The following is a 51,948-nucleotide window of genomic DNA, read 5'->3' on the forward strand; positions in this document are numbered from 1 at the left end:
GACCTGCTTGCCGGTGGAGTCGTAGACCGTCAGGTCGAGGTCGGCGGACGCGTCGGAGACGTTGCCGATGGCGACGTCCAGCGACTTGGCGCCCGCGGGCACCTCCACCGTGGTGGTCTGCGTCTCACCCTCCTTGATGGCGGGACGGGCCGACTTGGCCGAGCCGAGCGGGCCGCCCACCAGCGTGCCGTCGAGGGCCGCGAAGTTGTTCGTGACCTTCCAGGAGGCGGCGGACGGGACGCCCACCTTGGCCTCGGACACGGTCACGGTCTCCGGGTCGAAGGCCGCGCCGAGCACGGCGACGTCGAGCTTGTAGGGGTTGTCGAGCAGCGGCGAGGTACGGCGCGACTCGACCTCGATCTCCCACACGCCCGGCTGCGGGTCGGCGTACGCGCGCACGTCGGGCTTGCAGCCGTTGCCGTCGAGGTAGTTGTTGTAGCAGTACGGGGTGCTGGTGTTGTCGACCGGGACGCCGTACGGGTGGATGGCGATGAACCGGGTCTGGCTCTTGTCCTTCAGCCCGCCGATCGCGACCTCCAGCGACTTGGCGCCCGCGGGCACGGTCACGAAGTACGACTTCGAGCTGTTGCGCTGCACGGTGTCGGACGCGGCGTAGGTGTACTTCACCGGCGCCGAGACCACGACCGTGGCCAGGATCTGCTTGTCGACGCCCTCGGTCCTCGGGTCGTCGAGCTCGAGGATCGCGCTCTTGATGCCCGCGGACCTCGGCGCGGCCTGGACCTTGACGGTCACCGGCTGGTTCAGCGGCAGCTTCACCTCGTCGGAACCGATGATCCGGAAGGTGCCGGCGGCGTTGTTCGCGAGGTGCAGGTCGTGCCGGATCGCCTTGGCGGAACCGGACGTACGGGTGACGGTGATGTCGTACGTCTTCTTGTCGCCGGCCTTGAGGCCGCCCTCACGGTCGTAGAGGCCGGTGCCGAAGCCCGGCGTCTTCAGCGCGTAGTCGATCGCGGTGTCGACCGGGGCCTTGACGGTGTAGTCGTGGGCGGTGGCGCCGTCCTTGATGGCGTCCCAGGCGTCCACGATGTCGATGCTGCCCGCACCCTCCTCGTACGCCTGCACGTCCTTGATGTGGTGGGCGGTCGAGGTCAGCGCCGTGCGCAGGGTGGCCGGCGTGAGGGCGATGCCCTTCTGCTTCGCGGCCGACAGCAGCAGCGCCGAGGCGCCCGCGGCCTGCGGGGAGGCCATCGAGGTGCCCTGGAGCATCGAGTAGCCGGCCGGCAGGGTGTAGCCCGCCTCGGCGACCGGGGAGCCCGGCAGCCAGGTCTGGGTGGTGTTGATGGCGGCGCCGGGGGCGACCAGGGTCGGCGTGAAGCCGCCGTCCTCACGCGGGCCGCGCGAGGAGAACGGCAGCAGCGCGTACTTCTTGGTCACGGCCGAGCCGTAGTTGGCGGCCCAGGTCTCCTTGGAGATGCCCGCGCCGACCGAGATGACCTTGTCGGCCAGACCGGGGTCGCCGATGGTGTTCGCGCCGGGGCCGGAGTTGCCCGCGGAGATCACCAGCTGGACGCCGTAGGTGTCGATGAGCCGGGTGTAGAGCTCGGCGCGCGCGTTGTTGCCGTCGTTCAGCGCCGGGAGGCCGCCGATCGACATGTTGACGATGTCGACACCGCGGTTGACGACCAGGTCGATCATGCCCTCGGTGAGCGCCACGTTGGTGCAGCCGCCGGTCCAGGTGCAGGCACGGGACGAGACGATCTTCGCGCCCGGGGCCGCGCCGTTCATCTTCCCGCCGAACAGGCCGTTCGCGGAGGTGATGCCGGCGACGTGCGTGCCGTGCTCGGACTCGATGACGCCGATGTTGACGAAGTCGACCTTCTTGCCGACCCAGTCGCCGCCGTAGGGGTCCATCGGCACGTCCTTGCGGATCTGCACGACGAACGGCTGGCGCTCGACGACGTCGGTCGCCGGGTTGTCGGTGCCGAAGTAGCCGACCTGGTAACCGTCCTTGTACGGCTTCATCGGCGTGTCGTCGGTGAAGTCGAAGTTGTTGTTCAGGTCGACCCGGACCGTGCCGGCCGCCGCGTCGTACAGCACGCCCCACGAGTCGGTGGTGTCACCGTCGCGGTTGGCGTCACCGGCCGCGTCGCCGCCGGCGGTGTACGACTCCCTGAAGGTGCTGACCTGGTACGAGCCCGCGGGCGCCGTCCAGGTGCGGCCGCCGTAGGAGAAGGAGGTCCCGGAAACGGAAGTGACCATCGGGCGCCAGGTGTTGTCGCTGTCGACGATCGGGTCGGTCGAGGTCACCCAGTCGACGATCTTGCGCTCGCCGGTGGTGGTCTTCTGCAGTGCCGGGTGGCCCAGGTCCACGCCCGAGTCGAGGATGCCGATGGTGACCCCGCGGCCGTCCGTCTTCGGGTGGTCCTTCACGAAGTCGACGGCACCCGTCTCGAAGGACGGGTTGTACGGGTTCTCGGCGGGCGTCTTCTTGCCGGGCGCCGGGTAAGTGACCGTCGAGGAGCCGGACTTCGCGCCCCGGGCGGTGTCCGCGCTGGGCGTCGGGTCGTCGAGCTTGATCTCCTGCCGCAGGTCGATGGCCTGCACGGAGGACAGCTTCGCGGCGGCGGCGATGGCCGCGTCCGCCTGGCCCGTCGGGACGGTGGCGCGGACGTAGCCGAGCTTGTCGTAGGTCCGGCCGACGGAACCGCCCTTGACGGCGTCCAGCTTCTCGGCGACCTGCTCGGTCGCGCCGGGCGCGGTGGCGACCATCATCGTGACGGTCTTGTCGCCGTGCGCCTTGGCCGCGGCGAGCCGGTCGGCGTCGTCGGAACCGAGCTTCTCGTGGGCGGACTTGACGCCCGGGTCCGCGGCGGCGGGTGCCTGACCGGCGGAGAAGGCCATGGGTATCGGACCCGCCGCGGACAGCGCGGCCACCAGACCGGCGGCCACGGCGATACGGACCACGCGTCTCGCGCCGGGTATGGGTTCACGCTGAGGGGTGAGAGTCATCGGCATCCCTTGCAGGTAAAGGAACGAGCGTGGTGCGGCCGGACCGATCGGCCCTGGCCGCGATCGTCCGGACTACGACCCCGGACGGTCGCTCAGCTTTACCCAAGGGGCATGTCTTTGGGGAGGGTTGACCGAAACGAGATGGATGTATGGGGAAAACCCCCGATGGACTTTACGGACACCGGCGGCCATCCTGTGACATTCCTGTGAGCGGTTTTACGGAAGTCCGTGCACGAAGTGTCCACTTGGGTGAGTGGGTGATCACCCTTCGGGTTAACCTCACGGGGTGCGCCAGAAGTTGAGGGTGGCGGCCTATGCCGTCTGCGTCCGCGAGGGGCAGGTCCTGCTCGCCCGGTCGTCCGCGCCCGACGGCACCCCGGAGTGGGTGCTGCCCGGCGGCGGCATGGAGCACGGCGAGGACCCGTACGACACCGTCCGGCGCGAACTGGCGGAGGAGACGGGCTACCGCATCGAGGTCACCGGCCTGCTCGGGATCGACTCCGTCCGGCACGCCGTCCCGCGCACGGGCCTGCGCCGCGCCACCGACCACCACGGCGTGCGGCTCGTGTACGAGGGCCGGGTGGTCGGCGGCGAACTGCGCAACGAGGTCGGCGGATCCACCGACCTGGCCGCCTGGCAGGACCTGACGGCCGTGCCCGGCCTGCCCCGGGTGCCGCTGATCGACGTGGCGCTGACGCTGTGGCGCGGACGCCCGGCCGCGGGACACCTGGAACTCGCGGCGGAGTAGGCCCGCCGTCCGGGAGCGCGGGCGCCCTTCCCTGCCGGCCGTGCCTGCCGGGGAGTTGTCGGAGTTGTCGTGCTACCCCGGAAAATGAACGCGCAGTGACCGCGTACGGACCGTTCGACGAGCGGTCGCGGACCTCCCGGGTGCTCCGTGATCCACGTACGGCGATGGGTGTCGCACGTTGCGGCCTCGTTCACGCCCAGGTCACCCCCGGTGCCAAGCATCCGGTACGAGCGGGCGGTTCGCCATGGGCGGATGCCCGCGACCACCGCCGACGCGTTCGCACCCTGGGGAGATCGCGCCATGTCGCGCATACGCTCTGTGACCACGTCCCTGCCGGGAGTCGACCGGCGCTCCGTCCTCGCCGCCACCGCGGCCGTGTCCCTCGCGGCGGGCGTCGGCTACGCCCTGCGGCCCACCGACAGCCAGGCCGCGCCCGCGACCGCCCCCCAGGCCGCGCCCGCCGCCGACGCCCCCGCCGCCTCGCCCGGCCCCGCCACGGCCGCCGCCCTGGCCCCGTACACCCGGGGCACCACCCTGGCGGGCGTCGCCGCCCCGCGCACCGCCTCCGGCTACCGCCGGCTCGGCGACGGCCCCGGCTGGCGGCGCGTCGTGCGCGACGACCTCGCCGCCGCCAAGTCGGGCCGCGCGGACCGCCGTACCGCGCTCGCCGCCTTCGTGCAGCTCACCGACCTGCACCTGATCGACAGTCAGCACCCGCTGCGGCTGGAGTTCCTGCGCTCGGCCGACGTCAAACGCTGGCGGCCGCACGAGGCGCTGACCGTGCACGGCGCCGTCTCCCTCGTCGAGCGCGTCAACGCGCTGCGCGGCGCCCCCGTCACCGGCTCCCCGCTGCACTTCGCGATGACCACCGGCGACAACACCGACAACAACGCCCGCACCGAGCTGGAATGGTTCCTGACCGTCATGAGCGGCGGCCGCATCACCCCGGACTCCGGTGACCCGCGGCACTACGAGGGCGTCCAGAACAGCGGCCTCAAGCTGTACTGGCAGCCCGACCAGGCCCTGCGCGACGCCGACAAGCAGCGCGGCTTCCCGCACCTGGCGGGCTTCCTCGCCGCCGCCACCCGCGAACTGCACAGCCCCGGACTCGGCCTGCCCTGGTACTCGACCGTCGGCAACCACGACGCCCTGCCGCTCGGCTGCTACGGGCACGGCGACTCCTACCTCGCCGAGTACGCGGTCGGCGGCCGGAAGCTGATGACCCTGGACCCGGCGGAGGGGGTGAAGCTGGAGCGGTTCATCTCCCGGGCCACGGACCCCATGGGCACGGCCTTCCGCGACCTGCTTGAGGCGCACGCCCGCGACATGCGCGCGGTCACCCCGGACGAGCGCCGCGCCCCCTACACCCCGGCCGACTACCTCAAGGCCCATCTCGACCCCGCGTACACCGGCCCCGGCCCGGTCGGGCACGGCTACTCCGCGGCGAACCTCGCGGCCGGCACCCAGTACTACAGCTTCCGGGTCGCCGACGACGTGCTCGGCGTCAGCCTCGACACCACCGACCCCGGCGGCCACTACGACGGCTCCGTCGGCACCGCCCAGCTGAAGTGGCTGGAGCGGACCCTGCGGGAGCACGCGGACTCGTACGTGATCGTCTTCAGCCACCACACCAGCGGCACCATGACGAACACCCGGCCCGACCCGGCCCGGCCGCACGAGGCCCGGCACTCCGGCGCCGAGGTCGTCTCCCTGCTCGGCCGCCACCGCAACGTCCTGGCCTGGGTGAACGGCCATATCCACCGGAACGTGATCACGTCGCACACGTCCTCGGCCGGACACTCCTTCTGGGAGATCTCGACCGCTTCCCACGTCGACCACCCCCAGCTCGCCCGGGTGATCGAGCTCACCGACAACAAGGACGGGACCCTCTCCGTCTTCACCACCCTCGTCGAGTCCGCCGCCCCGCACCGCACGGACTTCGGCGACCTCTCCCAGACCGGCCTCGCGGCCCTCTACCGCGAGCTGGCCTTCAACCACCCCCGGCGCCCGCGCGGAGCGGGCCGGCGAGGCCCGGGACCGCAACACCGAACTGGTGCTGAGGAAGAGCTGAGCGCGGTCCGGCCGACGCGGTGGGTGACCGCCGCGCCGGCCCGGCGGCCCCTTCGGGCGCAGCCCCGGAGCGGGAGTGGACGTGTCGATGAGCTGCCACGGACACGAAGCACGGTGTTCACGCGCCGGCAATGTCGGTATCGCCTCATATCGGCTAACCCGCACTTCACGGGGGATGGCTTGATATGTGTGCAAGGCGGGTGGTCGTGTGCGTACCGGACGCGGACTGCGGGTGCTGTCGGTCTACGAAGGCTTCTTCTCCGGCGGTGCCCGGATCGTGCACAGCGATGTCGTGCTGGGGCTGCGAGAAGGCGGGCAGTATCAACGGGTCCTGAGCGTGTACGCGGAGGTGCACCGGGAGGCCACCCGGCAGCGGATGGAGGACGACGCCTGCTACCGGGCGCTGACCGCGGCCGGGATCGGGGTCGGCTCCCTCGGCCGTACGTTCGGCGCGAGAGGTGATTCGGCCGTTTTCAGCGGCCCGGAACTGGCCGAAACGGCGCGGGCGATGGCGGACGTCGACGTGATCCTGTCGCTCAAGGAGCAGCCCCTGTCCCTGCTCAACCAGGCGGGCCTGCCGCGCCGCCCGGTGGTGGTCGCGCTGCACCGCTCGGACCCCGAGAACCAGGGCCCGGCGCTGGACGAGCTGCGGACCGCCATCGCCGACGGCACCGTGGCGGCCTGTGTCTGCTGCGCCGAGTCCACGCGGGACGCGTACCGGGCCGCCGGGGTTCCCGGCGAGCTGCTGCACGTGATCCCGAACGGGGTGGACCTGGTGCGCTTCCGGCCCGACCCGGCCCGCCGCATCGCGCTGCGGGCCGAGCTCGGCATCCCGGACACGGCGCCGGTGGTCGTCCTCGCGGCCCGGTACGCGGCGATGAAGAACGTCCCGCTGTTCCTGCGGGCCGCCCGGGCCTGGCTGCGCGACCGGCCGGACGGGCATGTGCTGCTGTGCGGGGCGGGCATGACCGACGCCAACGCGGAGCTCGGGGCGGACATCGCGGACGCCTTCGGCGCGGAGCGCCCGCCGGCCGGGCGGATGCACCTGCTGGGGGTGCGGCGCGACATGGAGGTCGTGTACGCCGGTTCCGACGTGGTCGCGCTGACCTCGTCCTGGGGCGAGGCGGCCCCGCTGTGCCTGATCGAGGGCATGATGTGCGGCGCGGTCCCGGTGACCACCGACGTGGGGGACAGCGCGGCGATCGTGAGCGGGCTCGGGTTCGTCACCCCGCCGGACCCGCAGGCCGTGGCCCGCGCCTGGAGCGAGGCGGTCGCGGGGCGCGGCGCCCTCGCACCGGTCCTCGCGGTGGCCCGCGAGCGTTTCAGCCGGACCCGCATGATCGCGTCGTACGCCGAGCTGATCGACCGCGTGCACGCGGGTGCGACCCGCCCGTCGCTCCCGGAGACGCTGTAGGACAGGCCCCACGGGCGCGGAGCCTACGAGGAGGGGCCGCCGGCCCGGTCCGGCGGCCCCTCCTCCCCCCTCCTGGTGCGGGCCCGGTCCGTCACTACCGGGGCAGCACCACGACATACGCGGCGGGCTCACGGTCCCGCGACGCCATCAGCGCCGTACGGACCACCGCCGCCTGCTGCTCCATCGCGTCCCGGAGCCGCTTCGGGGAGACGTGGACGACCGTGATGCCCAGCCGCTCCAGGTGCTCGCGCTTGCGGGCGTGCTCGGACCACAGCGCGTCCTCGTCCTGACGGGGGGCGCGGGTGTCCAGCTCCACCGCCACCGCCTGCTCGGGCCAGTAGGCGTCCAGGCCGCCCAGGTGCGGGCCGCCCGGCAGCCGCAGGTCGACGTTCCAGACGGGGTCGGGCAGACCGTACGCGCGGACCATCCGGTACAGGCGGCCCTCGGCGATCGACCGGCGCTCGGCCAGCAGCGAGTCCACGGCGTCCACCACATGCGCCCGGCCGAGCAGTCCCGCCTGGTTCAACTCCCTCACGACGGCCGCGGGTTCGCAGTGGCCGCCGCGCACCGCCTCGGTCAGCAGCCGGTGCACGGCGCCCGCGTCCGCGATCTCGGCCACCGCGTCGGCCAGGGCGCGCGGGACCGGGGCCACCGGCAGGCCCGTGACCTGCTCCGGGACGGGCAGGTCCGCGGTGCGCACGATCCGCGCGCAGCCCGCGGAGCGCAGCCGCCGCAGCCGTGGGACCAGGACGTCGAGCTGCTCCAGGGACGGCAGCGGGGGAGCGCCGGCGAAGCCGTGCAGGGTCAGGGCCGCCAGGCCCGTGATCATCGCGTCGGCGTAGTGCGGACGGTGGGGTTCGTCCGCGCCCGGCTGCGCGGGCACCGCGGGGCGCGCCGACTCGCGGGCCGCGTACATGAGCACCGCGTGCAGCCGTTCCTCGCTGGTCGGCGGTCCGGGGCGGAGCAGGAACACGCCCGGCAGGAGCTGTTGCCAGGGGCCGCGGGCGCGGCACTGCTCGTTCGCCTCGGCGGCCGAGACGCCGTGCGCGCGGAGCTGATGGGACGTCATGACACGGCGGTGCACCTCGGACAGGCGGCGCGCGGAGCGGGGGGAGAGTGGGGGGAGTGAGGTGTTGTGGTTCATGACCCGGAGGTTCCCGCGCCGGGCCCGTCCCGTAACCCCTGTTACACACCTGTCGGCAAATATGGACAAGGTGGCCCTAAAGGACGGGTGTTCGGGTGCCGAGAAGGTACGGAAAACCCCTGGTCCGTCCGCGACGGACCAGGGGTCACGGTTCCTATTGCCTGAATTCCGTAACGGCTGCTTGCCCGAATTCCGTAATGGCTGCGGAGTGTTCGGCCCCCGGGCCGGGATCAGGCGTCCGCCGCCGCGTCGCAGGCCTGTCCGCGCAATGCGCGCGCCAGGTCGTCCCGCGCCTCCAGCACCAGCCGGCGCAGCGCCGGAGCCGCCTTCTCGTGGGCCGACAGCCAGGCGTCGGCGGCGTCCAGCGTCTCCTGGGAGTCCTGGAGCGCGGGGAACAGGCCGCGCACCACGTCCATGCCGATCTGGATGGACCGCTCGGACCACACCCGGTCGATGACCGCGAAGTACTTCTGTGCGTACGGCGCGAGCAGGTCCCGCCGGGAGGGCTGGGCGAAGCCCGCGATCGTGGCCTCGACGAGCGCGTTGGACAGCGCGTCCGACTCGACCACCTGCGCCCAGGCCTGCGCCTTGACCGCCGCCGAGGGGCGGGCGGCCAGACAGCGCACCTGGTGGCGCTTGCCGGACGCGGTGTCGTCGCGGGCCAGTTCGGCGGCGAGCACCTTCTCGTCCGCGACCCCGTGCGCCGCCAGCGGCTCGAGGAACGCCCAGCGCAGCTCCTGGTCGACCACCAGCCCCTCGATCTGGTCCGTCCCCTCCAGCAGGTCCTTCAGCAGCTGGAGATCGGCCGGGGCGGACGCCGCGGCCGCGAAGAACCGCGCCCACGCCAGCTGGTGCTCGCTGCCCGGCCCGGCCGAGCGCAGCTCGGTCAGCGCGCCGTCCGTGAGCAGCCGCGCGCCCGTCTCGCGCCACTGCGGCGCCACATAGTCGACCAGCGCCGAGTCGGCCCAGGCGTGCAGCATCTGGAGCACGCCGATGTCCGACTCGCGGCCCGCGAAGCGCAGCACCAGGTCGACGAAGTCGCGGGCCGGCAGCAGCGCGTCCCGGGTCAGGCTCCACAGCGCCGACCAGCACAGGGCGCGGGCCAGCGGGTCGGTGAGGTCGCCGAGGTGGGCGCGGAGCGTCTGGAGCGAGGTGTCGTCGAAGCGGATCTTGCAGTACGTCAGGTCGTCGTCGTTGACGAGGACCAGCTCCGGCGCCTGCGCCCCGGCCAGCTCCGTCACGACCGTGCGCGGGCCCTCGACGTCCGCCTCGGCGCGCGCGTACCGCTCCAGGGCGCCGTCGGCCGTGCGCCGGTACAGGCCGATCGCCACCCGGTGCGGGCGCAGCTCGGGGTGGGACTCGGCGGCGTCCTGGAGCACGGCCAGCTCGGTGATCCGGCCCTCCGGGTCCAGCAGCACCTGCGGGGTCAGCGAGTTGACGCCGGCCGTCTGGAGCCAGGAGCGGGCCCAGGCGGCCATGTCCCGCCCGCTGGTCTCCTCCAGCACCGACAGCAGGTCGCCCAGCCGGGTGTTGCCGTAGGCGTTGCGCTTGAAGTAGCGCCGGGCGCCCTCCAGGAACGCGTCCTGGCCGACGTACGCCACGAGCTGCTTCAGGACGCTCGCGCCCTTGGCGTAGGTGATGCCGTCGAAGTTGAGCTTGGCGTCCTGCAGGTCGCGGATGTCCGCGGTGATCGGGTGGGTGGAGGGGAGCTGGTCGGCGCGGTAGGCCCAGGCCTTGCGGCGGTTGGCGAAGGTGATCCAGGCGTCGGTGAAGCGGGTCGCGCCCACGTTCGCGAACGTGCCCATGAAGTCGGCGAAGGACTCCTTCAGCCACAGGTCGTCCCACCACACCATGGTGACCAGGTCGCCGAACCACATGTGCGCCATCTCGTGCAGGATGACGTTCGCCCGCGCCTCGTACGACGCCTGGGTCACCTTCCCGCGGAAGATGTACTCCTCGCGGAAGGTCACCAGGCCCGGGTTCTCCATCGCGCCGAGGTTGTACTCCGGCACGAACGCCTGGTCGTACTTGCCGAACGGGTACGGGTAGTCGAAGTGCTCGTGGAAGAAGTCCAGCCCCTGCTTGGTGACCAGGAAGACGTCGTCGGCGTCGAAGTAGGGCGCCAGGCCCTTGCGGCACAGGGCGCCGAGCGGGATCCGCAGCGTCGTGCCGTCGGCGAACGTGCGGGAGTAGGAGTCGGTCACGTAGTGGTAGGGGCCCGCCGTCACGCAGGTGATGTACGTGGAGATCGGCTTGGTCTCGGCGAACCGCCACACCCCGTCGACGAGTTCCCCGGCCCCGTTGCTCCACACCGTCCAGCCCTCCGGCGCCCGCACCTCGAACCGGAACGGGGCCTTGAGGTCGGGCTGCTCGAAGTTGGCGAAGACGCGGCGGGAGTCGGCCGGCTCGTACTGGGTGTACAGGTACACCTCGCCGTCCTCGGGGTCGACGAAGCGGTGCATGCCCTCGCCGGTGCGGGAGTACGCGCACTGCGCGTCGACGACCAGCTCGTTGTCGGCGGCGAGGTCCTCCAGCAGGATCCGCGATCCGTCGAAGACGGCACTCGGGTCGAGGTCACGGCCGTTGAGCGAGACGGCCGTCACACTCGGCGCGACCAGGTCGGCGAAGCTCGACGCGCCGGGCTCGGCGCACCGGAAGCGGATCGTGGTCACCGAGCGGAAGGTGCGCGGCTCCTCGTCCCCGTCGCCGACGGCGGAGCGCAGGTCGAGGGACACCTCGTACCCGTCGACGGACAGCAGGGCGGCCCGCTCCCGGGTCTCGTCGCGGGTCAGGTTCTCACCGGGCACGGGCACTCCCTCTGGATGTGTCGGACACGTCATTGGACACGACGGAACAGGACCGATCCTGCCATGTGCCCCTGACGCCGGGCACGAGGGAATGAGGTGGCGCAGGCCGGTGTTGCCAATCCCCGAACCCCGTATCCCTAGGAGAGCCATGTCCGACACCGCTGCCGTGTCCGCCAAGACCCCCGTCGACTTCTGGTTCGACCCGCTGTGCCCCTGGGCGTGGATGACGTCCCGGTGGATGCTGGAGGTGGAGAAGGTCCGGGACATCGAGGTCCGCTGGCACATCATGAGCCTGGCCGTGCTGAACGAGGACCGGCTGGAGGAGCTGCCGGAGGAGTACCGGGACATGCTCGAGACCAAGGCGTGGAAGCCGGTGCGCGTGGTCACCGCGGCCTGGCAGAAGCACGGCGCCGACGTCCTCGGCCCGCTCTACACCGCGCTCGGCACCCGCTTCCACAACAACGGCGAGGGCCCCACCCTGGAGGCGATCGCCGCAGCCCTGGCCGATGTCGGCCTGCCCGCCGACCTGATCGACTACGCCGAGCAGAAGGACTTCGAGTTCGACGCCGAGCTGCGCGCCTCCCACAAGGAGGGCATCGAGAAGGTCGGCCAGGACGTCGGCACCCCGGTCATCGCCGTGCCCGGCTCCGACGGCGAGCAGATCGCCTTCTTCGGCCCGGTCGTCACCCCCGCGCCCAAGGGCGAGGAGGCCGCCCGCCTCTGGGACGGCACCCTCGCGGTCGCCTCGGTCCCGGGTTTCTACGAGATCAAGCGCACCCGGACCAAGGGCCCCGACTTCAGCAACCTCTGAGCCACCGCTGCTGCTGCCGTGACCACGATTGCGCGGTCGCGACAGCGGTCGCGACAGCGGTCGCGGCGGTGATCGCGCGGACGGCGTGACGACGGAAAGGCCCTCGCGTGGTCGACGCGAGGGCCTTTCGGTGTGTGAGGGGCGGGCGAGGGAGCGGTCAGCTCCGGGCGCGGGCCCGCTGCCTGGCGTAGCCGACGGCCGCCAGGACCACCGTCATCGCGCCCGTCGCGTACAGCTGCACGCGGGTGCCGGGCTCACGCGCCATCAGGAAGAAGATGCCCGCCATCCCGGCCAGCGCCACCCACGTCAGGACCGGGAACGCCCACATCCGCACGGTGAGCTTCTCCGGCGCCTCCCGCTCCAGCCGGCCGCGCAGCCGCAGCTGCGAGACGGCGATGAAGAACCAGACGACCAGGATGACCCCGCCGATCATGTTCAGCAGCCAGGGGAAGACGTCGTCGGGCCGCCAGTAGCTGAGGACCACGCAGACGAAGCCGAAGACGCAGGAGGCCAGTACGGCCGCGCGCGGCACCCCGCCCGACACCCGGCCCAGCACCTTCGGGCCCTGGCCGCGCTCCACCAGCGAGTACGCGATGCGCGAGGAGCCGTAGATGTTGGCGTTCATCGCGCTCAGCAGCGCCACCAGCACGACCACGTTCATGAGCTGGCCGGCGCCCGGGATGCCGAGGTGGTCGAGGGCGGCGACGTACGGGCCCTTCTCGACGACCTCCTTCGAGTCCCAGGGGACCAGGGTGACGATCAGCGCCATCGACCCGATGTAGAACAGCGCGATGCGCCACATCGCCGTACGGACCGCGCTCGCCACGCCCTTGACCGGGTTCTCCGACTCGGCGGCGGCGATGGTGACCGTCTCCAGGCCGCCGTAGGCGAAGACCGAGGCGAGCAGGCCGATGACCAGGCCCTCGCCGCCGTGCGGGAGGAAGTCGGTGAGGTTGGAGACGCCGGGGGAGTCGGTGCCCGGCAGGACGCCGGCCACGGCCAGCCCGCCCAGCACCAGGAACAGGCTGATCGCGCCCACCTTCAGGGCCGCGAACCAGAACTCGAACTCGCCGAAGTTCTTCACCGCGGCCAGGTTGGCCCCGCAGAAGGCGACCATGAACAGCGCCACCCAGGCCCACTCGGGGGTGCCGGGCAGCCAGCCGGTGACGATCTTCGCGGCGCCGATGCCCTCAAGGCCGACGGCCGTGCACAGCAGCACCCAGAAGGACCAGCCGGCGGTGAAGCCCGCCCAGGGGCCGATCGCCCGCTCGGCGTGCGCGGAGAAGGAGCCCGAGGACGGGTGCGCGGCGGACATCTCGCCGAGCATCCGCATCACCAGCATCACGAGGAGGCCGGAGACGGCGTAGGCGACGACGATCGACGGCCCGGCGGCGGCGATGCCGGCGCCGGAGCCGACGAACAGTCCGGCGCCGATCACACCGCCGAGGGCGATCATCGACAGATGGCGCTGCTTCAGGCCGTGTGCGAGGGATCCGGGTGCGGAGGAGGCGTCGTCGCGCCTGTCCTGCTGCGGCGGCGTCTCGACCGTGGTGTTGTGGGGCATGGGCGCGGCTCGTCCAGTGCGTGAGAGGGCTGCGAACCCCCATATTCTGGACAGGCGACCCGTCTATCGAAGGTAAGTGCCCGATATTCGGACACTCACCTCACGTGCCGTGGCCCTCCGGTCACTCCGAGACCGAGGTGTAGTGAGAGGCGTCACCCTCGATCGCGTAGCTCTCCTTGCCCTCGATGCCGACGGGCACGTCACCGGCGACCGTCACCCGGTGCAGCCGCCGGGGCGCGCGGTCGTAGTTGTCGACGGCGTAGTGCTGGGTGATCCGGTTGTCGAACAGGACGAGCTGGTTCTCCGACCAGCGCCAGCGCAGGATGTTCTCCGGCCGGGTGACGTACGCCTGGAGCAGGTCGAGGATCTTGCGGGACTCGCCCGGCGACAGACCGACGATGCGCTGCGCGAAGCCGCCGACGAACAGCCCGCGCTCCCCGGTCAGCGGGTGCACCCGGACCACGGGGTGGACCGTGCGGTACTTGATCGACGTGAACTGGGCGCGCTGCGCGGCCTGCTCCTCGTCGATCTCCTCCTGCGGCACCGCGTAGTCGTAGTCGTTGGTGTGCTCCGCCCACAGCGTGTCCGCGAACCGGCGCAGCGGCTCGGGCAGGTCGCGGTAGGCGGCCGCCGAACTGGCGATCAGCGTCTCGCCGCCGTACGGCGGGACGGTGATGCTGCGCAGCGTGCTGGCCTGCGGCGGGTTGAGGACGAAGGTGACGTCCGTGTGCCAGTGATTGGCGGCCCGGCCGCGCTCGCTGTCGACCGGCAGCACGTTCGGGGCGCCCTCGACCGCGCCGACGGTCGGATGGGCGGTCGTGAGGTCCCCGAAGTGCCGGGCGAAGGCCTGCTGGCCCTCGTCGTCCAGGCCCTCGGCGTCGAAGGCCAGCGCCTTGTGCGCGTTGAGCGCCTCGCGCAGCGCGGCGACGGTCTCCTCGTCCAGCGGCCGGGTGATGTCGACGCCCGAGACCCGGGCGCCGATGTTCGCGGTGATCTTCTGGATACGCAGGTCGGTCATGACGGGTGTTCCCTTCAGACGAGCGCGGGTGCGCCGGCGGTGTACTGGTTGGCGGGTCGCGGGAGGCCGTAGCGCTCCCGCAGGGTCTGCCGCGGTCCGTACTCCGTGCGGAGCAGGCCGCGGGCGCGCAGGAGGGGCACGACGTGGTCGACGAAGGCGTCGAGGCCGGAGGGCAGGACCGGGGGCATGATGTTGAAGCCGTCGGCGGCGCCGTGCGTGAACCACGTCTCGATCGCGTCGGCGACCTGTTCGGGAGTGCCGGCGAAGGTGAGGTGGCCGCGGCCGCCGCCCAGCCGTCCGATCAACTGCCGGACGGTGAGGCGTTCGCGCCGGGCCAGCTCCACCACGAGCGTGTAGCGGCTCTTCGCGCCCTCGATCGCGCTCTCCGGCGGCAGACCGGCGGGCAGCGGGGCGTCGAGTTCGAGGGTGCCGGCCGGCAGGCGCAGCAGGTTCTCCAGGTGGGCCACCCCGTGCCGGTGCACGATGTGCTCCTCCAGCACCCGCTCGGCGGCGCGCGCCTCGGCCTGCGTGGAGCCGACGACCGGGACGATGCCGGGCAGCACCTTGAGATGGCCGGGATCACGCCCGGCCGCCGCGGTACGGGACTTGAGGTCGGCGTAGAAGGCCTGCGCGTCCTGGAGGGTCTGCTGGGCGGTGAACACCGCCTCCGCGTACCGGGCCGCGAACCGCTTGCCGTCCTCGGAGGATCCCGCCTGCACGAGCAGCGGGTAACCCTGCGGGGTGCGGGGCACGTTGAGGGCGCCCTCGACGCTGAAGTACGTCCCCCGGTGCCGGGGCGGATGGATCTTGGCGGCGTCGCCCCAGACCCCGGCCGCCTTGTCGGCGACGACCGCGTCGTCCTCCCAGCTGTCCCACAGCTTGAGCGCCACGTCGACGAACTCGGCGGCGCGCGCGTACCGCTCGGCGTGGGCGGGCTCCGCGTCCAGGCCGAAGTTGCGGGCCGCCTCGGCGCCGGCGGTGGTGACGATGTTCCAGCCCGCCCGGCCGTCGCTGACGATGTCCAGGGACGCGAACTTGCGGGCCAGGTTGTAGGGGGAGTTGTAGGAGGTGGAGGCGGTGGCGATCAGGCCGATGTGCCGGGTCGCCGTCGCCAGCGCGGTCAGCAGCGTGAGCGGCTCCAGGGCGCCCGAGGGACGCTGGCCCACGCTGTTCCACAGCTGGGGTCCGTCGGCCAGGAACAGGGAGTCGAAGGTGCCGCGCTCGGCGGTCCGGGCGAGGCGGACGTAGTGCTCCAGCCGGACATGGGCGTGCGGGTCGCTCTCGGGCAGCCGCCAGGACGCCTCGTGGTGGCCGGTGTTCATCAGGAACGCGTTCAGGTGCAGCTGCCGGGTCATGCGAGGTCCTCCGTCACGCCCAGGGCGGCGAGCAGCCGCTCCCGGTACTCGCCGAGCAGCGGGTCCCGGTAGGAGCGCGGGTGCGGTCGGTCGACGGTCAGGTCGAGGCCGATGCGGCCCCGGTCGAGGACGAGCACGCGGTCGGCGAGCACGATCGCCTCGTCCACGTCGTGGGTGACGAGCAGCACGGACGGCCGGTGGCGCTCCCACAGCTCGCGCAGCAGATGGTGCATCCGGATCCGGGTCAGCGCGTCCAGCGCCCCGAACGGCTCGTCGGCGAGCAGCAGTTCGGGCTCCCTGACCAGGGAGCGGGCGAGCGCGGCGCGCTGGGCCTCGCCGCCGGACAGCTCGCTCGGCCAGGCCCGCTCACGGCCGGCCAGACCCACCTCGGCGAGCGCCTCCCGCCCCTTGTCCGTACCGTCCGTCCCCAGCAGTACGTTGTCCAGCACCCGGCGCCAGGGCAGCAGCCGCGAGTCCTGGAAGACCACCGACACCCGCTCGGGCGCGGTGAGTTCCCCGCTTCCGGTGACCTGGTGGTCCAGGCCCGCGACCGCCCGCAGCAGGGTGGACTTGCCGGAACCGCTGTGCCCGAGGAGGGCGACGAACTGTCCGGCGGGGATGTCCAGGTCGATGCCGTCGAGGACGGTACGCCCGTCGAAGGACCGGGTCAGACCCCGCAGCCGGACGGCGGGACGGGTCAGCTGCTCAGTGTGCGGCGCCACGACAGCACCCTCCGTTCGACGAGACGGACCGCGCTGTCGGAGACCAGGCCGAAGATCCCGTAGATCAGCAGACCGACGAGGATGACGTCCGACTGGCCGTAGTTCTGGGCCTGGAACATCATGTAACCGAGGCCGCTGGTGGCGTTGATCTGCTCCAGGACCACCAGACCCAGCCAGGAGCCGGTCACGCCGAGCCGGAGTCCCACGAAGAACCCGGGCAGCGCGCCGGGGATCACGATCTCCCTGACGAACCGCAGCCTGGACAGGCCCTGCACCTCGGCCAGTTCGACGAACCGCTGGTCGATGCCGGACAGCGCGGCATGGGTGTTCAGATAGATCGGGATGTAGACGACGATCGCGATGATCGCGATCTTGAAGGTCTCGCCGATGCCCAGCCACAGGATGAACAGCGGGATCAGACCGAGCACCGGGATCGCCCGGTTGAGCTGCACGGTCCCGTCGATCAGCGCCTCCCCGGTCCGGCTGAGCCCGGACGCGAGCGCGAGCACCACCCCGGCGGTCAGGCCGAACGCGAAGCCGTACGCCGCGCGTTCGAGGGAGGTGAGGACGTCGGTGGGCAGGGTCCCGTCGGTCCACAGGCGGAACCCGGTGTCCAGTACGGTCCAGGGCGCCGGGACCGCGGCGGTGTCCAGCCGGCCCGCGGCGGAGGCACCGGCCCACAGGGCGAGCAGCAGGAGCGGCCCGGCCAGCCGGGCGGCGGGGAGGCGTTTGCCGGGGGCGAGGCTGCGGCGTCGCCGCCGCGGCTGCTCCGCGGCCACGGCGGCGGGGGCGGCCGTGCCCAGGGTGGTGGTGGTCATGGCGGTCAGCTCCGGTACTCGGCGGGTACGGACTTCGCGGCGATGCCCTCGAAGCGGTGGTCGAAGAGGGAGGAGACGTCGAACTTCTTCACGAAGCCGCCCTCCGCGAGCAGATCGGCGGTCTCCTGCTCCCAGGCGATCGCCTCGTCCCAGCTCGGCGGGAACAGCGGCTTGTTGGCGAGCGTGGTGATCGCCCGCGCCTGGGGGAGGGTCAGGTTCTGCGTCTTGACGTAGAACTCCTCGTTCCAGCGGTCGGGGTTCTCGTACTGCCAGACCTGGCCCTTGGCCCACTGCGGGATGTACGCGGCGATCGCGGCCGCCTTCGCCTTGTCGGCGAGCACCGACACCGGCGCCCACAGCAGGTTGAGCAGGTCGACGACGTCGGTGGTGATCGAACGGGCGCCCTTGGACCCGTACTGCTGGAGGTAGGCCGGCGCCTGGCTGTTGGCGAGCGGGGCGATGTCGACCTGGCCGGACTGGAGCGCGGTCAGGAACTGGTTGCTGGTCAGCGGGACCAGCGTCACGTCGTCGTACTTCAGGCCCGCCTTCTTCAGCGCCCGCAGCAGCACGACACCCTGCGCCTGCCCCTGCGAGAACGCCAGCTTCTTCCCCTTGAAGTCGGCGACCGTGTGAATGTCGCTGCCGGGTTTCGTGGCGAAGAGATAGTTCGGCTTGCGGGTGACGTCGATCGCGACGATCTTCGCGTCATAACCCTGGTAATGCGCCTGGATCGGCGGGATGCCCGCGTTGTTCGCCAGGTCCAGGGATTTCGCCCGGAAGGCGTTGATGACATCGGGGCCGGCCCCGATGTTCACCCAGCTCGACACCGTGAAAGGCAGTGCGGGCAGTTTCGCCAGCCCGAACTGCAACTGCTGCACGTTCTGGTACGAGGCGATCTTCAGGCTGGTGCCGGCCGGCACCTTGTCGGCCAGTGGGGCCGTGGCGGCGCCCTTGTCGGTGGCGGCCGCGCTGGTCTCGGCGCAGCCGCTGAGCCCGGCGACACCGGCGGCGGCACCGAGCAGCGAGGCGAGAAACACCCGACGGTCATAGGACGAAGGCATGGGAGTACCCCCTGGGGGAAAGCGTCGAAAAGGCACGTACGGAATTCCGGGAACGGCGGGGCCGGGCCGGGGAATACGCGTGAGAAAGTCAGCCGGGAAACGGCTGGGAAGACAGCGGGAAGGGCGCGCTCCCGGCGCACCGGGGCGTCAGCAACAGAGAGTGCGACAGCTCATGCGAACATCGTCCTGTCCGGCCGGGAGGCCTGTCAACATTCGGAGTTTCTGAATTAATTCGATTCGGACGACGCGGTGAGCGGATCCCGGTAGAGGACGTCCAGGGCCACCGCACCGCCCGCCACGGCCAGGACGAGGTCCCGAAAGCCGGTGGGCGCGACGCACCCCGCCCGCTCCGCCCCCACCTCGTCCCGCAGCGCCGCGAGACAGTCCTCCCGGAACAGCACGCCCACCTCGGTGACGACGACCCGCTCCGGGTTGAGCACGTCCAGCAGCAGCCCCGCGGCCCGTCCCGTCATCCGCGCCCGCTCCCGCAGCAGCCGGACCGCCACCGGGTTCCCGGCGTCCGCCGCGGCGAGCACCCGCATCGGGTTGACCCCGTCGACGATCCCCGCCTCCCGGGCCCGCCGGCACAGCGTCAGCTCGCTCAGCTCGGCCTGGAGGCAGCCGGTCCGGCCGCAGTCGCACGGCTCGGTGCCACCGGCCAGCGGCAGATGCGCGACGGACCCCGCCTGGGAACGGGGGCCGTGGTGCACCTCGTCATGCGTGGCGAACGCCGCGTCGACCACGTTCCCCGCGAACAGATGCAGCACGCTGCGGCTGCCGCGCGCCTGCCCGAACAGGCGCTCCGCGTTGACCAACGCCCGCGCGTGGCCGTCCACATGGACCGGCAGCCCGGTGCGCGCCGCGAGGACCTCCCGCACCGGCACCTCGCGCCAGCCGAGCAGCGGATGCTCGACGACGGTCCCGGAGTCCCGGTCCACCCAGCCGCCGACGGCGACCCCGACCCCCAGCGGCCGGCTGTCCGCCGCCTCGGCCAGCAGCGCCTCCAGTTCTTCGGCCGCCCGTGCCAGCACCTCGTACGGCTCGGTGCAGCGGTGCTTCAACTCGCGGCGCTCCAGCACCCGTCCGCGCAGATCGAGCAGTGCGACCGTGGTGTACGGCACCGCCACGTGCACCCCGCCCACCACGAACCGGGAGTCGTCCAGATCGAGGGGCACGTGCGGGCGTCCCGCGCCCTTGGACCGTCCGGGCGCGGCGGCCTCGCGGACGAGCCCGAGCCCGGCGAGCCGGGCCACATGGTCGGTCACCGACGCCGGGGACAGCCCGGTCAGCCGGGCGATGGTGCTGCGCGCGACCGGCCCGTGCTCCAGCACCGACCGCAGCACCACACTGGCGCTGGTCCGGCGCCGGTCGCTGTCCGCGACGCGCGGGACGGCGGACGGCGCCGACGCGCGGGCCGCGGGGGTGCGGGGCGGCGAGAGGCGGGCCGACGGGGTACGGGAAGCCGCGACGGGGGACGCCACGGCCCGGGACAGGGAGCGGGGGGCGGGTACGGGCGTGGAGGTGGGAGTGGGCATGGGGCATCTCCTCGGGGAGCCGGTCCGACACTGCGCCGTCTGCTGACGTGAGGCGCGCACCGGATCGCTCCGTCCGCCTCACCCGCGGAGGCGACAGGTGGCCGTGCCCTGGCGTCGCAGGTCGACATAGCGACGCGACGAGAAGTACCGGGCCTGAGCAACCATGCGGTCGAAGCTAGCAAAACGACGGACCGCTGCCCAGACGGCGACCGACGGGCGAGACGGCCCCCCACGGCACCCGCCACCGGCGTTGGTGAATCCCTACAGAAGCCCGTCGTGCCGCCGCCCGTTGCGCAGGCCACCCGACCTCAGTGACCGGCATCACGCCGGAGCGTGCGTAGCCGACGACCTTTGTCCGAAGCCCACCAAGGCCTTGATCCTCCCTTTGTCGACCACTGACGGTGATCACGCCACGACCGCTGGGATAGCGTCACGGTGTCCCCCGCCGCCCATCCTCCGCGGAGTCCCCATGAGCACCGCTGCCGCCACTGCCACCGTCCGGCCCGGACAGGTCCTCGCCGACCTGCTCCCCGCGTCCCGCGTCCGGGACGTCGCCCTCGTGCTCGGCGGCGCCGCGCTCACCGGCCTCGCGGCCCAGCTCTCGGTCCCGGTCCCCGGCTCCCCGGTGCCGGTGACCGGCCAGACCTTCGCCGCCCTGCTGGTGGGCACCTCCCTCGGCGCCGGCCGCGGCTTCCTCGCCCTCGCCCTGTACGCGGTGGCGGGCGTCGCCGGTGTGCCGTGGTTCGCCGAGGGCACCTCGGGCGGCGCCGCGCCGTCCTTCGGCTACGTCCTGGGCATGCTGCTCGCGTCCGCCGCCGTGGGCGCGCTGGCCCGCCGCGGCGCCGACCGCTCCGTGCTGCGCACGGCGGGCACGATGCTGCTCGGCGAGGCGATCATCTACGCCGTCGGCGTTCCCTACCTGGCCCTGGCCACCGGAATGTCCGCCGCCGCAGCGATCGCGGCCGGCCTCACCCCGTTCCTGATCGGCGACGCGCTGAAGGCCGCGCTGGCGATGGGCGCGCTGCCCGCCGCCTGGAAGCTCGCCAAGCGCTGACGTCACGGCACCCGCGCGAGCGGGAGCGGAAGAGGTTCGCCGGGTCGCGCCGCGACAGCGCTCCGGCGAACCTCTTCGTCGTTCCCGGGACGGGCTCGGGTCCCGCCGGGCTCAGGCCTGCCGGGCCCGCGGCGGCCGCTGCGACCACCACAGGCCCGCCGCGCCCGCCAGGACCAGTGCCGCGCCGGCCGCGCCCAGCGGCAGGACGTCCCGTCCGACGCCGGTCCTGGGCAGCTCGTCACCGCCCGGTGCCACCGGCTGGTTGTCGGTGCCGAGCAGCAGCGGGGTGGCAGGGGCGTTCGGCGACGGGTTGGACGTGCCGAACGGGACCGGCCCCTGCTGCCAGAAGGTCTTCTTCCCGTCGGCGGTCTGCACCGGCAGGCAGATCTTCCCGGTCTTGCCCAGGTCGTACGTCGCGGAGACGTCGTACGACTTCGATTTGCCCGCCGCGAGATCGCCGACGGCGCAACTGAAACCGCTGTTCGAACCGGACGGCAGATCCTTTTTCGCGATCGCCGTGCAGCCCTGGACATCCGTGACTTCGAGGCCGTCGAAACCGACCACCAAAAGCCTGATGTCGCCGCTGTTCTTGGTTCCCTCGTTTTTCACCGTGGCTTTGATCGACGTCTTCTTCGAACCGTTGTCGACCGAGATCTTCTCCGGCAGCAGCGTGGTCAGTTTCACGCCCGCCGGTGCCTGGTCGACGGCCTTTCCCCCCTTGTCGCTACCCGGTCCCTGGTCATCGGCGGTGGCCGTGAACGGAAGGATCATCACGGCCGAGAAAGATGCCGTGACCAGCGATCCCGCAATGGCCTTCATTCGACGAGAACTCATGTTCGTCCCCCTTGCGTCCCCCTGGACTGCGCCTGAATCCGCAGTACTTGAAGAGGTACCACAAGATTTCTCCGCACTATGCTGGTACGGCCGCAAGTGTGACTATTGCGTGTCAGGGGAGGCCGGGCGGACTGCCGAAGAGGGGGTGCGGCGGAAGTGCAGGGAAAATCGGGAGACTTGGGGAGCCCGGGAAATCCGGGTGATGCGGGAGACGAGGGGGGCGCGGGAAACCCGCGGAGCGGCGGAGTTCCGGGGCTGCTGGTGACGGGACGTTATCGACTGGTCGAGAGCATCGGACAGGGCGGAATGGGGCGGGTGTGGCGAGCCGTCGACGAAATTCTCGACCGGCCGGTCGCCGTCAAGGAAATGCGGATAGACGGACTCGACGCGGAGGACACCCGCACCCGCCGCGAACGCACGCTGCGCGAGGCGCGGGCGACGGCCCGGATCGACCATCCCCACGTCGTGCGGGTGTACGACGTGGTGGACGAGGGCGAACGCCTGTGGATCGTCATGGAACTGGTGGCCGGCCGTTCCCTGGAGCGGGTCATCGTGGAGGACGGGCCGCTGGGTCCGGGGGAGACGGCCCGCATCGGCCTCGGTCTGGTGGCGGCGCTGCGGCAGGTGCACGCCGGGGGCGTCCTGCACCGTGACATCAAACCCGGCAACGTCCTGGTGGAGGGCGGCGGGCGACGCGTCGTCCTGACGGACTTCGGCATCGCCGCGATCCAGGACGCCAAGGCGCTCACCATGGTCGGCATGCTGGTCGGCTCCCCCGACTACATGGCCCCCGAGCGGATCTCCGGCCGGCACCAGGGCCCGCCGTCGGACGTGTGGTCCCTGGGCGCGACCCTCTGCGCGGCCCTGGGCGGCCGCTCCCCCTTCTCCCGCGGTACCACCCTGGCGACGCTGCACGCCGTCCTCTACGAGGAGCCCGAACTCCCCGCCTCCGCCGGTCCGCTGCACGGCGTGCTGGCCGCGCTGCTGGAGAAGGAACCGGCGGTGCGGCCGTCCCTGGAGGACGTGGAGTCGGCCCTGCGCCCGATCGCGTTCCCGGACCCGACCCCGACGCTGGCGGTCGGCGGCGGGGGAGGGCCGGCCGGGGTGCGACCGGCCGCGGACAGCGCGACGGCGGAGCCCGACGCACCCCCCGGCGCGACGTCCCCCACCGAGCCCCGGCCGCCGGACGAGCCCGGTCCGACGGCGGGGTACGAACCGGAACATCAGCCGACGGAGGAGGCCGGGCCGACGGCGGTGCAGGGGAGCGAACCGTCGGCGCTGGAGCGGGGGGTCGAGCCGCGGGCGGTGTACGAGGTCCGGGCGCGGACGGTGGCCGAGCCGGAGGCGGGGAACGCCGCGGCGCCGGGCGCCGGTGACGCTTCCGCCGCCCCGACGGCGACCGGTTCCGGTCCCGAGCCCGCCCCCGTACCCGTACCCGCGTCCGCGGTCCCGGCGCAGGCCTCCTCCGCCCCCGAGGCGCCGCCCGAGCCCGCGCCCTCGCCCGAGCCCGAGGCGCCCTCGGCGACGCCCGAGGGCCTGCCTCCGATGCCCCGGGACCCGGCTCCGACTGCCGGGCACCCGGCCCCTGGCCTCCGGGACCTGGACCCCGGCCCTCAGGACGCGGCTGCGGCTGCGGGGGATCCGGCCCCTGGCGCCCGGGACCCGGCCCCGCCCGCCCGGGACCCGGCCCCCGTCGGTCGGGATTCCGGCCCTGATGCCGAGTCGCCCACCAGGGTCCTGCCCCGGCTGTCAGGGAGGCCGTCCACCCCGGACGTCGTGGACGCCTCGCGCCTGCCGGGTCCGCGTGATCCGAGGGAGTCCGCTGCCGCCCCCGTACAGGATGCGATCCCGTCGCCGAGCCCGGCGGCCCCGCAGGACGCGCCGCCCGTACCGCCCGTACCGCCCGTACCGCCCGAGGCGGCCGGACCCGCCGGACCCGCCGGACCCGCCGAGCGCACGGGCACCGGGCCCGCGCCTCGAGAGGCCGCCACCGATGCCGTCTTCGAGGCGCGGTCGGAAGCCTGGTCGGAGGCGCGGTCGGAGGTGCGCTCCGAGACCTCCTCCAGCAACGCGGGCAACGGCAGCGGCGTCCGCGGCACCGGCGATACAGGCCGTACGGGCGAAGCGGGCGGTACGGGTCCTGCCGGTGCCGGTGCCGGTGCCGGTGCCGTCGGCCGGACTCCGGAGGCCGGCCCGCGCGCCGCGGACGCCGCCGCGGCCCACGCGCAGGCGGCGACCGAGCGGCGCCCGTTGCCCGTCCCGCCCGCGCCCCCGCCCGAGCGGACCACCGGACCGCCCTCCCCGGCGAGGGCCCGGCGCCGCGGGGCCGTCCTGGTCGCCGCCGGTGCCGCGGCCGCCACGGGCGCGGTCGTCGCGGTGGTGCTGGCGATGTCGTCATCCCCGCCCGCGGGGACCCGTGCGGGGAGTTCCTCGCCGAAGGCCTCCGCGTCCGCCCCGGCGCCGACCTCCGGCACCCCCGCGCCCACGGTCGAGGGCACCTTCCGGCCGCCCAGCCTGCCGCCGGGAGCGCACCAGGAGGCCGGCGGGTTCGCGTGGGTGACGCCCAAGGGCTGGCGGCGGGACGTGAAGACGGGCGCGGAGGTGCACTACACCTCGCCCGACGGCACCCAAGAGCTGGTGGCCAAGTCCTCGCTGGCCCGGGGCGACCTGATGGACACCTGGCGGACCTCGGAGCAGAACGCCCACCAGGGCCAGGACTATCGCAAGATCCGTCTGGACGAGACGACGTTCCGCGGCCACCCGGCGGTCGTCTGGGAGTACACGTTCACCCTGAAGGGCGTCCAGTGGCACGCCAGACTGCTGGGCTTCGACGCGAGCGGTAAGTCGTACCAGATCAACACCTGGTACCAGCCGCGGATCGAGACCCGGGCCGTGCGGACGTACGACCGGGTCAAGGACGGTTTCACGCTGCTGTGAAACCGGGGGCCCCGCGCACGTGCACCCGGGAACGGGGGAACGCGCGAGGGGAGGGAACCCGCGGGTTCCCTCCCCTCGACCCATACCCGGCGTCCGGGCGGCGGGCCTCAGCCCACCGGCACCTCGTCGGCGGCCGCCGCGGCCTCGACCGCGGCGGTCCGGCCGCCGCGGACCTTCTCCCTCACCAGGGCGATCACGATCACGACCGCCGCGACCCCCAGGGACAGCAGCACGGTCGTGCGCCCGCTGCTCTCCCCCTCGGTGTCGGTCAGCATGTAGCCGAGCACGAAGACGATCAGCGCGGCCGCCGCCCAGGTCAGGTACGGGTACAGCCACATCCTCACGACGAGCTTCTCCGGCGCCTCGGCCTGGATGATCTTCCGCATGCGCAGCTGCGAGAAGCAGATCACCAGCCAGACGAACAGGGCGACCGCACCGGAGGAGTTGACCAGGAAGAGGAAGACCGAGTCCGGGAACTTGTAGTTGAAGAACACCGCGACGAAGCCGAACGCGACGGAGGCCAGGATCGCCGCCCGCGGCACACCGCGGGACGTGGTCCGCGCGAACGCCTTGGGCGCGTCGCCGCGCCGGCCCAGCGAGAAGGCCATGCGGGAGGCCGTGTACAGACCGGAGTTGAGGCAGGACAGCACCGAGGTCAGCACGATGAAGTTCATGATCTGACCGGCGTGCGCGATGCCGAGGGAGTCGAGGGCGGCGACGTACGAGCCCTTCTCCTTGATCGACGGGTCGTTCCACGGCAGCAGGGAGACGACCACGAGGATCGAGCCGAGGTAGAAGACGCCGATCCGCCAGATGATGCTGTTGGTCGACTTGGTCACGGCCCGCTGCGGGTCCTCCGACTCGCCCGCGGCCAGGGTGGCGATCTCGCTGCCCATGAAGGAGAAGACGACGAGCAGCACACCGGTGAGGATGGCGCCCGGACCGTGGGGCAGGAAGCCGCCGTGCTCGGTCAGGTTCCCGAGGCCGGCCTTGTCGCTGTGGACGCCGGGCAGCACACCGAATACGGCGAGCGCGCCGACGACGATGAACGCGCCGATGGCGACGACCTTGATCCCGGCGAACCAGAACTCGAACTCGCCGTAGGAGCTGACGGAGACCAGGTTGGTGGCGGTCAGCACCGCCATCACGATCAGCGCCCAGCCCCACTGGGGGACGCCGGGCATCCACGACTCCAGGATCTTGGCGCCGGCGGTGGCCTCCACGGCCAGCACGACGACCCAGAAGAACCAGTAGAGCCAGCCGATGGAGAACCCGGCCCAGCGGCCGAGCGCCCGGTCGGCGTGCGCGGAGAAGGAACCGGAGGTCGGGTTGGCCGCGGACATCTCGCCGAGCATCCGCATCACCAGCACGACGAGCGTGCCGACGAGCGCGTACGACAGGAGGATGCCGGGGCCCGCGGTGGCGATGCCGGAACTCGAACCTACGAAGAGGCCGGCGCCGATGACGCCGCCGATGGCGATCATCGAGAGGTGACGGTTCTTGAGACCGGCGTGGAGAGAGGAGCCGGGATCGCCGGGCTCTCCGTGGCCGCTTCCGGTCTTCGTCAGGGTCGACTGCGAAGTCATGGAGGGATTTCCTTTGCGCCACTCGAGGGGCTCCCGCACGAGCGGTGTACGGGACGGTCCAGCGAAACGGAGGGTTACGAATCCTGGAACCTTTGATTCCGGATCGTACGTCGGAAGAACCTAAGGTTCTGTAGCCCCGGTCACACCCGTCCGTCGCACACCCACCGCTGCTGCCCCGCAACACCCGTGTCACACTCGATCCATGCGCGTGTATCTCGGCTCCGACCATGCGGGCTTCGAACTCAAGAACCACCTCGTCGAATGGCTCAAGGAGGCGGGACACGAGCCCGTCGACTGCGGCCCCCACATCTACGACGCCCAGGACGACTACCCGCCCTTCTGCCTGCGCGCCGCGGAGCGCACGGCCGCGGACCCCGAGGCCCTGGGCATCGTCATCGGCGGCTCCGGCAACGGTGAGCAGATCGCCGCGAACAAGGTGAAGGGCGTACGGGCGGCCCTCGCCTGGAGCGAGGAGACCGCGTCCCTCGGCCGGCAGCACAACAACGCGAACGTGGTCGCCGTGGGCGCGCGGATGCACAGCCAGGAGGAGGCGACGAAGTTCGTCGAGACCTTCCTCGGCACGCCGTTCTCCGGTGACGAGCGCCACATCCGCCGCATCGACATGCTCTCCGGCTACGAGACCACGGGCGACCTCCCGCCGATCCCGGCGCACCACCCGCAGCAGTAGCGGCAACAGCGGCAGACGCCCGGCCCCGGGGGTGACCGCCCCCGGGGCCCTTCGGGTTCCGACGGATCTCCCCGGGTTCCACGGTCAGCAGACCAGGACCGGCGTACGGGTGGGAAAGGACGACAGGACGTGCCAGAGGGGCACACGATTCACCGGCTCGCGCAGGACTACGCCGCCGCCTTCGCGGCCCGTGCCGCGCGGGTCACCAGCCCCCAGGGCAGGTTCGGCGAGGCGGCCGCCCTCCTCGACGGCGCCGTCCTGCGCACCGCCGACGCCCACGGCAAGCACCTCTTCCTCGGCTTCCGCGACGACGAGGACGCCGACTGGGTCCACATCCACCTCGGCCTCTTCGGCAAGGTCGACTTCGGCGACGCCCCCGCGCCCCCGCCCACGGACACCGTCCGCCTGCGCGTCGCCAACGACACCGCGTACGTCGACCTGCGCGGCCCCACCACCTGCGCGCTGATCACCCGCGCCGAGAAGCAGGCGATACACGACCGCCTCGGCCCCGATCCGCTGCGCGCGGACGCCGACCCGGCCGCCGCGTACGCCCGCGTCCGCCGCAGCCGTACGACGATCGCCGCGCTCCTCATGGACCAGAAGGTCATCGCCGGGGTCGGCAACGTCTACCGCGCCGAGGTCCTCTTCCGGCACCACATCGACCCCTACCGGGCGGGCCGGGACATCACCCCCGCCGAGTGGGACGCGATCTGGGGCGACCTGATCGGGCTCATGCGCGAGGGCGTCCGCAACAACCGCATCGACACCGTCCGCCCCCAGCACACCCCGGAGGCGATGGGCCGCCCGCCCCGCGTCGACGACCACGGCGGCGAGGTCTACGTCTACCGCCGCGCCAGCCTGCCCTGCCACCTCTGCGGCGACGGGATCCGCGCCGCCGACCTCGCCGCCCGCAACCTCTTCTGGTGCCCGACCTGCCAGCGGACCTGACCCGGCGGACCCGCGTCCCCTGACCCGGCGGACCGCGCGTCCAGGCCGCGCGGGACCGCCGGACCGGCTCAGAACCCGTGCGGCAGCCAGGGGGCCACGAGTGCGCCGAACGCCGACGAGGCCTCGACCAGGGCCCCTTGCCGCAGCTCGCGCACCCGGCCGGCCGCCGCCAGCGCGGCCAGCGACACCCCGCCGAGGTACACCGCCCCCAACTCCCGTACCGAGAGGGCGAGATCGGCGGCGTCCGTGGTGCGGACGCAGGACGCGCCCTTCGCGTCGCCGGTCAGCCGCCAACTCCCCGCGTTCCACGGGCAGAAGGCGTCCTCGACCTCGAACACCACGTCCACCGGCGCCTGGTACGTCCGCGCCGCCAGCGCCGCCCCGACCTCCACCAGCCGTACGTACAACGAGTCCCGCAGCCGCAGTCGGCACCGCCGGATGTCGGACACCTGGTACTGCCATGCCTCGTCGACGGGCCGTTCGCGCACCTTCAGCGAGGTCGTCAGGTCGATGCCGAACAGGAAGCGCCACAGCGCCGCCTCCGTCGCCGGATCGAGCGCCGCAAGGTCCTGGAGGACCACCTGCCCGTCGTGCCCGCTGTCCGTCCACCGCATCGCGACCCGGAACCGGGCGTACCCGGTGGGCTCCCCGTCCCGCTCGGCGACCACGCACTGCAACGCCGACGCGCCGTCCCGGTCCCGCTCCGTGTCCAGCAGCCACACCCGCTCCCAGCCCGGCTGCCGGGCCAGCATGCCCGCACGGGCCGGCACCGTCCGCGCGTACACCGCCTCGCACACGTCCAGGACGTCCGCCGGACGCTCGTACCGCAGCCGTACGGCATCCGTGCCGTCCGGCACGGACAGCGTCACCCGGCCGGTGTCGATCTCGGCCCTGATCCCGAAGGCCGCCGGGGCGTACCCGAACCGGCCGTAGATCGCCGGCTCCGACGCGGTGAGCACCGCCAGCGGCTCGCCCCAGGCCCGTACGTCGTCGAGCTGGCGTCGCATCATCCTCGTCAGCACCCCGCGCCGGCGGTGCGTGGCGGCCACGCCGACCATCGCGACGCCCGCCGCGGGTACCGGGGCGCCGCCCGGCACGGTCAGCCGGAACGGGTACGCCGCCGCCGATCCCACACACCGGTCCCCGTCCCACACCCCCAGCGCCCGGTCGGCGTCGACGAGTTCGTCGCGCCACAGCGCCACCACCTCGGCCGACTCCGCACCACCGCCGAAGGCACGATTCAGGTTGCCGTACCACTGGTCCCAGTCGCCCTGCCGCAGCACCCGCAGGTCGGTCGCCCCGTCGGGCAAGTGATGTGCCATGGGCCATGCGTACCAGGGCATCACGGGTGCGGCCAGCCAATTTCTCCGTGCCCGCAGCACGGCGGCCTCCCGTGAAGTTCACTGTGAGGGCGAGGCTCGGACGGGGGACAAGCGGGACCTCCCGTGCCAAGCGGCAGGTCCGATGGATAGGGTCCCGAACTAATGGCAGCAGGACGAGAGCGGCGCGCGGCGGCCGAGACGTTCACGGCCCGGTTGAAGATGCAATGGCACCGGGCCCGCGTCGGCGTGCGCAGATCCGCCGTGGACTACTTCCGCGGCGACGGCTCGGACTGGATCGCGCTGGCCGGACTGCTGCTCACCATCCCGCTGATCGCGGCCACCACCCTCGCCAACTCGGTCTGGTGCTCACCGGCCGCGCTGGTCCTGCCGATCGTCGCCGGCGGCCTGCTGCTGCGCCCGGCGAGCCTGCTGGGCCTGTACGCGGCCGCGGCCACCGCGCTGATCGTGGAGTCCGTGAAACTGGGGCCCTACACCCAGGGGCCCTCCCGGGTCACCCCTGGCGTGGTCCTGGTCGTCGCCGCCTGCGGATTCATCGGACTGCTGATCGCCCAGTTCCGCAGTCGCGTCGGCGTGCCCTGGCGGCGCGGCGGCACCATGCTGTTCGACCTGCGCGAACGCATCCGGGTGCAGAGCAAGCTGCCGAAGCTGCCCCGCGGCTGGCACCGAGAGATGGCACTGCGCCCCGCGGGCGGCCAGTCCTTCTCCGGCGACTTCGTGGTCGCGGCCCGCACGAACGGCGGCCGCACGATGGAGGTCGTCCTCACCGACGTGTCCGGCAAGGGCATGGACGCGGGCTCCCGCGCCCTGCTGCTGTCGGGCGCGTTCGGGGGTCTGCTCGGCTCCCTCCCGCCGCACGCCTTCCTCCCGGCCGCCAACGGCTACCTGCTGCGCCAGGACTGGGACGAGGGCTTCGCGACCTCCATCCACCTGGTCCTGGACCTGGACTCCGGCGACTACGAGCTCTACTCCGCAGGACACCCGCCGGGCCTCCAGCTCAGCGCGGGCAGCGGCCGCTGGGAGGAGAAGGCCGCCGAGGGCCCGCTCCTCGGTGTCTACGACGGTGCCCGGTTCGACCCGGTCAAGGGCTCCCTGCGCCCCGGCGACGTGCTGATGCTGTTCACCGACGGCCTGGTCGAGACCTCCGACCGCGACATCGTCGAGGGCATCGACCGGCTGACCGGCGCGGCCGACCGGTATGTCGCCGGCGGCTTCCAGGGCGCCGCCTGGCACCTCATCGAGGCGGTGGCGAAGGACGTCAACGACGACCGGGCGCTGCTGCTGGTCTGCCGCGAGGGCCCGACCGCGGCCGCCGTCCGGTGACCGCGGCCATGCTGACCCTCGCCGAGGTCGAGGCGCTGGCCCGGGCGGCGCACCAGGGACAGACCGACAAGGCGGGACGGCCGTACGCCGAACACCTGCGGGCCGTCGCCGACGGCGTGCGCGAACGCGGCGGTGACGACGAACAGATCGCGGCGGCCTGGCTGCACGACTCCGTCGAGGACGACGCGCTGTCCGCGCGGTGGCTGCACGAGGCCGCGCTGAGCGCGCGCACCAAGGACATCGTGCTCGCCGTCACCAAGCGGACCGGGGAGGACCCGGCGGCGTACGCGCGGCGCGTCCTCGCCACGCCCGGGGCGCTGCTGGTGAAGGAGGCGGACCTGGCGCACAACGCGGACCCGGCGCGCCTGGCGGTCCTCGACCCGGCCACCCGGGACCGACTGACCGAGAAGTACGCCCACATGCGCCGGCTCCTGGGACTTTGAACGCGCCCCGAGGACGAGCTCTGAAGGGGCGCGGGGAACTGCGCGACCGGCCACGGCGAACCCGCGGACAAGATCCGGCGTACGCCCGGGGGTCAGACGCTGACCTTCACGCGTTCACGCTCACGCGCGACCTCCGCCGCGTCCCGCTTGAAGGCCCACGCCATCGTCGGCTCCATCGCGAACCGGAACACCCGCCGCACGGGCGGGGTGCACAACAGGGTGACGGCCGCGGCCGCGAGGACGCTGACGAAGATCTCGCCGAGCGGCCGGTGCAGCCAGGTGTGCTCGAACCAGCCACGGTACACACCGGCCTTGATCAGGAAACCGTGCAGCAGATAACCGTAGAGCGTGCCCGCGCCGAGTGCCGTGAACCACAGCCTGCGGCCCGGCACCCAGGCGAAGAAGCAGGCGGACAGCACCAGCGAGCAGCCGAACAGCGCCAGCTGCATCACCGGCCCGGCCCACCAGGGCGCGGCCAGTTCCTGTGCGGCGTCGCGGTGGTAGAGCCACGCGGCGTTCATCCGCGGCACCGCCCACCAGCCGAAGGCCAGCGCGAACGCGAACACCGGGACGGCGGCGATCCGTACCGAGCGGCGGCGCACCAGCCGGAAGTGCTCCGGCTTCAGACACAGCCCCAGCACGAAGAACGGCAGGAACTGAAGGACGCGTTGCAGGTCCAGGTCGTCACCGATGGCCGGCGTGACGGAGGCGAGCGCCGCCACGCCGAGCGCGAGCGGCAGCGGATGGCGCACCAGCTTCCAGATCGGCGTGGTGAGCCGCCAGATGAACAGGGCGCACAGGAACCAGGTCAGGTACCAGGGGTCGAGGAGACTGATCTCCTGGTCCGGGGTGTGGTCCACGAACCGCTTGAACAGCGGGTAGGCCGTCTCGAAGAGGACGTACGGCACAGCGACACCGGTGACGAGCCGCTTCAGCCGGTCCGGGCGCGCGTCGAAACTCCGCGAGAAGAAGCCGGAGATGATGATGAACGCGGGCATGTGGAACGCGTACACGACCATGTACGCGCCCTGGAGGATCCGGCTGTCGCCCTTCAGCGGCTCCCAGGAGTGGCCCACGGCCACCAGCACGATCGCCAGGTACTTGGCGTTGTCGAAGAACGAGTCGCGCCGCTTGGGCCTGTTCTGCGACCGATCACCGTTCTCGTGCTGCTTGTTCTGTGTGTCCTGCTTGTCCTGGTTTTTCTGGTCCTGCTCGACGTGCGGCGGGGGCGAGGCGGCGTGGAACATTTGAGGCACCCTAGCGTCGTCCGTGGGTTTCCGTAAAACACCCCACGTCGATACGGTTTTATGCGGTGCGGGCACCCCGGGATTTCCCCGAGTCGACTTCGCCGACAGCGTGATGGCGCCCACATGGACGACGCTCCGGCGCGGAGATTCCTCCGCTGATGTCGCAATTCATCCATGCGAAAGGGTGCATATCGGCGCCGGTGGGGGCGCCTGCCGCGGTCGGCGGCCGGCGAGGCGAATTGGCTGCGGACGGGCTGTGTGGATATTGAAACGGTCCGTGTAATTCCCTGCGCGAGTGGGACCTCGAATTGCTGTGCCTGCCGCGCCCGGCGTCGTTTCGCGCGAACGCCGGAGCCCGGTTCCGGCCGATGATGCGTCACGGGCCGCATACGCGGGCCGTGTTGGTGGCACGATGGTTCTGGCGGGGGTGCGCGGGGCCGGCATCCCCGGGCCGGGAGAGCGGACCGACCGAGGGTGTGATCAGTTGTGGCCATTTCACTGTCCGTGGTGCTGCTGTTGGCGATCATCCTGGTGGTGTTGATCCGGGGCGGCTCGATCAAGGCGGGCCCCGCGATCGTCGCGATCCTGTTCGGCTTCTTCCTCGCCTCGACGGGCATGGCTCCGTCGATAAACCGTTTCCTGAACTCGCTCGCGGACACGATCAACTCGATCAACTTCTGAGCCGGCCGTTCCGACGGGAACGCTCGACGCGGGGGGTGCGTGGAAGTGATGGCGCACGCGCCGGAGCGGGCGACCCCGCGCCCGGCGGCATCCGGGGGCGCGGGGAAGTGATCCCGGGCGCGTCGAAGTGATCCCGGACGCGGCGACCCCGGACGGATGATCTCGGCGAAGCGATCCGGGTTCTGGGTGGAGTGATTCGGGCGGAGTGATTCGGGCGGAGTGATCTCGGCCCCGGCACCGGTGAACGCGGCAGGGCCCGGCCGGAAGATCACTCTTCGGACCGGGCCCTGAATTCACGCAGAGCGGGCGACGGGAATCGAACCCGCGTAGCTAGTTTGGAAGACTAGGGCTCTACCATTGAGCTACGCCCGCACGGATGCGTCGCAGGTCGGGTGACCGCGGCACACAGGCATCGTAGCGGTTCGCACGTGCTCGCCGCACACTCCCTGCCTCCGCGGGAAATGCGGCAGCCCCGCTGCCTGCGGGCATGTACCCTACGTCTCGCACCAGACGGGGTGTGGCGCAGCTTGGTAGCGCGTCCGCTTTGGGAGCGGAAGGCCGTGGGTTCAAATCCCGCCACCCCGACCATCCGGACGGCAGTCCGGAAGGATCACCCTCGTGTGATCGCCTTTGGGGGCGGGTAGCCGCTGCGGTTACTATGCAAACTGCGCGCCCGTGTGTCTCTTGTTCTGAAGTCTCCGGGCGACGAAGTCCGCCGGACCCGTCGGGTCCCGGCAGAAACCAAGAAGTCAGCCACAAGGAGACCGAACCGTGAAGAGCGCCGTGGAGACCCTGAACCCGACCCGGGTTCGGCTCACTGTCGAGGTGCCCTTCGAGGAGCTCAAGGACAGCCTCGACGCGGCGTACAAGAAGATCAACCAGCAGGTCACGGTGAAGGGCTTCCGCAAGGGCAAGATCCCGGCCCGGGTCATCGACCAGCGGTTCGGCCGTGGCGCCGTGCTGGAGGAGGCCGTCAACGACGCGCTTCCGAAGTTCTACACGGAGGCGGTCAACGAGGCCGAGCTCGCCGTGCTGGGCCAGCCCGAGGTCGACATCACGGAGCTGAAGGACGGCGAGACGCTGAACTTCACCGCCGAGGTCGACATCCGCCCGGCCCTCGAGATCCCGGACTTCTCCGGCATCGAGGTCGAGGTCGACGCCGTCGAGGTGTCGGACGAGGACGTCGAGAAGTCGGTGGAGCAGCTCCGTGAGCGCTTCGCGTCGACGAGCCCCGTCGAGCGTGCCGCCGAGGACGGCGACGTCATCACCATCGACCTGCAGGCCAAGGTCGACGGCGAGGTCCTCGAGGACGGCATCGCCGAGGGTGTCTCGTACACCATCGGTTCCGGCGAGCTGCTCGACGGCATCGACGAGGCCGTGAAGGGCCTGGAGGCCGGTGGCGAGGCCACCTTCACCTCCGAGCTCAAGGGCGGCTCGGCGGCCGGCAAGGAGGCCGAGGTCACCGTCAAGGTCACCCAGGTCGCCGCCCGCGAACTGCCGGAGCTGGACGACGAGTTCGCGCAGCTCGCCTCCGAGTTCGACACCCTCGACGAGCTCAAGGCCGACAGCCGCAAGCGCCTCGAGAACATGAAGCAGTACGACCAGGCCACGCAGGCCCAGGAGCGCGTCCTGGAGAAGCTGCTCGAGCTGGTCGAGGTCCCGGTCCCCGAGAAGCTGCTCGAGGACGAGATCAACACCCGCAAGCACAACCTCGAGCACCACCAGCTCGGCCAGATGGGCCTCGACCTCGCGAAGTACCTGGAGATCCAGGGCAAGACCGAGGAGGAGTTCGACGCCGAGACCAACGAGGCCGCGGTCAAGGGCATCAAGACCCAGTTCGTGCTGGACGAGCTCGTCAAGCGGGAGAACCTGAACGTCAACCAGGAGGAGCTCACCGAGCACCTCATGCGTCGCGCCGCGTCCTCCGGCATGTCCCCCGACCAGTTCGCCCAGGCGGTCGTCGAGGGCGGCCAGGTTCCGCTCCTGGTCGGCGAGGTCGCCCGCGGCAAGGCCCTGGCCCTGGTCGTCGAGGCCGCCACGGTCAAGGACACCAACGGCGAGGTCGTCGACCTGGACGACGAGGAGGAGGCCGAGGAGGCCGCCGCCGAGACGGCCGAGGCCGACGCCGAGGCCGAGGTCGAGGAGAAGCCCGAGGCCTGAGCCTCGCGCCGTTTCTGACACGCACAGCACGAAGGGCCCCGGGACGCACTGCGCCCCGGGGCCCTTCGCCGTACACCCCGCCGCCGCCCCGGGACCGCGTACCCGGCACAGGGACCGCCGACGGCCGCGAACCGCACACACGGACCGCGGCCCGGAACCGCATGACCGCGTGCCGGGCGTCGCCGTGGGGGCCGCCCGGCCGCGCGGCCCCCACGGCGACGCCCGGCGTGCCACGCCCCCAGCCCCGTCGGTACGCCCCGTGGGCACCGCCCCCCGGGTACACCCCGCCCCGCACGCCCCACGGCCCCAGGCGCCCCGGCAAGGCCCCCGCAGCCCGCATTCCGCCCCGGTCCGCCGGGCGACCTGCGCTCACAGCGAACAGTTCCCTTTGCGGGATTCCCTGAAGGGACCCGCGCGTTAGGGTCCATGAGTACGAGGGCAGGGGAGTTCCCGGAAACGGCCGGACGGCCCTGCGCCCCGGCAGAACACGTGAGACGGCCCGGCGCCGTCGTAAGACGAGCAGGTGGATACGTGACGAATCTGATGCCCTCCGCCGCCGGCGAGCCTTCCATCGGTGGTGGCCTCGGCGACCAGGTCTACAACCGGCTGCTCAACGAGCGGATCATCTTCCTCGGCCAGCCGGTCGACGACGACATCGCGAACAAGATCACCGCACAGCTCCTTCTCCTCGCCGCCGATCCGGAGAAGGACATTTATCTGTACATCAACAGCCCCGGCGGCTCGATCACGGCCGGCATGGCGATCTACGACACGATGCAGTTCATCAAGAACGACGTGGTGACCATCGCCATGGGTCTGGCGGCCTCGATGGGCCAGTTCCTGCTCAGCGCGGGCACGCCCGGCAAGCGCTTCGCGCTGCCGAACGCCGAGATCCTGATCCACCAGCCCTCCGCGGGCCTGGCCGGCTCGGCCTCCGACATCAAGATCCACGCCGAGCGGCTGCTGCACACCAAGAAGCGCATGGCCGAGCTGACCTCCCAGCACACCGGTCAGACGGTCGAGCAGGTCACCCGCGACTCGGACCGCGACCGCTGGTTCGACGCCTTCGAGGCCAAGGAGTACGGCCTCATCGACGACGTCATCCCGACGGCCGCCGGCATGCCGGGCGGTGGCGGTACCGGAGCTGCGTAGTTCGGGCCCGAACGGGCCCGAACCACGCCCGGCGTCCATGGGTGGCCCGTCGTGGCCCCCTGGAGGCCGTGTGCGGGTCCGTTGACAGGGCTTGGTCCCTCTTTGGGGCCGCACGCCGTCCCAGCCGTCAGCCACCGCCCCAGCCCCTCTCAGGAGACACCGTGAACGACTTCCCCGGCAGCAGCCTCTACGACGGTGCGCGCGCCCAGTACACCGGGCCCTCGGCCGAGTCCCGCTACGTCATCCCGCGCTTCGTGGAGCGCACCTCCCAGGGCATCCGCGAGTACGACCCGTACGCGAAGCTCTTCGAGGAGCGCGTGATCTTCCTCGGCGTGCAGATCGACGACGCATCCGCCAACGACGTCATGGCGCAGCTGCTGTGCCTGGAGTCGATGGACCCCGACCGCGACATCTCGGTCTACATCAACAGCCCCGGCGGCTCCTTCACCGCGCTGACTGCGATTTACGACACCATGCAGTTCGTGAAGCCGGACATCCAGACGGTCTGCATGGGCCAGGCGGCCTCCGCCGCGGCGATCCTCCTCGCGGCCGGTACGCCGGGCAAGCGCATGGCCCTGCCGAACGCGCGCGTGCTGATCCACCAGCCCTACAGCGAGACCGGTCGCGGCCAGGTCTCGGACCTCGAGATCGCCGCGAACGAAATCCTGCGGATGCGTTCGCAACTGGAGGAGATGCTGGCCAAGCACTCCACCACGCCCATCGAGAAGATCCGCGAGGACATCGAGCGCGACAAGATCCTCACGGCCGAGGACGCGCTCGCGTACGGCCTGGTCGACCAGATCATCTCCACCCGGAAGATGAACAACAGCAGCGTCCGCTGACGCTCAGGCATGTATCGTCTGCCGCCCCTTGGCAGGATCGCGCGCCGTGCGCGGCAAGGTGCACGACAAAGTGAACCGTGCCAAGGGGGGCCCGAACGGGGGGCTCGGCAAGGTACCGTCGGACATAAGGCAGCACCAGGAGCCGCTGGACTCGTAAGCGTCCAGGCGTCTCCCAGGCGAAGGGGAAGCACACCGTGGCACGCATCGGTGACGGCGGCGATCTGCTCAAGTGCTCGTTCTGCGGCAAGAGCCAGAAGCAGGTCAAGAAGCTCATCGCAGGCCCCGGTGTGTACATCTGCGACGAGTGCATCGATCTCTGCAACGAGATCATCGAGGAAGAGCTCGCGGAGACGAGCGAGGTGCGCTGGGAGGAACTCCCCAAGCCCCGCGAGATCTACGAGTTCCTCGAGGGCTATGTGGTCGGCCAGGAAGCGGCCAAGAAGGCGCTCTCCGTCGCGGTGTACAACCACTACAAGCGGGTCCAGGCCGGTGAGAACGGCGGCGGTCAAAGCCGCGAGGACGCCATCGAGTTGGCGAAGTCCAACATCCTGCTGCTGGGTCCCACGGGCTCCGGCAAGACACTCCTCGCGCAGACCCTCGCCCGTATGCTCAACGTCCCGTTCGCCATCGCCGACGCGACGGCGCTGACGGAGGCCGGGTATGTCGGCGAGGACGTCGAGAACATCCTGCTCAAGCTGATCCAGGCGGCCGACTACGACGTCAAGAAGGCCGAGACCGGGATCATCTACATCGACGAGATCGACAAGGTCGCGCGCAAGAGCGAGAACCCGTCGATCACGCGCGATGTGAGCGGCGAGGGTGTGCAGCAGGCGCTGCTGAAGATCCTGGAGGGCACGACGGCCTCGGTCCCGCCGCAGGGCGGCCGCAAGCACCCCCACCAGGAGTTCATCCAGATCGACACGACGAACGTCCTGTTCATCGTGGGCGGCGCCTTCGCGGGCCTGGAGAAGCTCATCGAGTCCCGGGCCGGCGCCAAGGGCATCGGCTTCGGCGCGACGATCCGCTCCAAGCGCGAGCTGGAGGCCAAGGACCAGTTCGAGGACGTCATGCCCGAGGACCTGGTCAAGTTCGGCATGATCCCCGAGTTCATCGGCCGTCTCCCCGTCATCACGAGCGTCCACAACCTGGACCGGGAGGCCCTGCTCCAGATCCTCGTCGAGCCGCGCAACGCGCTGGTCAAGCAGTACCAGCGCCTGTTCGAACTCGACGGCGTGGAGCTGGACTTCGAGCGGGAGGCGCTGGAGGCCATCGCCGACCAGGCGATCCTCCGCCAGACCGGCGCCCGCGGTCTGCGCGCCATCATGGAGGAAGTCCTCATGTCGGTGATGTACGAGGTCCCGTCCCGCAAGGACGTGGCCCGTGTCGTCATCACGGCGGACGTCGTCCGCTCGAACGTGAACCCGACGCTGATCCCGCGCGACGCCCGCGGCCGCGGCTCGGGGGAGCAGAAGACGGCGTAACCGCCGCACCGCGTACGGGGAAGGGGCCCCGGTCTTCGGACCGGGGCCCCTTCCCCGTCGTGGCGGGCCGTTCCCGGGCCTCGCCGGATCCGGATCAGGCCTTGACGCGTACCTGGCCGCGGAACTTCGCCGTCAGGTCGGCGGCGCCCGCCAGGTCGGCGGCCTTGCCGGACATCGCGTCCGCCATGTCGACGTGGATGACGACGCCGAGCGTGCTGTGGTCGCCCCAGATGCACACCGGCATGCTGATCTCGCTCGGCCCGGCCGCCGCGCCGGACGACGAGTCGTCGCCCTTGACCTTGGTCTCCTGGCACTTGAGGACCGCGCCGTCGAGACCGGTCGGCGTGTAGGCCTTCGGGCTGCCGACGACCTGGCCCTCGTCGGCGCTCGCGTTCTTCTTCATGTCGGCGAACATCGCGTCGACGACCGCCTCCGGGTCGTCGATGTCGCCGTACACACCCATGAAGTTGATCATCTTCATGGCCAGGTAGTTGGTCTCGTCCCCGGACTGGTAACCGGCGTGCACGTCCTTGGCGTTCTTCACGCCGTGCTTCTCGGCGTCCTTGACGTCCTTCTTGTCGAAGCCGCCGCTGTCGGCGTCCGCGGACTTCTTGTAGTCCGTGAGGACCGTCGCCGGGGTGGTCAGCTTGTGCGGGCCGTCGTCGGCGATGTCCGAACCGCCGCCGCCGCTGCTGCCGCCGAGCGCCAGGTACGCGACCACCGCGAGCGCGGCCGCGGCCGCCACGGCGCCGAGGATGATCGCCTTCTTCTTGCCACCACCGCCGGGCGCGGGCGGCTGGGGGACCCCGTAGGGCTGCTGGCCGTACGGGGGCTGCCCGTAGGGCGGCTGCTGACCGTACGGGTTCGGCTGCTGCGGCACGCCCTGCGGGGGCTGCTGCGGGTAGCCGTAGCCGGGCTGGGCGGGCGGGGTCTGCTGGGGGTAGCCGTAGCCGGGCTGAGGGGCCTGCGGCGGCTGGCCGTACGGGCCGGGCTGGCCGTAGGGACCCGGCTGGCCGTACGGTCCGGGCTGCTGGGGCTGCCCGCCGTACGGGCCCGGCTGGTTGTGACTCATTACTGGGTTCCCCTCCAGAGCTTATGTGTTCCTGACATCCTGTCCCAGGCACAACCCCCTCATGGCGTCGGGGGCGCCACCGTTACAGACCAAATGCGTTTCGGGACCGCCGTGTGACACCCCTAAACTGACCCCGTGACCGACAACGCTCAGCAGCAGCCATCAGCGACCCACACCGAACTGCCGACCCAGTACGCGCCGGCCGACGTAGAGGGGCCGCTGTACGAGCGCTGGGTAGAGCGTGGTTACTTCGAGGCGGACGCCAAGAGCGACAAGCCCGCGTACACCGTCGTCATCCCGCCGCCGAACGTCACGGGCAGCCTGCACCTCGGGCACGCCTTCGAGCACACGCTCATCGACGCCCTCACCCGCCGCAAGCGCATGCAGGGCCACGAGACGCTGTGGCAGCCCGGCATGGACCACGCCGGCATCGCCACGCAGAACGTCGTCGAGCGCGAACTCGGCAAGGAGGGCAAGTCCCGGCACGACCTCGGCCGGGAGGCGTTCGTCGAGCGCGTCTGGCAGTGGAAGGCCGAGTCCGGCGGGCAGATCTCCGGCCAGATGCGCCGCCTCGGCGACGGCGTCGCCTGGTCGCGCGAGCGCTTCACCATGGACGAGGGCCTGTCCCAGGCCGTCCAGACCATCTTCAAGCGGCTCTACGACGACGAGCTGATCTACCGCGCCGAGCGCATCATCAACTGGTGCCCGCGCTGCCTGACCGCGATCTCCGACATCGAGGTCGAGTACCAGGACGACGACGGCGAGCTCGTCTCGATGAAGTACGGGGAGGGCGAGGAGACGATCGTCGTCGCCACCACCCGCGCCGAGACCATGCTCGGCGACACCGCCGTCGCCGTCCACCCCGAGGACGAGCGCTACAAGCACCTGGTCGGCAAGCTCATCAAGCTGCCGCTGACCGACCGTTCCATCCCGGTCGTCGCCGACGAGCACGTCGACCCCGAGTTCGGCACGGGCGCCGTCAAGGTCACCCCGGCCCACGACCCGAACGACTTCGAGATCGGCCAGCGGCACGACCTGCCCGCCATCACGGTCATGGACGAGCACGCGGTCATCACCGTGCACGGCCCGTTCCAGGGCCTGGACCGGATGGAGGCCCGCTCGGCGATCGTCGCCGCGCTGCGCGCCGAGGGCCGGATCGTCGCCGAGAAGCGCCCGTACGTCCACTCCGTCGGCCACTGCTCGCGCTGCAAGACCACCATCGAGCCGCGTCTGTCGATGCAGTGGTGGGTCAAGGTCGGCCCGCTCGCGAAGGCCGCCGGTGACGCGGTCCGCGACGGCAAGGTCAAGATCCACCCGCAGGAGATGGAGAAGCGGTACTTCGACTGGGTCGACAACCTGCACGACTGGTGCATCTCGCGCCAGCTGTGGTGGGGCCACCGCATCCCGGTCTGGTACGGCCCGAACGGCGAGATCGTCTGCGTCGGCCCGGACGAGGAGCCCCCGACCGGCGAGGGCTGGCACCAGGACACCGACGTCCTCGACACCTGGTTCTCCTCCGGCCTGTGGCCCTTCTCCACGATGGGCTGGCCCGAGCAGACCGAGTCGCTCGCGAAGTTCTACCCGAACTCCGTCCTGGTCACCGGCTACGACATCCTCTTCTTCTGGGTCGCCCGGATGATGATGTTCGGCCTGTACGCGATGGACGGCACCCCGCCGTTCCACACCATCGCCCTGCACGGCATGGTCCGCGACCAGTTCGGCAAGAAGATGTCGAAGTCCTTCGGCAACGCGGTCAACCCGCTGGACTGGATGGACAAGTACGGCAGCGACGCCCTGCGCTTCACCCTGGCCCGTGGCGCCAACCCGGGCGTCGACGTCCCGATCGGCGAGGACTGGGTCCAGGGCTCGCGCAACTTCGCCAACAAGATCTGGAACGCCACGCGCTTCGCGCTGATGAACGGCGCCACGGTCGACGGCCCGCTGCCGGACGCGTCCGCCATGTCGGCGACCGACCGCTGGATCCTGTCCCGGCTGAACGCGGTCGTCGCCGAAGTCGACGCGCTCTACGAGGACTTCCAGTTCGCCAAGCTGTCGGACGCCCTGTTCCACTTCGCCTGGGACGAGGTCTTCGACTGGTACGTCGAGCTGTCCAAGACGACGTTCCTGGCGGGCGGCGAGCCGGCCGAGGTCAGCAAGCGCGTCCTCGGTGAGGTCCTCGACGTCACGCTGCGGCTGCTGCACCCGGTGGTCCCGTTCGTCACCGAGACCCTCTGGACCACCCTGACGGGCGGCGAGTCGGTCGTCATCGCCGAGTGGCCCACGGACAGCGGCTTCCGTGACGCCGCGGCGGAGCGGGAGATCGAGAGCCTGCAGTCGGTCATCACCGAGGTCCGGCGCTTCCGTGCCGACCAGGGGCTCCAGCCCGGCCAGCGGGTCCCGGCCCGGCTGACCCTCGACGGCACGCCGTTCGCCCCGCACGAGGCGGCGATCCGCCAGCTGCTGCGGCTCCAGCCGGAGGGCGACGCGTTCACCGCCACGGCGACGCTGCCGGTCGCGGGTGCCGAGGTGGCCCTCGACCTGTCCGGCACGATCGACGTGGCCGCCGAGCGCAAGCGGCTCGCGAAGGACCTGGCCACGGCGCAGAAGGAACGGCAGCAGGCTGAGGCCAAGCTCGGCAACGAGGCGTTCCTCGCGAAGGCGCCGGACCAGGTGGTCGACAAGATTCGCACGAGGCTCGCCAAGGCCGACGAGGACATCACGCGGATCGAAGGTCAGCTGGCCAGGCTGCCGCTAGGCTGATCGGCAGTTGCTCTCCGCTGCTGCGGAGGTGATCCGGACCTGGCCGCGGCCGGTAAGGACAAGGCGCAATGCTCTCCGCCCACGCGGAGGCGTGAAGGCCCCCGGAACCACTCGTTCCGGGGGCCTTCGTCCGCGTCTGTCGGTCATGCTCCGTAGACTGGCGGCGTGAGCGAGCTCCCCCCAGACAGCAGCGACCGGCCCGACCCCCTCGACCCCTTCGAGGAGATCGTCGAGGCGGAGACGGACCGTGACCCGGACCTCGCGGTGATCGAGGCCGGCAGCCGTACCCTGCGCACCCAGGGCGGGCCGCCGCAGCCCGACGTGCCGGCCCGGCCCGAGGACCCCGAGGTCGACCGGGCCCTGCGCGAGGTCGAGACGGAGCTCGCGACCCGCTGGGGCGAGACCAAGCTGGAGCCCTCCGTCTCCCGGATCTCCGCGCTGATGGACGTCCTGGGTGACCCGCAGCGGGCGTACCCGTCGATCCACATCACGGGGACGAACGGCAAGACCTCCACCGCCCGCATGATCGAGGCGCTGCTCGGCGCCTTCGAGCTGCGCACCGGCCGCTACACCTCCCCGCACGTGCAGTCGATCACCGAGCGCATCAGCATGGACGGCGGTCCGATCCCCGCCGAGCGGTTCGTGGAGACGTACCAGGACATCAAGCCCTACGTCGAGATGGTCGACGCCCGGCAGGAGTACCGGCTGTCCTTCTTCGAGGTGCTCACGGGCATGGCGTACGCGGCCTTCGCGGACGCGCCGGTGGACGTCGCCGTGGTCGAGGTGGGCATGGGCGGCAGCTGGGACGCCACCAACGTCATCGACGGTGACGTCGCGGTGGTCACCCCGATCTCCCTGGACCACACCGACCGGCTCGGTGCGACGCCCGGCGAGATCGCCGCCGAGAAGGCCGGCATCGTCAAGCAGGGGGCCACGGTCATCCTGGCCCAGCAGCCGGTCGACGCGGCGCAGGTGCTGCTGAAGAAGGCCGTGGAAGTGGACGCCACCGTGGCCCGGGAGGGCCTGGAGTTCGGCGTGGTGGCCCGGCAGATCGCCGTCGGCGGGCAGCTGCTCACGCTGCGCGGGCTGGGCGGCGAGTACCCCGAGGTGTATCTGCCCCTGCACGGCGCCCACCAGGCGCACAACGCGGCCGTCGCGCTCGCCGCCGTCGAGGCGTTCTTCGGCGTCGGTTCGCAGCGCGCGGAGACGCTGGACCCGGACACCGTCCGCAAGGCCTTCGCGGCCGTCACCTCGCCCGGACGGCTCGAAGTCGTACGGCAGTCGCCCACGGTCGTCCTGGACGCGGCGCACAACCCGGCGGGCGCGCAGGTCACCGCCGAGGCGATCGGCGAGGCGTTCGACTTCAGCCGGCTGATCGGCGTGGTCGGGGCCAGCGGCGACAAGGACGTGCGCGGGTTGCTCGAGGCGTTCGAGCCGGTCTTCGCGGAGATCGTCGTCACCCGTAACTCCACCCCTCGCTCGATGGACGTGGACGAGCTCGCCGCGATCGCCGTCGAGGTGTTCGGCGACGAGCGCGTCCAGGTCGAACCGCGGCTGCCCGACGCCCTGGAGGCCGCGATCACGCTGGCCGAGGAGGAGGGCGAGTTCTCCGGCGGCGGGGTGCTGGTCACCGGTTCCGTCATCACGGTCGGCGAGGCCCGGCTGCTGCTCCTGGGAAGGGACTGACTTCTCCCGTGCGTACGCTCTGTTCCTCGACCCTGATCGGCGAGGTCTTCGTCATCGGCTTCGCCGGTCTGGTCGCGATGAAGGATCCCGACCTGTCGATGTCGACCGTGTGGACGGTCAGCGGCATCGCGATGTTCCTGTGCGTGGTGCTGTGCGGCATGGTGACCCGGCCGGGCGGGGTCGCCCTGGGCTGGGCGCTCCAGATCGCGCTGATCGCCTCCGGGTTCGCCGTGCCGACGATGTTCTTCCTCGGGGTGCTGTTCGCGGCGCTGTGGTGGGCCTCGGTGCACTACGGGCGGAAGATCGACGAGGCGAAGGCGAGATTCGCGGCGCAGGCGGAGCCGTCCGCGGCTGACGCTGTGTGACGGTCGCCCGAACACGCCCTGTAACCTCATCCCACCGCACACCCGGCAGCAAGAAGGAGTCCTCCCGTGACCCAGCGCACCCTCGTCCTGCTCAAGCCCGACGCCGTCCGTCGCGGCCTGACCGGCGAGATCATCAGCCGTATCGAGCGCAAGGCCGGCTGGCAGATCACCGCGCTGGAGCTGCGCACGCTGGACCAGGACACCCTGGAGCTGCACTACGGGGAGCACAAGGGCAAGCCCTTCTACGAGCCGCTGGTCGAGTTCATGGCGTCCGGTCCCGTCGTGGCCCTGATCGTCGAGGGCGAGCGGGTCATCGAGGGCGTGCGGGCGCTGGCCGGTCCGACCGACCCGATCGCCGCGGCCCCCGGCTCCATCCGCGGTGACTTCGGTGTCATCGTCCGGGAGAACCTGATCCACGCCTCGGACTCCGAGGAGTCCGCCGAACGCGAGGTGAAGATCTTCTTCCCGGGCCGTGCCTGAGAATAAATTTTCGGACTACTTTTTGAGGGGCCGTCAGGTCTCCCAGCCCGCCTGACCTGGGACGGCCGTGCATTTTCGGCCGTCCTTCGGCATATGCGTGCCGATCGGGGGAACGTGTGCCTCGGTTGGACCGTCTCCGGGGGCGAGACGGCCGCGCATCTGATGACAATGGCGAAGACCCTCGCGCAGTGTTCGTGCAGGCGCGTCTACGATGTAACCCTTCACGTCACAGCACCCACCTCGCCGACCTGAAAAGCCTTCAAAAGCCTGCAGGTAGGCCAGTCGAATCCTGATGGGGAACTCAATGTCGTTCATCGGCCGTGACATGGCTGTCGACCTCGGGACCGCCAACACGCTGGTGTACGTCAGGGGTCGCGGGATCGTACTCAACGAGCCGTCCGTCGTCGCGATCAACACCAACACCGGTGGCATCCTCGCGGTCGGCGCCGAAGCGAAGAAGATGATCGGGCGCACACCTGGCAACATCGTTGCCGTCCGTCCGCTGAAGGACGGCGTGATCGCCGACTTCGAGATCACCGAGCGGATGCTCCGCTACTTCATCCTGAAGATCCACAAGCGGCGGTATCTGGCTCGTCCGCGGGTCGTCGTCTGTGTGCCCTCGGGCATCACGGGTGTCGAGCGCCGCGCCGTCATCGAGGCGTCGACCCAGGCCGGCGCCCGTCAGGTGCACATCATCGAGGAGCCCATGGCGGCGGCCATCGGTTCCGGCCTGCCGGTCCACGAGGCCACGGGCAACATGGTGGTGGACATCGGCGGCGGTACCACGGAGGTCGCGGTCATCTCGCTCGGCGGCATCGTCACCGCCCAGTCCATCCGTGTCGCGGGTGACGAGCTGGACAACGCGATCATCCAGTACATCAAGAAGGAGTACTCCCTCCTTCTGGGTGAGCGCACGGCCGAACAGATCAAGATCACGATCGGTTCGGCGTACGACCTCGACGCTGACGAGCACACCGAAATCCGAGGCCGGGACCTGGTGTCCGGGCTGCCGAAGACCGTCGTCATCTCGGCGGCCGAGGTCCGCAAGGCGATCGAGGAGCCGGTCAACGCGATCGTCGACGCGGTCAAGACCACCCTCGACAAGTGCCCGCCGGAGCTCTCCGGCGACATCATGGACCGGGGCATCGTGCTGACCGGCGGCGGCGCCCTGCTGCGCGGTCTGGACGAGCGGCTGCGCCGCGAGACCGGTATGCCGATCCACATCGCCGAGGACCCGCTGGACAGCGTGGCGCTCGGTTCCGGCAAGTGCGTCGAGGAGTTCGAGGCCCTCCAGCAGGTCCTGGACGCCGCGCCGCGCAGATGAAGTGACGCTTCGATCCCGCCGTACGAGACGAACCGATCTCGTACGGCGGGTCGTTGACACAGAGACATAAGCTCCCCCGAACGAGCCTCTCCCGGAACCTCGGAGGGTTCCTCGGGGTTCCCTGGTTTTCCCATTTCTGCCCGTATTCCTATGAGGAAGGCACGGCCGCCGCACGTGAGGGACACACGAGAGAGCCGGCTGCTCCTGGTGCTGCTGATCGCCATCGCGTTCGCACTGATCACGGTGGACATCCGCGGCGGGGAGGACTCCCCGGTCGAGGGCGCCCGACACGCCGCGGCCACGGTCTTCGGCCCGATCGAGAACGGGGTGTCGTCGGTGGTCGACCCGGTCGGCAACGCGGTCTCCGCCGTCCGCGACTCCGACGAGCGCCACGACCGGCTCGCCCTCCTGGAGAAGGAGAACGCGGCGCTCAAGGCGAAGCTCGGCAGCGACGACCGCAACACCAGCCGCCTCCGGCAGCTCGACAACATGCTGAAGATGGCGGGCACCGGCCAGTACGGCATCAAGGGCGCCGAGGTCATCGCGATAGGAGCGGCCCAGGGCTTCTCCTGGACCGTCACCATCGACGTCGGCGCCAAGGACGGCATTCAGCGCGACATGACCGTCCTGAACGGCGACGGCCTGGTCGGCCGGGTCACCACCGTCGGGCCGGACACCGCGACCGTCCTGCTCGCCAACGACCCCGACTTCACCGTCGGCACCCGTATGGAGGCCGGCGACGAGCTCGGCTTCGCCTCCGGGCAGGGCGACCGCCCGCTGCGCGTGCAACTGCTCAACGGCAAGGCCGAGGTGAAGAAGGGCGACCGCCTGGTCACCTTCGGCTCGCAGGCCGACAAGCCCTTCGTGCCGGGCGTCCCGGTCGGCGTGGTCTCCCGCGTCGACCCCTCCGGCGGCGATCTCACCCGCACCCTCTACGTCACGCCGTACGTCAGCTTCACCAAGCTCGACATCGTCGGCGTCGTCGTCCAGGCCCCGGCCAAGGACCCGCGCGACACGGTGCTTCCGAAGAAGCCCAAGCCCGTGCCCACGCCGACGGTGACCATCACCATCACCCCGTCCGCCGACGCGCCCGCCGACGGCCAGTCCGAGCAGCAGTAGGAGCTGAATCCCCATGCGCGTCAACCGGATCCTGCTCTCCACGGCGTTGGTCGTCGTCGCCCTGGTGCTCCAGGTGAGCGTTCTCGCCCGGCTCCACCTCCCGGGCGCCGTACCCGACCTGCTGCTGCTCACCGTGCTGGGCCTGGCCATCGTGTACGGCCATGTCGGCGGCGCCCTCGTCGGCTTCGGCGCCGGTCTGCTCGCCGACCTCGCCCCGCCGGCCGACCACGCCGCCGGACGCTACGCCCTGGTGCTGTGCGTCATCGGCTACCTCGCCGGGCTCGTCAGACCGGAGAACGGCCGGCTGAAGTCGGCCACCGGCCCGATGGCCGTGGTGGTCGCCGCCGCGATCGGTTCCACCCTGCTGTACGCCCTGGTCGGCGCCCTCGTCGGCGACACCGCCGCCCGCCATGTGGGCATGGGCAGCCTGCTGTTCAGCGCCGCCCTCTACGACCTGCTGCTCGCCCCGTTCGTCGTCCCCGGCATCATGTGGCTGGCCCGGCGGGCCGAGAACGATCCGCTGGCCGAGGCGAACTCGCCCGGGAAGGGCACCGACATCTCCTCCGGCTGGCTGTCCTCGGGCACCGGCCTGCGCATCGGCGGCCAGCGCAACGGGCTGCGGGTGAAGGCGGCCAGGGCCCGCACCGCGCGCGCCGGCCGCATCAAGGGGGTCAAGCGACTGTGACCGGAAGGCAGTTGGCCACAGGGCCGCACAGGTCCGTCGTATATGACTCAGAGACACACTGAGAGGGGGAGCCAACCACCGTGACCAACATTCCCGAGACCGGACGGACACCACGCGTCCAGATCCGGCTCGTCGTGATCCAGATCCTCGTCCTCTCCCTGCTCGGCACCCTCGGCGGCCGGCTGTGGTACCTCCAGATCCGGGAGGGCGAGGCGTACGCCAAGGAGGCCTCCGGCAACCACGTCCAGCAGGTCGTCCAGCCCGCCGTGCGCGGCTCGATCCTGGACGCGCGCGGAGTGGCCCTCGCCGACAACGAGACCCGGCTCGTGGTCTCCGCCTCCCGCACCGACCTGCTGAAGCAGAAGGACGACGGCAAGGCCGTCCTCACCAAGCTCGCCGGCGTCCTCGGCATGGACACCACGGAGGTCCTCCAGAAGGTCCGGCTGTGCGACGCCAAGACGCCCCAGCCGTGCTGGAACGGCTCGCCCTACCAGCCGATCCCCATCACCGACGAGGCCACCCCCAAGCAGGCCCTCCAGATCCGCGAGCGCTCCGAGGACTTCCCCGGCATCACCGCCGAACCGGAGGCGGTGCGCCGCTACGCGGCACCCGGCAAGTCCAACGCCGCCCAGGTCCTCGGCTACCTCTCGCCCGTCACCGACGACGAGCTCACCAAGGCCCAGGACACCGACTCGCCCTACCTGCGCTCCGACCAGGTCGGCCGCAGCGGCCTGGAGCGCCAGTACGACAAGGAACTGCGCGGCAAGGCCGGCGTCACCCGCTACGAGGTCGACAACCTCGGCCGGGTCATCGGCCAGGCGAAGGCCGACCCCGCCGAGTCCGGCTCCAACCTCGTCACCAGCATCGACTCCCGCGTCCAGCGGGTCGCCGAGTACGAACTGAACCAGGCGATGAAGACCGCCCGCCAGCAGTTCGACAAGATCACCGGCACGAACTACAAGGCCGACTCCGGCGCGGTCGTGGTGATGGAGGCCAAGACCGGCCGCATCGTCGCCATGGCGTCCGCCCCGACCTACGACCCGAACGTCTGGGTCGGCGGGATCACCGCCAAGGACTACAAGAAGCTCACCGGCAAGAACTCCGACTACCCGCTGCTCAACCGCGCCATACAGGGTCAGTCCGCGCCCGGTTCGACCTTCAAGGTCGTCTCCACCGCAGCCGCCGTGCAGGCGGGCTACGAGTGGGACGGCGGCTACCCCTGCACCAGCTCCTACTCCGTCGGCGGCCAGGTCTTCAAGAACTTCGAGGGCGAGAGCTTCGGCCCGATCTCGCTCGGCCGCGCCCTGGAGGTCTCCTGCGACACCGTCTTCTACGGCCTCGCGGACCGGGAGTGGAAGAAGGACGGCGGCATCAACCCCAAGAAGGGCCAGCCCAAGGACTGGTTCTTCAAGACCGCCCACCAGTTCGGCCTCGGCAAGGAGACCGGCGTCGACCTGCCCAACGAGGTCACCGGCCGCGTCCCGGACCGCCAGTGGAAGCTGAACTACTGGAAGGCCAACAAGGACGCCTGGTGCAAGTCCGGCAAGAAGGACGGCTCGTACGTCGAGAAGATCGAGTACGAGAACTGCCTCGAGGGCAACAAGATGCGCGAGGGTGACGAGATCAACTACTCCATCGGTCAGGGCGACACCCTCGTCACCCCGATCCAGGAGGCCGTCATCTACTCGGCGGTGTCCAACGGCGGCACGATGTACACGCCGACCATCGGCAAGGCGATCATCAGCGCCGACGGCAAGACCGTCCAGGAGATCAAGCCGAAGTCGCACGGGAAGCTGCCGGTCAGCAAGGCGACCATCAAGGGCATGAACGAGGCCTTCGCGGGCGTCATCACCCGCGGTACCGCCGCCTGGAAGTTCGGCGGCTGGCCGCAGGACAAGATCGCCCTGCACGGCAAGACCGGTACCGCCGAGGTCTACGGCAAGCAGACCACCTCCTGGCTGGCGACGTACAGCAAGGACTACGCGATCATCATGACGATCTCCCAGGCCGGTACCGGTTCCGGTGCCTCCGGTGAGGCCGTCCGCAACATCTACAGCGCCCTGTACGGGGTCCAGGCCGACGGCGCCATCGACAAGAAGAAGGCGCTGCTGTACACCCCGCAGAAGGGCCTGCCCCAGGTCCGCACGGACGGCACGATCGCCAGCCCCAAGATCTCCCGCGACCCGGCCAAGGACCTGCACGCCGAACCGACGCAGTCGCCCTCCCCGGACGACTCGCAGCCCGCGGCGACCACGGCCTCGCCCGGCACGGGCAACCGTGACACCCGCAGGCGTTCGCGCCGCAGGGGAAGCCGGAGGATGCCCACATGAGCGGAAACAGCTTCTCCGTCTCCGGCTACGGACCCGAACGGGCCGGCTGGACCCGGGTCTTCGCCCGTGACTCGCTGGCCCGCAGGCTCGACTGGCCGATTCTGCTGGCCGGCCTGGCCCTGTCGTTCCTCGGCTCGCTGCTCGTCTACTCCGCGACCCGCAATCGCACCCAGATCAACCAGGGCGACCCGTACTACTTCCTGCTGCGGCACCTGATGAACACCGGCATCGGGTTCGCCCTGATGATCGGCACGGTCTGGCTCGGCCACCGCACCCTGCGCACGGCCGTGCCGCTCCTGTACGGCGCCTCGGTCTTCGGGATCCTCCTGGTGCTCACCCCGCTGGGCTCGACGGTCAACGGCGCGCACTCGTGGATCGTGCTCGGCGGCGGCTTCTCGCTCCAGCCCTCGGAGTTCGTGAAGATCACGATCATCCTGGGCATGGCGATGCTGCTGGCGGCCCGGGTCGACGCGGGCGACCGGCAGTACCCCGACCACCGCACCGTCCTCCAGGCCCTGGGACTGGCCTCGGTGCCGATGCTGATCGTGATGCTCATGCCCGACCTCGGCTCGGTCATGGTCATGGTCGTCATCGTGCTGGGCGTGCTGCTCGCCTCCGGCGCCTCCAACCGCTGGGTGTTCGGCCTGATCGGCGCGGGCGCGCTCGGCGCGGTCGCCGTCTGGCAGCTGCACATCCTGGACGAGTACCAGATCAACCGCTTCGCGGCCTTCGCCAACCCCGAGCTCGACCCCGCGGGCGTCGGCTACAACACCAACCAGGCCCGTATCGCGATCGGCTCCGGCGGCCTGACCGGAGCCGGCCTCTTCCACGGCTCGCAGACCACCGGCCAGTTCGTGCCCGAGCAGCAGACGGACTTCGTCTTCACGGTCGCCGGCGAGGAACTGGGCTTCGTCGGCGCGGGCCTGATCATCGCCCTGCTCGGCGTGGTCCTGTGGCGCGCCTGCCGGATCGCCCGCGAGTCGACAGAGCTGTACGGCACCGTCGTCGCCGCCGGGATCGTCGCCTGGTTCGCCTTCCAGGCCTTCGAGAACATCGGCATGACCCTCGGCATCATGCCGGTCACCGGTCTGCCGCTGCCGTTCGTGTCGTACGGAGGCACGTCGATGTTCGCGGTCTGGGTGGCCATAGGGCTGCTCCAGTCGATCAGGGTGCAGCGGCCCATGTCGGCCTGACGGCCTACGGCACCGCCGCGGGCGGGGGCGGGGGCGGAGCGAGCGGCGCGGCAGCAGCGCGACCGCCTCCGCCCCCGCCGTGTTCCGCCTCCGCCCCCGCCGTGTTCCGCCTCCGCCCCCGCCGTGTTCCGCCTCCGCCCCCGCCGTGTTCCGCCTCCGCCCCCGCCGTGTTCCGCCTCCC

The 51,948-nt window shown here is 71.1% G+C and carries 38 protein-coding genes, 2 tRNA genes and 1 pseudogene (1 of these 41 only partly in view); 25 read left to right on the forward strand and 16 right to left on the reverse strand.

The window, feature by feature from the left end; genetic code table 11:
• Positions 1–2,970 carry the 5' portion of a S8 family serine peptidase gene (locus ACWC24_RS01300; RefSeq protein ID WP_450660756.1) on the reverse strand. Its footprint begins 339 nt before the window's first position, so only the first 2,970 of its 3,309 coding nucleotides appear in the window; its start codon is at positions 2,968–2,970; its stop codon lies off the left edge, out of view.
• Positions 2,971–3,274: 304 nt separating this feature from the next.
• On the opposite strand from ACWC24_RS01300, the gene ACWC24_RS01305 reads away from it, so the two are divergent.
• The 3 genes and pseudogenes from ACWC24_RS01305 to ACWC24_RS01315 all read left to right on the forward strand — a co-directional run bounded on the left by ACWC24_RS01305 (position 3,275) and on the right by ACWC24_RS01315 (position 7,202).
• Positions 3,275–3,718 (forward strand): NUDIX hydrolase, encoded by a 444-nt coding sequence (locus ACWC24_RS01305; protein WP_450661032.1) that lies wholly within the window; start codon positions 3,275–3,277, stop codon positions 3,716–3,718.
• 300 nt (positions 3,719–4,018) lie between these two features.
• Positions 4,019–5,789 (forward strand): annotated as a pseudogene (locus tag ACWC24_RS01310) (TIGR03767 family metallophosphoesterase).
• A gap of 231 nt (positions 5,790–6,020) precedes the next feature.
• On the forward strand, positions 6,021–7,202 hold the full coding sequence (locus ACWC24_RS01315) for a glycosyltransferase (RefSeq protein WP_450661033.1): 1,182 nt from the start codon (positions 6,021–6,023) through the stop codon (positions 7,200–7,202).
• A 94-nt stretch (positions 7,203–7,296) separates the two neighbouring features.
• Here ACWC24_RS01315 and ACWC24_RS01320 read toward each other — a convergent pair whose 3' ends face one another.
• Positions 7,297–8,346, reverse strand: a complete 1,050-nt coding sequence (locus ACWC24_RS01320) for a hypothetical protein (protein ID WP_450660757.1) — start codon at positions 8,344–8,346, stop codon at positions 7,297–7,299.
• Positions 8,347–8,576: 230 nt separating this feature from the next.
• The gene (gene pepN, locus ACWC24_RS01325; protein ID WP_450660758.1) at positions 8,577–11,153 is read right to left on the reverse strand and encodes an aminopeptidase N; all 2,577 of its coding nucleotides are present in this window, start codon (positions 11,151–11,153) and stop codon (positions 8,577–8,579) included.
• A 148-nt stretch (positions 11,154–11,301) separates the two neighbouring features.
• On the opposite strand from pepN, the gene ACWC24_RS01330 reads away from it, so the two are divergent.
• The gene (locus ACWC24_RS01330; protein WP_450660759.1) at positions 11,302–11,964 is read left to right on the forward strand and encodes a mycothiol-dependent nitroreductase Rv2466c family protein; all 663 of its coding nucleotides are present in this window, start codon (positions 11,302–11,304) and stop codon (positions 11,962–11,964) included.
• Between the two features lie 157 nt (positions 11,965–12,121).
• Here ACWC24_RS01330 and ACWC24_RS01335 read toward each other — a convergent pair whose 3' ends face one another.
• From ACWC24_RS01335 to ACWC24_RS01365, 7 genes are all read right to left on the reverse strand, one after another.
• Positions 12,122–13,528, reverse strand: coding sequence for an amino acid permease (locus ACWC24_RS01335; protein WP_450660760.1), 1,407 nt, complete (start codon positions 13,526–13,528; stop codon positions 12,122–12,124).
• Between the two features lie 121 nt (positions 13,529–13,649).
• On the reverse strand, positions 13,650–14,546 hold the full coding sequence (locus ACWC24_RS01340; RefSeq protein ID WP_450660761.1) for a TauD/TfdA dioxygenase family protein: 897 nt from the start codon (positions 14,544–14,546) through the stop codon (positions 13,650–13,652).
• A gap of 14 nt (positions 14,547–14,560) precedes the next feature.
• Positions 14,561–15,901 (reverse strand): LLM class flavin-dependent oxidoreductase, encoded by a 1,341-nt coding sequence (locus ACWC24_RS01345; protein WP_450660762.1) that lies wholly within the window; start codon positions 15,899–15,901, stop codon positions 14,561–14,563.
• Positions 15,898–16,623 (reverse strand): ABC transporter ATP-binding protein, encoded by a 726-nt coding sequence (locus ACWC24_RS01350; protein WP_450660763.1) that lies wholly within the window; start codon positions 16,621–16,623, stop codon positions 15,898–15,900. The genes ACWC24_RS01345 and ACWC24_RS01350 overlap by 4 nt, the downstream gene beginning before the upstream one ends.
• Positions 16,599–17,441 (reverse strand): ABC transporter permease, encoded by an 843-nt coding sequence (locus ACWC24_RS01355; protein WP_450660764.1) that lies wholly within the window; start codon positions 17,439–17,441, stop codon positions 16,599–16,601. Before ACWC24_RS01355 ends, ACWC24_RS01350 begins: the two co-directional genes overlap by 25 nt.
• 5 nt (positions 17,442–17,446) lie before the next feature.
• Entirely contained in the window at positions 17,447–18,502 is a 1,056-nt protein-coding gene (locus tag ACWC24_RS01360) for an ABC transporter substrate-binding protein (RefSeq protein ID WP_450660765.1), read from the reverse strand.
• Between the two features lie 227 nt (positions 18,503–18,729).
• Positions 18,730–20,037 carry an ROK family protein gene (locus ACWC24_RS01365; RefSeq protein ID WP_450660766.1) on the reverse strand — a complete coding sequence of 436 codons (1,308 nt, stop codon included), beginning with the start codon at positions 20,035–20,037 and terminating at the stop codon, positions 18,730–18,732.
• Between the two features lie 469 nt (positions 20,038–20,506).
• Here ACWC24_RS01365 and ACWC24_RS01370 point away from each other — a divergent pair, with 469 nt between their 5' ends.
• A complete protein-coding gene (locus tag ACWC24_RS01370) occupies positions 20,507–21,091 on the forward strand; it encodes a biotin transporter BioY (protein WP_450660767.1) in 585 nt (194 codons plus the stop codon).
• A gap of 111 nt (positions 21,092–21,202) precedes the next feature.
• On the opposite strand, the gene ACWC24_RS01375 is transcribed toward ACWC24_RS01370, so the two are convergent.
• Positions 21,203–21,925, reverse strand: coding sequence for a hypothetical protein (locus tag ACWC24_RS01375; protein WP_450660768.1), 723 nt, complete (start codon positions 21,923–21,925; stop codon positions 21,203–21,205).
• A gap of 306 nt (positions 21,926–22,231) precedes the next feature.
• On the opposite strand from ACWC24_RS01375, the gene ACWC24_RS01380 reads away from it, so the two are divergent.
• Positions 22,232–24,862 (forward strand): protein kinase domain-containing protein, encoded by a 2,631-nt coding sequence (locus ACWC24_RS01380; RefSeq protein ID WP_450661034.1) that lies wholly within the window; start codon positions 22,232–22,234, stop codon positions 24,860–24,862.
• A 107-nt stretch (positions 24,863–24,969) separates the two neighbouring features.
• On the opposite strand, the gene ACWC24_RS01385 is transcribed toward ACWC24_RS01380, so the two are convergent.
• Positions 24,970–26,448, reverse strand: a complete 1,479-nt coding sequence (locus ACWC24_RS01385; RefSeq protein ID WP_450660769.1) for an amino acid permease — start codon at positions 26,446–26,448, stop codon at positions 24,970–24,972.
• Positions 26,449–26,650: 202 nt separating this feature from the next.
• Here ACWC24_RS01385 and ACWC24_RS01390 point away from each other — a divergent pair, with 202 nt between their 5' ends.
• A complete protein-coding gene (locus ACWC24_RS01390) occupies positions 26,651–27,136 on the forward strand; it encodes a ribose-5-phosphate isomerase (RefSeq protein ID WP_152894684.1) in 486 nt (161 codons plus the stop codon).
• 129 nt (positions 27,137–27,265) lie between these two features.
• Positions 27,266–28,084: an Fpg/Nei family DNA glycosylase gene (locus ACWC24_RS01395; protein ID WP_450660770.1), complete on the forward strand. Its 819-nt coding sequence runs from the start codon at positions 27,266–27,268 to the stop codon at positions 28,082–28,084.
• 68 nt (positions 28,085–28,152) lie between these two features.
• On the opposite strand, the gene ACWC24_RS01400 is transcribed toward ACWC24_RS01395, so the two are convergent.
• The gene (locus ACWC24_RS01400) at positions 28,153–29,406 is read right to left on the reverse strand and encodes a GNAT family N-acetyltransferase (RefSeq protein ID WP_450660771.1); all 1,254 of its coding nucleotides are present in this window, start codon (positions 29,404–29,406) and stop codon (positions 28,153–28,155) included.
• Between the two features lie 162 nt (positions 29,407–29,568).
• Here ACWC24_RS01400 and ACWC24_RS01405 point away from each other — a divergent pair, with 162 nt between their 5' ends.
• Both ACWC24_RS01405 and ACWC24_RS01410 read left to right on the forward strand, forming a co-directional pair.
• Positions 29,569–30,747, forward strand: a complete 1,179-nt coding sequence (locus tag ACWC24_RS01405; RefSeq protein ID WP_450660772.1) for a PP2C family protein-serine/threonine phosphatase — start codon at positions 29,569–29,571, stop codon at positions 30,745–30,747.
• Positions 30,748–30,755: 8 nt separating this feature from the next.
• Complete coding sequence (locus ACWC24_RS01410; protein ID WP_450661035.1) at positions 30,756–31,190, forward strand: HD domain-containing protein; 435 nt, start codon at positions 30,756–30,758, stop codon at positions 31,188–31,190.
• 92 nt (positions 31,191–31,282) lie between these two features.
• Here the strand turns inward: ACWC24_RS01410 and ACWC24_RS01415 are convergent, their stop codons facing one another.
• A complete protein-coding gene (locus ACWC24_RS01415; protein WP_450660773.1) occupies positions 31,283–32,437 on the reverse strand; it encodes an acyltransferase family protein in 1,155 nt (384 codons plus the stop codon).
• Positions 32,438–32,923: 486 nt separating this feature from the next.
• Here ACWC24_RS01415 and ACWC24_RS01420 point away from each other — a divergent pair, with 486 nt between their 5' ends.
• On the forward strand, positions 32,924–33,118 hold the full coding sequence (locus ACWC24_RS01420) for a hypothetical protein (RefSeq protein ID WP_069772786.1): 195 nt from the start codon (positions 32,924–32,926) through the stop codon (positions 33,116–33,118).
• 301 nt (positions 33,119–33,419) lie between these two features.
• On the opposite strand, the gene ACWC24_RS01425 is transcribed toward ACWC24_RS01420, so the two are convergent.
• Positions 33,420–33,490, reverse strand: a tRNA-Gly gene (locus ACWC24_RS01425).
• Positions 33,491–33,629: 139 nt separating this feature from the next.
• Between ACWC24_RS01425 and ACWC24_RS01430 the strand changes: the two genes are divergently transcribed.
• The 5 genes from ACWC24_RS01430 to clpX all read left to right on the forward strand — a co-directional run bounded on the left by ACWC24_RS01430 (position 33,630) and on the right by clpX (position 38,753).
• A tRNA-Pro gene (locus ACWC24_RS01430) sits at positions 33,630–33,706 on the forward strand.
• Positions 33,707–33,889: 183 nt separating this feature from the next.
• Positions 33,890–35,278: a trigger factor gene (gene tig / locus ACWC24_RS01435; RefSeq protein ID WP_450660774.1), complete on the forward strand. Its 1,389-nt coding sequence runs from the start codon at positions 33,890–33,892 to the stop codon at positions 35,276–35,278.
• 543 nt (positions 35,279–35,821) lie between these two features.
• Positions 35,822–36,430: an ATP-dependent Clp protease proteolytic subunit gene (locus ACWC24_RS01440; RefSeq protein WP_385538268.1), complete on the forward strand. Its 609-nt coding sequence runs from the start codon at positions 35,822–35,824 to the stop codon at positions 36,428–36,430.
• 161 nt (positions 36,431–36,591) lie between these two features.
• Positions 36,592–37,272 carry an ATP-dependent Clp protease proteolytic subunit gene (locus ACWC24_RS01445; protein WP_392611459.1) on the forward strand — a complete coding sequence of 227 codons (681 nt, stop codon included), beginning with the start codon at positions 36,592–36,594 and terminating at the stop codon, positions 37,270–37,272.
• Between the two features lie 194 nt (positions 37,273–37,466).
• Entirely contained in the window at positions 37,467–38,753 is a 1,287-nt protein-coding gene (gene clpX, locus ACWC24_RS01450) for an ATP-dependent Clp protease ATP-binding subunit ClpX (RefSeq protein ID WP_450660775.1), read from the forward strand.
• Positions 38,754–38,847: 94 nt separating this feature from the next.
• On the opposite strand, the gene ACWC24_RS01455 is transcribed toward clpX, so the two are convergent.
• On the reverse strand, positions 38,848–39,825 hold the full coding sequence (locus tag ACWC24_RS01455) for a hypothetical protein (RefSeq protein WP_450660776.1): 978 nt from the start codon (positions 39,823–39,825) through the stop codon (positions 38,848–38,850).
• A 135-nt stretch (positions 39,826–39,960) separates the two neighbouring features.
• On the opposite strand from ACWC24_RS01455, the gene ACWC24_RS01460 reads away from it, so the two are divergent.
• From ACWC24_RS01460 to rodA, 9 genes are all read left to right on the forward strand, one after another.
• On the forward strand, positions 39,961–42,585 hold the full coding sequence (locus ACWC24_RS01460; RefSeq protein ID WP_450660777.1) for a valine--tRNA ligase: 2,625 nt from the start codon (positions 39,961–39,963) through the stop codon (positions 42,583–42,585).
• Positions 42,586–42,750: 165 nt separating this feature from the next.
• Positions 42,751–44,271: a bifunctional tetrahydrofolate synthase/dihydrofolate synthase gene (gene folC, locus ACWC24_RS01465; RefSeq protein ID WP_450660778.1), complete on the forward strand. Its 1,521-nt coding sequence runs from the start codon at positions 42,751–42,753 to the stop codon at positions 44,269–44,271.
• 8 nt (positions 44,272–44,279) lie between these two features.
• Positions 44,280–44,636 (forward strand): DUF4233 domain-containing protein, encoded by a 357-nt coding sequence (locus ACWC24_RS01470; protein ID WP_450660779.1) that lies wholly within the window; start codon positions 44,280–44,282, stop codon positions 44,634–44,636.
• 66 nt (positions 44,637–44,702) lie between these two features.
• The gene (ndk, locus tag ACWC24_RS01475; protein WP_450660780.1) at positions 44,703–45,116 is read left to right on the forward strand and encodes a nucleoside-diphosphate kinase; all 414 of its coding nucleotides are present in this window, start codon (positions 44,703–44,705) and stop codon (positions 45,114–45,116) included.
• 304 nt (positions 45,117–45,420) lie between these two features.
• Positions 45,421–46,440: a rod shape-determining protein gene (locus ACWC24_RS01480; protein WP_152894040.1), complete on the forward strand. Its 1,020-nt coding sequence runs from the start codon at positions 45,421–45,423 to the stop codon at positions 46,438–46,440.
• A gap of 174 nt (positions 46,441–46,614) precedes the next feature.
• Entirely contained in the window at positions 46,615–47,559 is a 945-nt protein-coding gene (gene mreC, locus ACWC24_RS01485) for a rod shape-determining protein MreC (protein WP_450660781.1), read from the forward strand.
• A gap of 13 nt (positions 47,560–47,572) precedes the next feature.
• Complete coding sequence (gene mreD, locus ACWC24_RS01490) at positions 47,573–48,244, forward strand: rod shape-determining protein MreD (RefSeq protein ID WP_450660782.1); 672 nt, start codon at positions 47,573–47,575, stop codon at positions 48,242–48,244.
• A gap of 80 nt (positions 48,245–48,324) precedes the next feature.
• Entirely contained in the window at positions 48,325–50,574 is a 2,250-nt protein-coding gene (gene mrdA, locus ACWC24_RS01495) for a penicillin-binding protein 2 (protein ID WP_450660783.1), read from the forward strand.
• Complete coding sequence (gene rodA, locus ACWC24_RS01500) at positions 50,571–51,767, forward strand: rod shape-determining protein RodA (RefSeq protein ID WP_450660784.1); 1,197 nt, start codon at positions 50,571–50,573, stop codon at positions 51,765–51,767. Before mrdA ends, rodA begins: the two co-directional genes overlap by 4 nt.
• Positions 51,768–51,948: the final 181 nt, after the last annotated feature.

It is taken from the genome of Streptomyces sp. NPDC001443, assembly GCF_053597355.1.

Bases quoted from the DNA above. Each gene is read 5' to 3' on its own strand.
- ACWC24_RS01320 (WP_450660757.1), bottom strand. From the start codon at position 8,346: ATGAACCACAACACCTCACTCCCCCCACTCTCCCCCCGCTCCGCGCGC.
- ACWC24_RS01330 (WP_450660759.1), top strand. From the start codon at position 11,302: ATGTCCGACACCGCTGCCGTGTCCGCCAAGACCCCCGTCGACTTCTGG.
- ACWC24_RS01335 (WP_450660760.1), bottom strand. From the start codon at position 13,528: ATGCCCCACAACACCACGGTCGAGACGCCGCCGCAGCAGGACAGGCGC.
- ACWC24_RS01340 (WP_450660761.1), bottom strand. From the start codon at position 14,546: ATGACCGACCTGCGTATCCAGAAGATCACCGCGAACATCGGCGCCCGG.
- ACWC24_RS01345 (WP_450660762.1), bottom strand. From the start codon at position 15,901: ATGACCCGGCAGCTGCACCTGAACGCGTTCCTGATGAACACCGGCCAC.
- ACWC24_RS01355 (WP_450660764.1), bottom strand. From the start codon at position 17,441: ATGACCACCACCACCCTGGGCACGGCCGCCCCCGCCGCCGTGGCCGCG.
- ACWC24_RS01360 (WP_450660765.1), bottom strand. From the start codon at position 18,502: ATGCCTTCGTCCTATGACCGTCGGGTGTTTCTCGCCTCGCTGCTCGGT.
- ACWC24_RS01365 (WP_450660766.1), bottom strand. From the start codon at position 20,037: ATGCCCACTCCCACCTCCACGCCCGTACCCGCCCCCCGCTCCCTGTCC.
- ACWC24_RS01370 (WP_450660767.1), top strand. From the start codon at position 20,507: ATGAGCACCGCTGCCGCCACTGCCACCGTCCGGCCCGGACAGGTCCTC.
- ACWC24_RS01375 (WP_450660768.1), bottom strand. From the start codon at position 21,925: ATGAGTTCTCGTCGAATGAAGGCCATTGCGGGATCGCTGGTCACGGCA.
- ACWC24_RS01380 (WP_450661034.1), top strand. From the start codon at position 22,232: ATGGGGCGGGTGTGGCGAGCCGTCGACGAAATTCTCGACCGGCCGGTC.
- ACWC24_RS01385 (WP_450660769.1), bottom strand. From the start codon at position 26,448: ATGACTTCGCAGTCGACCCTGACGAAGACCGGAAGCGGCCACGGAGAG.
- ACWC24_RS01390 (WP_152894684.1), top strand. From the start codon at position 26,651: ATGCGCGTGTATCTCGGCTCCGACCATGCGGGCTTCGAACTCAAGAAC.
- ACWC24_RS01400 (WP_450660771.1), bottom strand. From the start codon at position 29,406: ATGGCACATCACTTGCCCGACGGGGCGACCGACCTGCGGGTGCTGCGG.
- ACWC24_RS01405 (WP_450660772.1), top strand. From the start codon at position 29,569: ATGGCAGCAGGACGAGAGCGGCGCGCGGCGGCCGAGACGTTCACGGCC.
- ACWC24_RS01410 (WP_450661035.1), top strand. From the start codon at position 30,756: ATGCTGACCCTCGCCGAGGTCGAGGCGCTGGCCCGGGCGGCGCACCAG.
- ACWC24_RS01415 (WP_450660773.1), bottom strand. From the start codon at position 32,437: ATGTTCCACGCCGCCTCGCCCCCGCCGCACGTCGAGCAGGACCAGAAA.
- ACWC24_RS01440 (WP_385538268.1), top strand. From the start codon at position 35,822: ATGCCCTCCGCCGCCGGCGAGCCTTCCATCGGTGGTGGCCTCGGCGAC.
- ACWC24_RS01455 (WP_450660776.1), bottom strand. From the start codon at position 39,825: ATGAGTCACAACCAGCCGGGCCCGTACGGCGGGCAGCCCCAGCAGCCC.
- ACWC24_RS01480 (WP_152894040.1), top strand. From the start codon at position 45,421: ATGTCGTTCATCGGCCGTGACATGGCTGTCGACCTCGGGACCGCCAAC.
- mreD (WP_450660782.1), top strand. From the start codon at position 47,573: ATGCGCGTCAACCGGATCCTGCTCTCCACGGCGTTGGTCGTCGTCGCC.
- rodA (WP_450660784.1), top strand. From the start codon at position 50,571: ATGAGCGGAAACAGCTTCTCCGTCTCCGGCTACGGACCCGAACGGGCC.